Source organism: Paenibacillus sp. cl141a, from assembly GCF_900109305.1.
GTDB classification, from domain to species: Bacteria; Bacillota; Bacilli; order Paenibacillales; family Paenibacillaceae; genus Paenibacillus_AQ; species Paenibacillus_AQ lautus_A.
Genome location: NZ_FNZO01000002.1, coordinates 55,068 through 111,212 on the forward strand (window position 1 = coordinate 55,068; position 56,145 = coordinate 111,212).

Annotated in this window: 57 protein-coding genes and 2 riboswitches (2 of these 59 running past the window's edge); of the genes, 39 read left to right on the top strand and 18 right to left on the bottom strand. The window is 53.1% G+C overall.

All coding sequences use genetic code 11. The features are described 5' to 3' along the window. Positions 1–754: the 5' portion of an NAD(P)/FAD-dependent oxidoreductase gene (locus BMX45_RS05325; RefSeq protein ID WP_090908839.1), read on the bottom strand. It extends 248 nt beyond the left edge of the window; 754 of the gene's 1,002 nt are visible here — the first part of the coding sequence; the start codon lies at positions 752–754; its stop codon lies off the left edge, out of view. A 479-nt stretch (positions 755–1,233) separates the two neighbouring features. Between BMX45_RS05325 and BMX45_RS05330 the strand changes: the two genes are divergently transcribed. Beyond that, a complete protein-coding gene (locus BMX45_RS05330; RefSeq protein WP_009592911.1) occupies positions 1,234–2,427 on the top strand; it encodes an NAD(P)/FAD-dependent oxidoreductase in 1,194 nt (397 codons plus the stop codon). A gap of 1 nt (position 2,428) precedes the next feature. Further along, a complete protein-coding gene (locus tag BMX45_RS05335) occupies positions 2,429–2,689 on the top strand; it encodes a hypothetical protein (protein WP_090908840.1) in 261 nt (86 codons plus the stop codon). A 69-nt stretch (positions 2,690–2,758) separates the two neighbouring features. On the opposite strand, the gene hemQ is transcribed toward BMX45_RS05335, so the two are convergent. Next, positions 2,759–3,508, bottom strand: coding sequence for a hydrogen peroxide-dependent heme synthase (hemQ, locus tag BMX45_RS05340; protein WP_090908841.1), 750 nt, complete (start codon positions 3,506–3,508; stop codon positions 2,759–2,761). A gap of 249 nt (positions 3,509–3,757) precedes the next feature. On the opposite strand from hemQ, the gene BMX45_RS05345 reads away from it, so the two are divergent. From BMX45_RS05345 to dnaI, 3 genes are all read left to right on the top strand, one after another. Then, positions 3,758–4,057 carry a YuiB family protein gene (locus tag BMX45_RS05345; protein WP_015737411.1) on the top strand — a complete coding sequence of 100 codons (300 nt, stop codon included), beginning with the start codon at positions 3,758–3,760 and terminating at the stop codon, positions 4,055–4,057. Positions 4,058–4,257: 200 nt separating this feature from the next. Continuing rightward, entirely contained in the window at positions 4,258–5,763 is a 1,506-nt protein-coding gene (locus tag BMX45_RS05350; protein WP_090908842.1) for a replication initiation and membrane attachment family protein, read from the top strand. 34 nt (positions 5,764–5,797) lie between these two features. After that, entirely contained in the window at positions 5,798–6,751 is a 954-nt protein-coding gene (gene dnaI / locus BMX45_RS05355; protein ID WP_009592849.1) for a primosomal protein DnaI, read from the top strand. 125 nt (positions 6,752–6,876) lie between these two features. Here the strand turns inward: dnaI and BMX45_RS05360 are convergent, their stop codons facing one another. Beyond that, positions 6,877–7,032 (bottom strand): hypothetical protein, encoded by a 156-nt coding sequence (locus BMX45_RS05360; RefSeq protein ID WP_006212594.1) that lies wholly within the window; start codon positions 7,030–7,032, stop codon positions 6,877–6,879. A gap of 253 nt (positions 7,033–7,285) precedes the next feature. Here BMX45_RS05360 and trxA point away from each other — a divergent pair, with 253 nt between their 5' ends. Next, positions 7,286–7,603, top strand: coding sequence for a thioredoxin (gene trxA / locus BMX45_RS05365; protein WP_009592891.1), 318 nt, complete (start codon positions 7,286–7,288; stop codon positions 7,601–7,603). A gap of 137 nt (positions 7,604–7,740) precedes the next feature. Further along, positions 7,741–9,744, top strand: coding sequence for an excinuclease ABC subunit UvrC (gene uvrC, locus BMX45_RS05370; protein WP_090908843.1), 2,004 nt, complete (start codon positions 7,741–7,743; stop codon positions 9,742–9,744). Here the strand turns inward: uvrC and BMX45_RS05375 are convergent. Further along, a complete protein-coding gene (locus BMX45_RS05375; protein ID WP_090908844.1) occupies positions 9,716–11,404 on the bottom strand; it encodes a CPBP family intramembrane glutamic endopeptidase in 1,689 nt (562 codons plus the stop codon). The genes uvrC and BMX45_RS05375 overlap by 29 nt on opposite strands. Positions 11,405–11,694: 290 nt before the next feature. Beyond that, positions 11,695–11,839: riboswitch (cyclic di-AMP (ydaO/yuaA leader) on the top strand. A gap of 63 nt (positions 11,840–11,902) precedes the next feature. Between BMX45_RS05375 and BMX45_RS05380 the strand changes: the two genes are divergently transcribed. Then, the gene (locus BMX45_RS05380; protein ID WP_090908845.1) at positions 11,903–13,243 is read left to right on the top strand and encodes a TrkH family potassium uptake protein; all 1,341 of its coding nucleotides are present in this window, start codon (positions 11,903–11,905) and stop codon (positions 13,241–13,243) included. A gap of 16 nt (positions 13,244–13,259) precedes the next feature. Beyond that, the gene (locus BMX45_RS05385; RefSeq protein ID WP_009592874.1) at positions 13,260–13,934 is read left to right on the top strand and encodes a potassium channel family protein; all 675 of its coding nucleotides are present in this window, start codon (positions 13,260–13,262) and stop codon (positions 13,932–13,934) included. Positions 13,935–13,969: 35 nt separating this feature from the next. On the opposite strand, the gene BMX45_RS05390 is transcribed toward BMX45_RS05385, so the two are convergent. Next, the gene (locus tag BMX45_RS05390; RefSeq protein ID WP_009592853.1) at positions 13,970–14,887 is read right to left on the bottom strand and encodes a LysR family transcriptional regulator; all 918 of its coding nucleotides are present in this window, start codon (positions 14,885–14,887) and stop codon (positions 13,970–13,972) included. 275 nt (positions 14,888–15,162) lie between these two features. Here BMX45_RS05390 and BMX45_RS05395 point away from each other — a divergent pair, with 275 nt between their 5' ends. The 5 genes from BMX45_RS05395 (at position 15,163) to BMX45_RS05415 (ending at position 20,211) form a co-directional block, all read left to right on the top strand. Continuing rightward, positions 15,163–15,831 (top strand): succinate dehydrogenase cytochrome b558 subunit, encoded by a 669-nt coding sequence (locus BMX45_RS05395; protein ID WP_090908846.1) that lies wholly within the window; start codon positions 15,163–15,165, stop codon positions 15,829–15,831. 17 nt (positions 15,832–15,848) lie between these two features. Continuing rightward, positions 15,849–17,591 (top strand): succinate dehydrogenase flavoprotein subunit, encoded by a 1,743-nt coding sequence (gene sdhA / locus BMX45_RS05400; RefSeq protein WP_015737404.1) that lies wholly within the window; start codon positions 15,849–15,851, stop codon positions 17,589–17,591. A 19-nt stretch (positions 17,592–17,610) separates the two neighbouring features. After that, entirely contained in the window at positions 17,611–18,375 is a 765-nt protein-coding gene (gene sdhB, locus BMX45_RS05405) for a succinate dehydrogenase iron-sulfur subunit (RefSeq protein ID WP_076324823.1), read from the top strand. 132 nt (positions 18,376–18,507) lie between these two features. Next, the gene (locus BMX45_RS05410; protein WP_090908847.1) at positions 18,508–19,308 is read left to right on the top strand and encodes an AAC(3) family N-acetyltransferase; all 801 of its coding nucleotides are present in this window, start codon (positions 18,508–18,510) and stop codon (positions 19,306–19,308) included. Positions 19,309–19,524: 216 nt separating this feature from the next. Then, entirely contained in the window at positions 19,525–20,211 is a 687-nt protein-coding gene (locus tag BMX45_RS05415; protein WP_015737401.1) for a potassium channel family protein, read from the top strand. A 74-nt stretch (positions 20,212–20,285) separates the two neighbouring features. On the opposite strand, the gene BMX45_RS05420 is transcribed toward BMX45_RS05415, so the two are convergent. Continuing rightward, positions 20,286–21,665 (bottom strand): aldehyde dehydrogenase, encoded by a 1,380-nt coding sequence (locus BMX45_RS05420; RefSeq protein ID WP_090908848.1) that lies wholly within the window; start codon positions 21,663–21,665, stop codon positions 20,286–20,288. 97 nt (positions 21,666–21,762) lie between these two features. Between BMX45_RS05420 and BMX45_RS05425 the strand changes: the two genes are divergently transcribed. Continuing rightward, complete coding sequence (locus BMX45_RS05425) at positions 21,763–22,671, top strand: metallophosphoesterase (RefSeq protein ID WP_090908849.1); 909 nt, start codon at positions 21,763–21,765, stop codon at positions 22,669–22,671. A gap of 230 nt (positions 22,672–22,901) precedes the next feature. On the opposite strand, the gene BMX45_RS05430 is transcribed toward BMX45_RS05425, so the two are convergent. Together BMX45_RS05430 and BMX45_RS05435 are read right to left on the bottom strand one after the other, a co-directional pair. Further along, entirely contained in the window at positions 22,902–23,711 is an 810-nt protein-coding gene (locus BMX45_RS05430; protein WP_090908850.1) for a histidinol-phosphatase, read from the bottom strand. A 53-nt stretch (positions 23,712–23,764) separates the two neighbouring features. Continuing rightward, positions 23,765–24,667 carry a LysR family transcriptional regulator gene (locus tag BMX45_RS05435; RefSeq protein WP_009593067.1) on the bottom strand — a complete coding sequence of 301 codons (903 nt, stop codon included), beginning with the start codon at positions 24,665–24,667 and terminating at the stop codon, positions 23,765–23,767. 419 nt (positions 24,668–25,086) lie between these two features. Here BMX45_RS05435 and BMX45_RS05440 point away from each other — a divergent pair, with 419 nt between their 5' ends. Both BMX45_RS05440 and BMX45_RS05445 read left to right on the top strand, forming a co-directional pair. Further along, positions 25,087–25,545 (top strand): chemotaxis protein CheX, encoded by a 459-nt coding sequence (locus BMX45_RS05440; RefSeq protein ID WP_009593072.1) that lies wholly within the window; start codon positions 25,087–25,089, stop codon positions 25,543–25,545. Between the two features lie 93 nt (positions 25,546–25,638). Further along, complete coding sequence (locus BMX45_RS05445; RefSeq protein ID WP_302847868.1) at positions 25,639–26,412, top strand: SDR family NAD(P)-dependent oxidoreductase; 774 nt, start codon at positions 25,639–25,641, stop codon at positions 26,410–26,412. Between the two features lie 12 nt (positions 26,413–26,424). On the opposite strand, the gene BMX45_RS05450 is transcribed toward BMX45_RS05445, so the two are convergent. Further along, positions 26,425–27,258: a nucleotidyltransferase domain-containing protein gene (locus BMX45_RS05450; protein ID WP_090908852.1), complete on the bottom strand. Its 834-nt coding sequence runs from the start codon at positions 27,256–27,258 to the stop codon at positions 26,425–26,427. Between the two features lie 44 nt (positions 27,259–27,302). After that, on the bottom strand, positions 27,303–28,244 hold the full coding sequence (locus tag BMX45_RS05455) for a helix-turn-helix transcriptional regulator (RefSeq protein WP_090908853.1): 942 nt from the start codon (positions 28,242–28,244) through the stop codon (positions 27,303–27,305). Between the two features lie 147 nt (positions 28,245–28,391). On the opposite strand from BMX45_RS05455, the gene BMX45_RS05460 reads away from it, so the two are divergent. Then, on the top strand, positions 28,392–29,153 hold the full coding sequence (locus BMX45_RS05460; protein ID WP_090908854.1) for an alpha/beta fold hydrolase: 762 nt from the start codon (positions 28,392–28,394) through the stop codon (positions 29,151–29,153). On the opposite strand, the gene BMX45_RS05465 is transcribed toward BMX45_RS05460, so the two are convergent. Continuing rightward, the gene (locus tag BMX45_RS05465) at positions 29,140–30,420 is read right to left on the bottom strand and encodes an adenylosuccinate synthase (RefSeq protein WP_090908855.1); all 1,281 of its coding nucleotides are present in this window, start codon (positions 30,418–30,420) and stop codon (positions 29,140–29,142) included. The two genes, BMX45_RS05460 and BMX45_RS05465, sit on opposite strands and share 14 nt — an antisense overlap. 216 nt (positions 30,421–30,636) lie before the next feature. On the opposite strand from BMX45_RS05465, the gene BMX45_RS05470 reads away from it, so the two are divergent. From BMX45_RS05470 to BMX45_RS05485, 4 genes are all read left to right on the top strand, one after another. Continuing rightward, positions 30,637–31,521, top strand: a complete 885-nt coding sequence (locus BMX45_RS05470) for a LysR family transcriptional regulator (RefSeq protein ID WP_090908856.1) — start codon at positions 30,637–30,639, stop codon at positions 31,519–31,521. A gap of 253 nt (positions 31,522–31,774) precedes the next feature. Beyond that, the gene (locus tag BMX45_RS05475) at positions 31,775–33,121 is read left to right on the top strand and encodes a DEAD/DEAH box helicase (protein WP_090908857.1); all 1,347 of its coding nucleotides are present in this window, start codon (positions 31,775–31,777) and stop codon (positions 33,119–33,121) included. A gap of 127 nt (positions 33,122–33,248) precedes the next feature. After that, positions 33,249–34,001: an ABC transporter ATP-binding protein gene (locus BMX45_RS05480; protein WP_009592122.1), complete on the top strand. Its 753-nt coding sequence runs from the start codon at positions 33,249–33,251 to the stop codon at positions 33,999–34,001. Next, positions 33,998–35,218, top strand: coding sequence for an ABC transporter permease (locus tag BMX45_RS05485; RefSeq protein ID WP_090908858.1), 1,221 nt, complete (start codon positions 33,998–34,000; stop codon positions 35,216–35,218). Before BMX45_RS05480 ends, BMX45_RS05485 begins: the two co-directional genes overlap by 4 nt. A 140-nt stretch (positions 35,219–35,358) precedes the next feature. On the opposite strand, the gene BMX45_RS05490 is transcribed toward BMX45_RS05485, so the two are convergent. From BMX45_RS05490 to BMX45_RS05500, 3 genes are all read right to left on the bottom strand, one after another. Then, positions 35,359–35,481 carry a hypothetical protein gene (locus BMX45_RS05490; protein WP_009592125.1) on the bottom strand — a complete coding sequence of 41 codons (123 nt, stop codon included), beginning with the start codon at positions 35,479–35,481 and terminating at the stop codon, positions 35,359–35,361. 170 nt (positions 35,482–35,651) lie between these two features. Next, complete coding sequence (locus BMX45_RS05495; protein WP_090908859.1) at positions 35,652–36,950, bottom strand: aminotransferase class I/II-fold pyridoxal phosphate-dependent enzyme; 1,299 nt, start codon at positions 36,948–36,950, stop codon at positions 35,652–35,654. Positions 36,951–37,075: 125 nt separating this feature from the next. Next, entirely contained in the window at positions 37,076–37,690 is a 615-nt protein-coding gene (locus tag BMX45_RS05500; RefSeq protein ID WP_090908860.1) for a pyridoxamine 5'-phosphate oxidase family protein, read from the bottom strand. Between the two features lie 127 nt (positions 37,691–37,817). On the opposite strand from BMX45_RS05500, the gene BMX45_RS05505 reads away from it, so the two are divergent. From BMX45_RS05505 to BMX45_RS05515, 3 genes are all read left to right on the top strand, one after another. Next, a complete protein-coding gene (locus BMX45_RS05505; protein WP_090908861.1) occupies positions 37,818–39,284 on the top strand; it encodes a MocR-like pyridoxine biosynthesis transcription factor PdxR in 1,467 nt (488 codons plus the stop codon). Positions 39,285–39,343: 59 nt separating this feature from the next. After that, on the top strand, positions 39,344–40,129 hold the full coding sequence (locus tag BMX45_RS05510) for a helix-turn-helix domain-containing protein (protein ID WP_009594561.1): 786 nt from the start codon (positions 39,344–39,346) through the stop codon (positions 40,127–40,129). A gap of 658 nt (positions 40,130–40,787) precedes the next feature. Continuing rightward, positions 40,788–41,693 (top strand): oxidoreductase, encoded by a 906-nt coding sequence (locus BMX45_RS05515; RefSeq protein ID WP_090908862.1) that lies wholly within the window; start codon positions 40,788–40,790, stop codon positions 41,691–41,693. A 66-nt stretch (positions 41,694–41,759) separates the two neighbouring features. Here the strand turns inward: BMX45_RS05515 and asd are convergent, their stop codons facing one another. Continuing rightward, positions 41,760–42,563: an archaetidylserine decarboxylase gene (gene asd, locus BMX45_RS05520; RefSeq protein ID WP_090908863.1), complete on the bottom strand. Its 804-nt coding sequence runs from the start codon at positions 42,561–42,563 to the stop codon at positions 41,760–41,762. Positions 42,564–42,729: 166 nt separating this feature from the next. After that, positions 42,730–42,842, top strand: a riboswitch (TPP riboswitch). A gap of 91 nt (positions 42,843–42,933) precedes the next feature. Here asd and BMX45_RS05525 point away from each other — a divergent pair. The 7 genes from BMX45_RS05525 to BMX45_RS05555 all read left to right on the top strand — a co-directional run bounded on the left by BMX45_RS05525 (position 42,934) and on the right by BMX45_RS05555 (position 48,791). Next, positions 42,934–43,563 carry an ECF transporter S component gene (locus tag BMX45_RS05525; RefSeq protein ID WP_090908864.1) on the top strand — a complete coding sequence of 210 codons (630 nt, stop codon included), beginning with the start codon at positions 42,934–42,936 and terminating at the stop codon, positions 43,561–43,563. Further along, entirely contained in the window at positions 43,556–45,232 is a 1,677-nt protein-coding gene (locus BMX45_RS05530) for an ABC transporter ATP-binding protein (protein ID WP_254777970.1), read from the top strand. The genes BMX45_RS05525 and BMX45_RS05530 overlap by 8 nt, the downstream gene beginning before the upstream one ends. Then, the gene (locus BMX45_RS05535; protein WP_090908865.1) at positions 45,229–46,035 is read left to right on the top strand and encodes an energy-coupling factor transporter transmembrane component T family protein; all 807 of its coding nucleotides are present in this window, start codon (positions 45,229–45,231) and stop codon (positions 46,033–46,035) included. The genes BMX45_RS05530 and BMX45_RS05535 overlap by 4 nt, the downstream gene beginning before the upstream one ends. A gap of 303 nt (positions 46,036–46,338) precedes the next feature. Continuing rightward, the gene (locus BMX45_RS05540) at positions 46,339–46,908 is read left to right on the top strand and encodes a TetR/AcrR family transcriptional regulator (protein ID WP_090908866.1); all 570 of its coding nucleotides are present in this window, start codon (positions 46,339–46,341) and stop codon (positions 46,906–46,908) included. Positions 46,909–46,912: 4 nt separating this feature from the next. Then, complete coding sequence (locus BMX45_RS05545; protein WP_090908867.1) at positions 46,913–47,272, top strand: DMT family transporter; 360 nt, start codon at positions 46,913–46,915, stop codon at positions 47,270–47,272. A gap of 136 nt (positions 47,273–47,408) precedes the next feature. Continuing rightward, complete coding sequence (locus tag BMX45_RS05550) at positions 47,409–48,005, top strand: LysE family translocator (protein WP_090908868.1); 597 nt, start codon at positions 47,409–47,411, stop codon at positions 48,003–48,005. A gap of 6 nt (positions 48,006–48,011) precedes the next feature. Further along, positions 48,012–48,791 carry an AraC family transcriptional regulator gene (locus tag BMX45_RS05555; RefSeq protein ID WP_090908869.1) on the top strand — a complete coding sequence of 260 codons (780 nt, stop codon included), beginning with the start codon at positions 48,012–48,014 and terminating at the stop codon, positions 48,789–48,791. A 196-nt stretch (positions 48,792–48,987) separates the two neighbouring features. Here the strand turns inward: BMX45_RS05555 and BMX45_RS32200 are convergent, their stop codons facing one another. Further along, a complete protein-coding gene (locus BMX45_RS32200) occupies positions 48,988–49,203 on the bottom strand; it encodes a putative holin-like toxin (protein WP_139212433.1) in 216 nt (71 codons plus the stop codon). A gap of 334 nt (positions 49,204–49,537) precedes the next feature. On the opposite strand from BMX45_RS32200, the gene BMX45_RS05570 reads away from it, so the two are divergent. Further along, complete coding sequence (locus BMX45_RS05570; protein WP_090909519.1) at positions 49,538–50,275, top strand: hypothetical protein; 738 nt, start codon at positions 49,538–49,540, stop codon at positions 50,273–50,275. Positions 50,276–50,450: 175 nt separating this feature from the next. Here BMX45_RS05570 and BMX45_RS05575 read toward each other — a convergent pair whose 3' ends face one another. Together BMX45_RS05575 and BMX45_RS05580 are read right to left on the bottom strand one after the other, a co-directional pair. Next, positions 50,451–50,876 carry an ImmA/IrrE family metallo-endopeptidase gene (locus BMX45_RS05575; protein WP_090908872.1) on the bottom strand — a complete coding sequence of 142 codons (426 nt, stop codon included), beginning with the start codon at positions 50,874–50,876 and terminating at the stop codon, positions 50,451–50,453. A 71-nt stretch (positions 50,877–50,947) separates the two neighbouring features. Next, the gene (locus BMX45_RS05580; protein WP_090908873.1) at positions 50,948–51,367 is read right to left on the bottom strand and encodes a helix-turn-helix domain-containing protein; all 420 of its coding nucleotides are present in this window, start codon (positions 51,365–51,367) and stop codon (positions 50,948–50,950) included. Between the two features lie 297 nt (positions 51,368–51,664). Here BMX45_RS05580 and BMX45_RS05585 point away from each other — a divergent pair, with 297 nt between their 5' ends. The 6 genes from BMX45_RS05585 to BMX45_RS05610 form a co-directional block, all read left to right on the top strand. Next, entirely contained in the window at positions 51,665–52,141 is a 477-nt protein-coding gene (locus BMX45_RS05585) for an ArpU family phage packaging/lysis transcriptional regulator (RefSeq protein WP_090908874.1), read from the top strand. A 459-nt stretch (positions 52,142–52,600) separates the two neighbouring features. Continuing rightward, positions 52,601–53,440 carry a hypothetical protein gene (locus tag BMX45_RS05590; protein WP_090908875.1) on the top strand — a complete coding sequence of 280 codons (840 nt, stop codon included), beginning with the start codon at positions 52,601–52,603 and terminating at the stop codon, positions 53,438–53,440. Between the two features lie 10 nt (positions 53,441–53,450). Further along, positions 53,451–53,660: a YqzN/YkzM domain-containing protein gene (locus BMX45_RS05595; RefSeq protein ID WP_090908876.1), complete on the top strand. Its 210-nt coding sequence runs from the start codon at positions 53,451–53,453 to the stop codon at positions 53,658–53,660. A 2-nt stretch (positions 53,661–53,662) separates the two neighbouring features. Next, the gene (locus tag BMX45_RS05600; protein ID WP_090908877.1) at positions 53,663–55,129 is read left to right on the top strand and encodes a phage tail sheath family protein; all 1,467 of its coding nucleotides are present in this window, start codon (positions 53,663–53,665) and stop codon (positions 55,127–55,129) included. Between the two features lie 124 nt (positions 55,130–55,253). After that, complete coding sequence (locus BMX45_RS05605) at positions 55,254–55,661, top strand: phage tail tube protein (RefSeq protein ID WP_009594594.1); 408 nt, start codon at positions 55,254–55,256, stop codon at positions 55,659–55,661. 130 nt (positions 55,662–55,791) lie between these two features. Beyond that, positions 55,792–56,145 carry the 5' portion of a phage tail assembly chaperone gene (locus BMX45_RS05610; RefSeq protein ID WP_009594601.1) on the top strand. Its footprint extends 81 nt past the window's final position, so only the first 354 of its 435 coding nucleotides appear in the window; it begins with the start codon at positions 55,792–55,794; its stop codon lies beyond the right edge, outside the window.

Genomic DNA, 56,145 nt, shown 5'->3' on the forward strand with positions numbered 1-56,145 from the left:
CGAAACCGAAATTGACAATGACATCGTCAACTTCAATCTCTTGCGTCTCTTTGGTCTTAATATGCGCCAGCGTCACCTTCGTAATGGCATCTTCACCATGCAGCTCCGTAATTTCGGTTGGCGTCACGATGTTCACCTTCGAGGCCATCAGCTGCTCCACGCTATGCTCGTGGGCGCGGAACTTGTCGCGGCGGTGAACCAGCGTAACCTGCTCGGCGATCGGTTCGATCATGAGGGCCCAGTCTACCGCGGAGTCACCGCCGCCGCTAATGAGCACTTTCTTACCTTTAAAGCGGCTGAGATCGTTGACAAAATAATGAAGGTTCGCCTTCTCGTACTTCTCGGCACCTTCAATCTCCAGTCGGCGGGGTTGGAACGCCCCAACGCCGGCCGTAATGATGACGGCTTTGGCATGGTGTTCGCCCAGATTCGTTCTCACGACAAAATGACGTTCTTCAAGCTTTTTCACAGCTTGGACTTTCTCTTCAAGACGGATGTCCGTTTTAAAGAGCTCCATTTGCGCGGACAGATTGTTCACAAGCTCCTGGGCGGTAACCTTCGGGAAGCCTGCCACGTCATAGATATATTTTTCGGGATACAGCGCAGCCAATTGGCCTCCGAGCTGAGGCATGCTCTCGATAAGTTTAACCGAGGCTTGGCGCATTCCGCCGTAAAAAGCGGCAAACATGCCTGCAGGTCCGCCACCGATAATCAAAAGATCCGTCATATTGTTGTCTTGTGGCATCGTTGTCATGCGGGAAGCACCTCCATAAAATGAGTTTATATTCGAATCAGACAGACGTTCTTGTCCGGATATAGCTGATTCATGAATTCCTTACCTATTATAATCGTCCCGAACCGGCATGAAAAGACGAGAATTGAGTTAAAATACCTAACATTGGAATGGTTGCGCTTACTTAGCAAGCAAGGGGAGAAATGGCGGAATGATTTGCATATTTCATGGCAAAAAAAATCTTGATATTTGCATGGTTTATGCATATGATTAACGTGATAACTTGTGTTCATTGCAGGGTTCTCATATCGATTGGTTACGGCAGCAATCATAAGGAAACCGCAGGATTACTGCTGTTTTTGAACCGTAATGAACCATCAGGTCAAATGATGAAACGGGCTCTGATAAGGGCTCTTCTCTTTTTTTGGATGCAATTTCACAGAATGTTAACATGTGTACCATACTGTATATATAAAGAGTAAGCTGGAAGGAGCAGTAGAATGAGCAGCATACCGAAGATCGTAATCCTTGGCGCGGGTTACGGGGGCATATTGACAGCGCAGCGGCTGCAAAAAGAGCTGAATTATAATGAGGCCGATGTTACATTGGTGAATCGCCATGATTATCATTATATTACAACGCATTTGCATATGCCGGCAGCAGGAACCGACAGCATTGAGAATACCCGGGTATCCATATCCAAGTTGATAGACGAGTTCAAAATCGATTTGGTCAAATCCTCGGTTCAGGAAATCCGCCTTCACGATAAGAAGGTTATCCTTGAAGATGGAACGTTATCCTATGACTATCTTGTCATTGGACTCGGCGGCGAGCCGGAGACCTTCGGGATCCCGGGACTCGCAGAGCATGCAATGACGATCCGAAGCATCAACTCGGTACGATTGATTCGAGAGCATATTGAATATCAATTTGCTTTATATAAGAATGAACGCAGACCGCAAGAGCGCATCAACTTCGTGGTTGGCGGAGCCGGGTTCAGCGGCATCGAGTTTGTAGCCGAGCTGGCGGACCGTATTCCGAGACTGTGCAAGGAGTATGACGTCGATCCGACATTGGTGAACATTTATAACGTAGAAGCCGCTCCGTCCGCGCTGCCGGGGTTTGCACCCGAGCTGGTGGAGTACGCCATGAACGTTCTCGAGAAGAAGGGCGTTACCTTCAAGATGGGCATTGCGATCAAGGAATGCCTGCCGGGCGGGGTCGTGCTGAACAACGGCGAAGAGATCCGGGCGGCAACGGTCGTATGGACCGGCGGCATCCGCGGGAACCGCCTGGTTGAATCGGCCGGCTTCGAAACGATGAGGGGCCGCGTGAAGGTTGATGAATATTTACGCGCTCCGGGATACGAGAACATTTATATTATCGGCGATAACTCCCTCATTTTTAACGAAGAAGGCAGACCTTATCCGCCGACCGCCCAAATGGCGATGCAGCAGGGCGTGTGCTGTGCCCAGAATATCGTTGCGGCGATCCGGGACAAGTCCATGCGCAAATTCGAGTTCCATAATAAAGGCACGGTCGCTTCCCTCGGCCGGGGCGAAGGCATTGCGGTTGTCGGGGATAAGAAATATCAGGGATGGAAAGCGGCCCAGCTGAAAAAATTGGTTGATCTGCGCTACCTCTTCATTATCGGAGGCATTCCGCTCGTCCTGAAAAAAGGCAGGTTCCTATAAAATGAGACATTGCAGTGTTCAAGTACGGGGGCTGCTCACAAAAGATGAACTGGATCGCTACAACGCCCTGATGGAGGTCGGCTCCTACCTGGAGTCGCAAGAGCGGTACGATCTGGCTTATACCGTTCAGCAGGAAGTCGACATTCTCATTCTTCCTGCCATTGAGCGCCTTAAGGATAAAGGGCGGGCCCGGGACCGGGCCACCGCTGAATATCTTGAAACCTTGCGCAAGCAAGAGCAAGATGAGGAAGACGGCGAATAACAGAAGAAGGGATGCTCTCATTCGGAAGAGCATCCCTTTTTTTGATATGCCATTTATGTGCGGAAGGAATTATACCTTCATCAAGTCGGTGAAAGAAGCCTGGTCGAGCAGGTTGCCGACATAGAAAGGACCGAACTCGCCGAAACGCGCGCTCACTTCGTCAAATCTCATTTCGTACACGAGCTTTTTGAATTGAAGCGCATCGTCGCTGAACAAGGTAACGCCCCATTCCCAATCGTCGAAGCCGACGGAACCGGTAATGATCTGCTTGACCTTGCCGGCATAACCGCGGCCGATCATTCCGTGGCTCTTCATCATGGATTTGCGGTCATCCATGCTCAGCATGTACCAGTTGTCCGCCAACTCCCGCTTTTTGTTCATCGGGTAGAAGCAGATATGCTTCGATTTTGGCAGGACCGGCTTCAAGCGGGCGATGACATGCGGATTCTGCATCGGATCCTCATCGGAGGAGCCGGCCAAGTAATTGCTCAGCTCGACGATGCTGACATAGGAATAAGCCTTGGTGGTGAACTGGGCGAACGTCGTTTTGTTAAAAGCGTTCTCGATCGCGTTCAGCTCTTCCAGCGTCTCGCGCAAATGCATGAAAACAAAATCGGCTTTCTGGCCGACGATGGTATATACGGCGGTGCTGCCTTGCTTGGCGGTCTCGACGGCCTCCCATTCCGCAAGGAACGCATTCAGCTCGTCCAGCGCAAACGCGCGTACTTCTTCGTCTGCAGCTTTCCAGGCCGGCCAATTGATGGTGCGGAAATCATGCAGCGCATACCAGCCCTCAAGCGTCATTGCAGCTTCGTTCATGTGATCACTCCTAAACATTATGTCGTTATAATTGAAGCGGATGGCCGCTTGCATTAACTTCCTATATTGTACTGTAAGCGCAGTCGGAAGGGCAAACGCCGACACAATGTGTTCACGATTGTTCGTTGATCTGTGACATGATTTTTAGTAAACTAGCTATTAGCTAAAGCTTGGTGTGCTGTTTCTTGCTGCAATAAAGTAGGATAGCTGCTATGCGTAGGTGATAAAGAAGAGGTGAAAACAGCGATCATGCTTCAATTTATTCCTGTGCTCGTGCTGATGATTTTGTTTTTTGTCATGATGTTCGGTATCGGTTTTATCCTAAATATGTTGATGAAGACGACCTGGTTTCCGTGCTTTCTGTTCGTGATTGTCATTCTACCGGTCGTTGTATACAGCTTGTGGGATCGGGGCCAAATGTCGTTCTGGACTCACGTTGGATCGTTCCAGTTGGTGGATTACTTAACGGGAGTTGCGGGTCTGATCGGGGCTTACATGAGCGGATGGACCATTAAGACATTGCGTATTAAAGGGTTTAGAATGTTTTAACCGCGCTTGGCGCAAATTGAATGGAATGTTAATGGCGGCTCTTCGATACGTGGGGGCCGTCATTTATATTTATGGAAGCTCTGCCAAAAGGCAGACGCGAGAATTCCATAATTTTTGATGCGAAAGAACCGACTTCTGAGCATCGGATTTATGATAGAATAGAAGAAGTCTATTTTTGGGCGACAGGGGGAGCATAAACGATGCGCATGACTAATTTTTTACATTTTACAGAGAATCACCGTTACTGCGTATACCGTGACTTCTGCTTAAGCGGCCTGGACGACAAAATGCTTGGTTCGATATATCAACCGATGGTCGGCGCGTTTGCGGTCAGCCTGTACCGTCTTCTCGTATCGCATGTGCCGCTGGAGAAGGTGGGCTATTCGGCCATTGAACAGCAGCGAAGATTATTCTTGACATTAGGGCTTGAGCCCAGTGAAAAAGGACGCCGCTATCTCATTGAGCAAACCTCCAAGCTGGAAGCGGTAGGATTGCTGCAGACCAGCCGGATGTTCGTCCCGGAAACGGACGATCATGTTTATGAATATGAGCTGCAGGCGCCGCTTAGTCCGGCGGAGTTCTTCAATACCCAGCATCTGACGCTGCTGCTTCGCGACAAGGTGGGGAAATTCGCCGTCCTGTCGCTGAGGGAAGAGCTTTGGAGCAAGGAACCCCTGGAATGGTCAGGCATTTCCCTGAACAAGGAGAACATTTCGGTTCCCTTTTACGATATTTTCGAGTTGAACACGCATGTCATTGATTATGAACTGGAGCAGGCGCTGGAAGAGGTAGCGGTATCAAGGAAGCCGGTGCTGCCGCCGAATCCGCAGGGAGAAGGCCTGAACTACGCGGACATTATTCTGCGATTCCCGCGCGAATCCCGCAATCGCGTCTTTGTTGAGCGTCTTCGCTACGACCATGAGCAGATGGGCATCGTGAATTACGTCGTACGCAAGTACGATCTCAGCACGCAGGATTTGTGCCGCCTGCTTGACGAGGACGGCATCTTTACCGAGCACGGCGAGGTTGTCCTGGACGATTTGCAGCACAAAGCCAGCCTTCACTTTAGGCAGGGAATGAAGATGCAGGAGAAGCGGCAGATTACGGCGGGCAAGGTGGTTGCCCTGCATCAGGAGATGACGGCCGATCCGGACGAGCCTGCCCAGGAGCATGCCGTACAGATGGAATATTATGTCGAGGTTCCGGCCCAGTTCCAATCCAAATGCGATATTCACCAATATAATATGATGCTTCGCAACGAGCCTTATACACGGCTCCTGCAGACGTTCTTCCCGGGCTCGGTTCCCGCGCAGTTTCTGGACATCTTCGAAAAGATCGACCTGAGCTACAAGCTGCCAGGCGAAGTCATCAACGTGCTCATTCATTATTTGATGTCGCTCATTGCCGCAGGCGGCGAGCAGCGGATCAACCGCAACTTTGTGGAAGCCATCGCTTCCAACATGCTGCTGAAGCAAGTAAACAGCTATGAGAAAGCCGTTCAGTATATACGGGATCAAGCCAAAATGAAAGGCAAGCAGAAGTCAGCCTCGCAGCGCACGCGTACATACGCTAAAGGCGGAAAGGCGAAGCCGGAAATTCCAGTGGCTTTGGAGTCTGATCAGGCGGAGGCCGTATCGGATGAGGAGTTCGAAGAAATGATGCGGTTTGCGGCAGAAATGCAGGCTGGCAACAAGAAGGGCGGATAAGGAAAATCCTGCTTAAGAGAGGAGGGAACAGGTTATGGAGTCCCTTGGTGAACTGCTGGAAAGCATGAAAAGTACTGCGCTCCTGCGCAGAACCGAGCAGATTACAGAGGATTTGCTCAGGAATCCGCTGATTCAAGCACTGCGAAGCGAATATCCGGAGATCGATGACCGGGTCATACGATTGAATTTAAGCAAGCTGTATCAATATGCGGGAGATCAGGCCCACTGTCAGGCGTGTCCGGGTCTGGACCGGTGTCCGAATGATTTCCAGGGACATTTCAGCAAGCTGGATATCCAGCGGATGAACGGCACGGTGGAGATCTATGAACGGAAGGCGCCGTGCTCCCTGCAGATTGCAAAAACCAATGAGGATCAGATCAAAAAGCGGATTCGCAGCTTTTATGTCGACGAGCATGCCTTGAGCGAAGGTTACGACAATATGGAGATTATGGCGAAGGACCGCTTGCGGGCACCTGCGGTGCACCAGGTCTTCAAATATATCCGGGATACGAAGGAGAACGGCTTGTCCCCGCGCGGCTTGTATCTGACCGGTTCGTTCGGTACAGGGAAGACGTACCTGATGGGCTACCTGATGCATGAGCTTGCGAAAGCGGGCCACTCCGGCGTGATCGTCTATATGCCCGATTTCGTGGAAGATCTGAAAACCATGATGCAGGACGGCCAGAAGCTGAAGGACATGGTCGAGACGATGAAGCATTGCGACCTGCTGATCTTTGACGACATTGGAGCGGAGAATTTGAATCCGTGGGTACGGGATCATGTCCTCGGTTCCATTCTGAATTTCCGGATGAACCGGCTGCCGACCTTCTATACGTCGAACTATCCGCTCGACGGGCTGGAGCAGCATCTCAGCTTCACGAGCAAGGACGGCGAGGAGCTTCACAAAGGGCAGCGGTTGATGAACCGGATCGCGCCTTTCGTGGATGTCGTTCATTTGTTCGGAGAGAACCAGAGAGGGAAGTTCTAGACCTTTGCAACGACGGCATGAACAGAGTGGACAAACGTCCCTTGAATCGTAAAAAGTCTGATCCCGCTTGCGCATGGAGCGCGCAGGACCAGACTTTTTATCTGTGCACAAGGAATCATCAAATATTAACCAACCAAGAACTTGATAATGACGAATCCGAAAAAGATGATGGTCATGAAACCGAACATCCCCACGAAGCCCATCATCAAATCGCCAAAGTCATTGCGTGGTTCTTCATTGATGTGCTCCCGTGGATCGTTAACGCGTACGTTTACATCCATGGTGCTTGCCTCCTCAAAAGGTGAACATGCCGTGCGAACACGAAAAACTTGACCGTCACCCGACTTGTTACTAGTAGTATACCCAATGCGCAAATCATTTGTAAAGATTGCATAAAAATCCCGTGAAAACCTCTTTCTTTAGGTGAGTATATTTCACTTTTTCCGGCCGATTGTGGTATACTAAATTCGTCGACCCATTCGACAATTATGATTCGCACTTTACTCGATCTTATCCTGTGAGGAGGAGAATACAATGGCTATCGTCAATGTTACCGACCAAACCTTCGTCAATGAAGTAGAAGGACAAGGCACGGTTGTAGTTGATTTCTGGGCGCCATGGTGCGGCCCTTGTAAAATGCTTGCTCCGATTCTGGACGAATTGTCTTCAGAACTCGGCGATGATGTAAAAATTGCAAAGGTGAACGTGGATGAGAATCCGGAATCCGCAGCACGCTTCGGCGTCATGAGTATTCCGACCATGATCTTCTTTAAAGACGGCCAGCCTGTCGATAAAGTCGTAGGTCTGAACTCCAAAGAAGCCTTGAAGGGCATCATTGCAAAACATCAATAAGCAGGATTTGCCATAGACTGCAATCCGCTTTCATACAGCGCCTTCGGTGTAACCCGGAGGCGCTTTGTGTGGTTCCTTATCATGGTATATATTTATAACGTTACTATCATACAATCTCCTTGGAGAGGAGGAATAGCATGGACGATTTTGCCAAACGGCTTCAGGAGCAGGAGAAGGCGCAGGAGAATATTCGCCACAAGCTGGCATTGCTGCCGGATCAGCCGGGCTGCTATCTTATGAAGAACCATGAAGGCACGATCATTTACGTGGGCAAGGCTAAAGTGCTGAAGAACCGGGTGCGCTCGTATTTTACCGGGAGCCATAACGGGAAGACCCAGATGCTCGTTTCGGAAATCCGCGATTTCGAATACATCGTGACGGGCAGCAACATGGAAGCGTTAATTCTGGAGTGCAATCTGATCAAAACCCATCAGCCGAGATTCAATGTGCTGCTGAAGGACGATAAAACCTATCCCTACCTTAAAATAACGAATGAAGAGCATCCCCGCCTGGAAGTGACCAGAAGGGTGCTTAAAGATAAAGCCAAATACTTCGGTCCTTATCCGAATGCGTATGCGGCGCAGCAGACCAAAAAGCTGCTGGACCGGATGTATCCACTGCGCAAATGCGGCGTTATGCCGAAAGAGGTCTGCTTGTATTACCATATGGGACAATGCTTGGCTCCATGCGTGAAGGAAGTGCCGAAATCCGCCTATGAACAGATTACGGGAGAGATCACTTCCTTCCTGAGCGGCGGGCACGAAGAGATCAAGAAGGAACTGCAGCGGAAAATGCAGGAGGCCGCGGAGGATTTGTATTTCGAGCGTGCCAAGGAGCTGCGGGACCAAATCATCCATATCGATACCCTGATGGAGAAGCAGAAGATCACGACAACGGATACCCGGGATCGCGACGTATTCGGTTATGCCGTGGACAAAGGCTGGATGTGCGTGCAGATTCTGTACATGCGCCAAGGCAAAATGGTGCAGCGCAACAAGTCCGTTTTTCCGTTCTACGGGGATGCGCACAGTGACTTCATGTCGTTCATAGCCCAGTATTACAGCGATAATCCCGCTTTGCCGCAGGAAATTCTGCTTCCGGGGCCGCTGTTGGCAGAGGAGGCCGGCTCCGAGACGGCAACCGGAAGCGCCGGGGATCAAGGTGCCCGGGACGCAGGCGAAGCGGAGGAAACGGAGAAGAAGCTGACCGCGGATACATCCGACGAACAGCAGGAAGTCCTTGTCCAAGCCCAAGCGGAGCAGGCGGAGGCCGCGGGCCTCGTGGATGCTGCCGGGGGCGCTGCCGCCTTGCAGGAATGGCTGGGCGTGAAGGTTCACGTGCCGCAGCGGGGCTTGAAGAAACAGATGGTCGGCATGGCGTCGGATAATGCGAAGGTGTCCCTGGACGAGAAATTCCGCTTGATTGAGCGCGATGAAGAACGGACATCGGTTGCAGCGGCCAATCTGGGCGAGGTGATCGGCCTTCAGTCGCTGGACCGGATCGAGGCGTTTGATAACTCGAACATTCAAGGCGCAAACCCGGTATCGGCCATGGTGGTATTCACCAACGGAAAACCGGATAAGAAGGAATATCGCAAATATAAGATCCGTACCGTGCAGGGGCCGGACGATTACGATACGATGCGTGAAGTGATCCGGCGGCGGTATGAGCGTGTATTGAAGGAGAACCTGCCGCTTCCGGACCTCATTGTCGTCGATGGGGGGAAGGGACAGATCTCAGCAGCCGTCGACGTGCTGGAGAATGAACTGGGGCTGTTCGTCCCGGTCTGCGGGCTTGTGAAGGATGCCAAGCATAAAACGGCGCAGCTGATGGTCGGAGACCCGCCGGAGCCGGTGTCGCTGCCTCGGGACAGCCAGGAGTTCTATTTGCTCCAGCGCATTCAGGATGAGGTTCACCGTTTCGCGATTTCCTTCCACCGCGAGCAGCGCGGGAAGTCAATGGTGACGTCCAAGCTGGATTCGATCCCGGGCATCGGGGAGAAGCGCCGCAAAATGCTGCTGAAGCATTTTGGCTCGGTCAAAAAAATAAAAGAGGCTTCAGTCGAAGACTTCAAGCCCCTTTCAATCGGTGAAAAATTAGCAACGGATATTCTTAATGCACTTCGTGAGGAGGAGTCGTGACATACGGCTTCTCTTTTTTTGTCGGGTTGAAACGGTAAATCGCAAAGGCGACAATCGCCGGAAGCACCATGTAAAAAACGCCAGTCAGCAGGTTGGCTGCATCCTTGAGCATGATCAGGCTGATGCCCATCAGGATGCTGTTGAAGATGACATGGGAGAACATGGCCGCTAAATACCCGTATTTCAAGAAGATGTAGCTGAACAGCAAACCGATGATGACCAGCTCAATCGGCCGGGAGATCACGGGGTATATCGGATAGAGCGTATGTCCCAGCGCCCAGATGAGTGAGGTGATCAAGCTTGCGACAAAGGTATTGCGAACGATCTTTTTCACCATCTTGATGCCGAACAGCCGGTACACGGCCTCCTCGGATATGCCGGCCAGCCAGGCCATCAATGGAAACAGCCAAGGATACAGCATATTGTAAGGCGATTGCGTCGCATCCGTGGTGGACCATGTATTCAGGGTCAGACTAAGACCGATAAAGATGACGGATTGGACGCCAAGCAGGATGAAGGCCCACATATACCCTAGCTTCATGCTATCCAGCACGTAATGCCCGTATCCGGGTTCTTTGGCGCGCGGCCATGGATTGAGCCCGTCTTCTTTATGCCATAGCCCGCTGCCGCCGACAAGGGAGAAATAGAGCAGGGCGGAGAAAACGAGCGAATAGACGGCATAGAAAATCATCATCCCGAGCACGCCGGTTTGCGACATGCCTTCGGATTTGAAAACGGGAATCAGATTGTACGTATTCAGCATCTGAATGACGAACAGCAGCGCCGATAAGAACAGGCCGCGCTTAAACGAGGTGTAGGCTCTGGTCTTCACGCTGTACACAATTGCAAGAATGCCCAGGATAAGGGTGAACAGTCCGTACCCTGCGAGCGTCAGCAGCGTGGCATCCTGCGTCTGCTTGTTGACATAAGCGGAGTGGGCGGCCGGGACCGAGAAGGAGGGCTCGTAAGAGCGCAATTTCCCCTGCTCGAAGGTGAAGCGGTGCTCCAGCCTGGAGTCCCCGATCCTGGATTCAGGGTCCACATATTGGAGACGGGGCTCCCCTTCCTTCGTAACCAGCTCCAGATTCGACAGGTCATAACCCGCCCGCTGAAGCCATGGCTCGGCCAGCGCCTGCTTCTCGGCCAATGTCATGCCGTCCTCAACGACGAGCAGCATCTGCTTCTGAATCTCGCCCTTGTTCAGCTCGATCCGGTCATAGCTGGAGCGGGCATAATCATACGAGAATCCGACGACCCCCGAATTCTGCATGTGCACGTCCACATTGAGGGCATCGCCTCCAGGCTCGCTGAAGCGAACGCGGTATACGTCATAGGGATATTTGGCTTCATAGGTTTTGTTATATTCCGAAAGCCTCTTCTCCTTCGCCAGATATCCGTAAAGTTCCGATTTGGATTGATATGTAACCAAGGCTTCGTCCGTGTCCGCAGCCGCAAACTGCAGATGCTCCTGAGCAAACCTTGAAGCTGCCTGCCGAGCCTGCTCCTTGGAAATAATATCCGGCGAGGCCATCTCGGTATCGTCCGGATTCGCCCACGGAAATACCTGAAATAATAGGAACAGAATCAGGCCGACTGCGGCAGGCGCGATGAGCTGCTTCAGATTGGGCTTCAGCTTCAAGGGCTCTCTTGCACGATTCATGAAACTCCTCCTCTAAGAAAGTTGATACTCCCACTGGTATTCGATATGTCTGATTAAGAACGCATAGAGTCAATATAACATAGTATGAAAGCCATAAGCAGCTTATCCCAATTATCGGAATATTGAAATAAATCGATGAAAATGAATGAAAGGTTTCGAAAACGTTAGAGAACCCTACGCTTGTATTCTTGAATATGCCCAATTCGCGCTCTTTTAAAGATATTTCGGGCGAAAAACGGCATTGGGTTACGTACCGGATTGAGTTATAATCACATCATGCTTGAAGGAACCGAATATTCCAGCCGAATTTCGTAATGAAAATGGGGGAACCATGTAATTGGGGTGAATTTCATTATTCCCGGAATAATGAATAGGGCGACCTGTGGAAATGCCCGAATCCGTCAGCTAACCTCGTAGGCTGTTGCACAGGAACCAGACCGAAAGGCACTGCGTTTTCCAGTGTCTTTTTTCGTTGATTTTTTTAAAGAAGGTGTCCGATTGAACGCTAAATTGCACTGGCTTACATTGTCTCCGCCTCAAATTCTCGTGCTTGGTTTTGCGGCCATCATCTTCATCGGGACCGGGCTGTTAATGCTGCCAATCTCGACGACGACGGGCGAACCGCTTGCATTTATTGATGCCTTGTTCACTTCGACCTCGGCAACGTGCGTAACGGGCCTGGTCGTGGTGGATACAGGAACGACATTCAGTTCCTTCGGAGAAGTCGTGATCATGCTGCTGATTCAGATGGGCGGGCTCGGATTCATGACGATGGCTACTTTATTCGCCTTGGTTCTGAAGAGGCGCATATCGCTCAAAGACCGTCTAATCTTGCAGGAAGCGATGAATCAGTCCTCGATGGAAGGCATCGTAAGGCTGATACGCAGAGTATTGCTGTACTCGCTTGTCATCGAGGCCTGCGGCGCAGTCCTTTTATCGGTTCGTTGGGCGTTTGATATGCCGCTGGGCCGGGCGATATATTACGGTGTTTTTCATGCGGTGACGATGTTTAACAATGCCGGCTTCGATTTGTTTGGCGATTTTCGGAGTTTGACCGGGTATGTATACGATCCGGTAGTCAACTTCGTCGTGATGTTCTTGATTGTTTCCGGGGGCATTGGATTTATTGTGCTGTCCGATCTGATCGATTACCGAAAACAGCGGAGGCTCTCCCTGCACTCCAAGGTGGTGCTCACGATGACGGCTGCCTTGCTTGCGGTCGGATTTATCGTCATTCTCATATTTGAATTTACCAATCCGAGAACGCTGGGTTCCCTAAACTGGGGCGGGAAATTCTTCGGCGCGTTATTCCAATCCGTAACGCCGCGTACGGCGGGAGCGAATACTATAGATATTACGGGGCTCAGACAGGCAACGCAATTTTTTATCGTTATTCTGATGTTTATCGGAGCATCTCCAGGGTCAACCGGCGGCGGCATCAAAACCACGACCTTTACCATTATGGTAGGCGCGGTCATTGCGATGATGCGCGGGCGGGAAGACATCGTCATGTTCCGTTATCGCCTGGCCCAGGAGCGGGTGCTGAAGGCACTGACCATTGCCTTGCTGGCCCTGCTGCTCGTTCTTACCGTCTCGATGATTCTGTCGACGACAGAGGAAGGGGACTTCCTGGAGATTCTATTCGAAACGACATCCGCCTTCGGTACGGTGGGTCTCTCCATGGGCTTAACGCCCGATTTGACCGTGTTCGGCAAGATCCTGATCAGCCTTACGATGTTTGCGGGTCGATTGGGACCTTTGACGCTTGCTTATGCACTGGGGCCGAAAAAGGGTAAAGAATTATATCGTCATCCGGAAGGCAAAATGATAATTGGATAAGGGGTACAGGAGAGCCATGAAACCAAAGCAATTTGCAATCATCGGTTTGGGGCGATTTGGCGCCAGTCTGGCGCTGGAGTTGATGGAACAGGGATATGAAGTGCTCGGCATCGACCGGAACGAAGAGGTCGTCGAGGACATGAGCGAGCTGCTGACCCATACGGTGGTGGCGGACGCGACGGATGAGGAAGTGCTTAAATCACTTGGCATCCGCAACTTCGACTGCGGGATCGTTGCGATCGGGAACGACATTCAGATGAGCATCCTCTCCGCCATCCTGTTGAAAGAGCTGGGTGTCGCGATGGTCGTTGCGAAGGCGATTTCGGTGCTGCACGGCCGGGCGCTGGAGAAGCTTGGCGTGGACCGGGTCATCTTTCCCGAGCGGGATATGGGGATCCGGGTAGCGCACCAGCTCGTGACGCCAAACCTGCTTGATTATATCGAATTATCCAAGGACTATCTGATTGTGGAGATGACAGTCACGGACTGCATGGACGGAAAAACGCTGAGCGAGCTTAATACGAGGGTCCGGTACGGCGTCAGCGTGGTGGCGCTGAATAAACAGTCCGGCATTATCGTAGCTCCGACGGCCATGGACGTCGTGAACTCCGGCGACATTATGGTCGTCATCGGCTCCAATGACAACGTGGACCGCTTTGAGTCCGAAGTCGTGAATATGCTCGAAAAATAAATATAGTAGAAAAAACTGACGATCGCGAAAAATCGTCAGTTTTTTTTCGATTTATTTTCCTCCAGCTTGCGGAACAGGATCTCCGTTTCTTCGATCCAGCGGCTGGCCGCCTTGCTCAGCTCCGAGGCTTGACCGTAGATCAGCGAAGTCGTTCGCCGGGTTTCGATGAGTGCCGGAATATGAATGTCGACCAGCCCGTTATCGGACAACAGCTGCGGCCTTAGATAAGATTTGGGCAGCAGCGCGGCCGCCTTGCAGGTCGGGATCAGCCTGACGATCGCTTCGAAAGAGTCGATCTCCATCCGGATATCGGGCATGATGCCCCAGCGGTGAAACAGATCGTCCGTCAGCTTGCGGTACCAGGTTCCGGTCGAAAATATGATCATCGGCAAGCCTTGAAGCTGTTCGATGCCCACATCCTCGATTTCCGCCAGCGGATGTGAAGACGGGATGACAAGCTCCAGGTGGTCATCGAACAGCGGGATGCAATTCAAGCCCGGCTGATTGATGGATGAAGCAACAATGCCGACATCGACCCGTTTATCCCTTACATAAGACACGATTTCATGGGTCTTGCCGGTGATGAGCTTGATTTCGGCTGACGGATGACGCTCCATGAAGGCATTGACCAGTGGGGGCAGGGTGGTCTGCAGCGTGGTCAGACTGGCGCCCAGGTTAATCGAGATTTGGTCCCCTTCCCGGTAATGGGCCAAGGTCTGCAGAAATTTGATCTGCTGCTGGCGCTGCTCCAGGGCGAAGGTATACACAATCTGCCCGATGGAGGTAAGCTCGAGCCTTTTGCCGCGGCGGTTGAACAGCTGCAGTCCGAGCTGGTCCTCCAGCTTGGCTATTTTTCGGGACAGGGCCGGCTGTGACAGGTTGAGCAGCTTGGAGGCTTGATTGATGCTGGATTGCTCCACGACGACGGCGAACACGTCCAGTTCTTCGAACATGGAAATCCTCCTATTAAAATAGACATGCGTGTAAAACGTTGCTTATGCGTATAGATTATAACGATTAATAATTATATTGCAATTCCATTATAAGAAAAAAAGGAGTAACATGAAACATGACACAAGTTGTTCACACGATTGCTGAAATAGGCAACTTTTTGTCGTTGCAAGGCTTTTTGAACAACCTCTTTTAGGGCAGGGGAAGTGTAATTGTTCTGAAAATAGGAAAGATTGAAAATGAAAACGCTGTACATTGGAAAGGGGAACGTCAACTGATGAAAGGGTATTATTCCAGAAAGCTGCATTCTTTGCTCGGTGTCATACCGCTTGGGGCATTTTTGCTCAGCCATATGATTTCCAACTTTAAGGCTTTCGAGGGTGGAAAGGAAGGCTTCGCGAGCGCGGTGCATTTTTTGAACAGCATGCCGCTGATTTTTTTCCTCGAGCTGTTCCTGATCTGGCTGCCATTGCTATATCACGGCGTCTACGGGTTATACATCGCTTACCAGGCGAAGAACAACGTGGGCAACTACAACTATGAACGGAACATCCGCTTCACCATCCAACGGATCACCGGCGTTATTACGTTCGTTTTTGTCATCTGGCATATGTACGATACGCGCTTCCAAATCATGATCGGCAAGATCACGCATGACGATTTGGGCGCCACGATGCACGGCATCATGAACAATCCGGTTCTGTTTATTCTGTACGTCATCGGCGTTGTTTCCGCTACCTTCCACTTCGCTAACGGCTTGTGGGCGTTCCTCGTCAGCTGGGGCATCACCGTCGGTCCGCGCGCGCAGAAGGTATCCACTTACATCTGCATGGGCTTGTTCGTATTGATGAGCGTGCTGTTTGTTCTGGCCATGACAGCATTCCGCGGTTCCGAATTCCAGGCGGCGACGGCAGCGATCGATGTAGTTAAGACAGTCTTAAGTTAAAGGGGAGTGAACGAAAAATGGCATCTAATATTATCGTAGTGGGCGGCGGCCTCGCTGGGCTGATGGCAACCATCAAAGCGGCGGAAGCAGGCGCTCACGTTCATCTATTCTCGCTTGTACCCGTTAAACGCTCTCACTCCGTGTGCGCGCAAGGCGGCATTAATGGAGCCGTAAATACGAAAGGTGAAGGTGACTCTCCTTGGGAGCATTTTGACGATACCGTTTACGGCGGCGACTTCCTTGCGAATCAGCCTCCGGTCAAAGCGATGTGCGAAGCGGCGCCGGGCATCATCCACTTGATGGACCGCATGGGCGTTATGTTTAACCGCACGCCGGAAGGCCTGCTTGATTTCCGCCGCTTCGGCGGAACGAAGCGCCACCGTACCGCGTTTGCCGGCGCGACCACCGGCCAGCAGCTGCTGTACGCGCTTGACGAGCAGGTTCGCCGCTGGGAAACCGCAGGGCTTGTGACCAAATACGAGAACTGGGAGTTCCTGAATGCGGTCATCGACGACGAAGGCGTATGCCGCGGTATTGCCGCTCAGGATCTGCGCTCGATGGAGATCAAGTCGTTCAAGGCTGAAGCCGTCATTCTCGCCAGCGGCGGTCCCGGCATTATTTTCGGAAAAACAACCAACTCGGTTATTAATACGGGGACAGCGGCCAGTGCCGTGTATCAGCAAGGCGTTCATTATGCGAACGGCGAATTTATCCAGATTCACCCGACGGCCATTCCGGGCGACGACAAGCTCCGCTTGATGTCCGAGTCGGCACGCGGCGAAGGCGGACGGATTTGGACTTATAAAGACGGCAAGCCTTGGTATTTCCTCGAAGAGAAATACCCTGCTTACGGAAACCTGGTGCCGCGCGATATCGCTACGCGCGAAATCTTCTCCGTCTGCGTTGATATGGGACTCGGCATCAACGGCGAGAACATGGTCTACCTGGACCTCTCCCATAAGGATCCGAAAGAGCTGGACGTCAAGCTCGGCGGCATCATCGAAATCTATGAAAAATTCATGGGCGACGATCCGCGCAAAATCCCGATGAAAATCTTCCCGGCAGTCCATTACTCCATGGGCGGCATGTGGGTCGATTACAACCAAATGACCAACATTCCAGGGCTGTTCGCAGCCGGAGAATGCGAGTATCAATATCACGGCGCGAACCGTTTGGGAGCCAACTCCCTGGTATCCGCCATTTACGGCGGCATGGTGGCCGGACCGAAAGCGATCGAATATGTCAAAGGCCTGAAGAAATCCGCAGAGGATGTATCCTCCACGGTCTTTGACCGCGCAGCGAAAGAGCAAACCACCAAGTACGAAGGCCTGCTCAAGATGGAAGGAACCGAGAATGCTTACGTGATCCATAAAGAGCTCGGTGAATGGATGACCAACAACATGACGGTGGTTCGTTACAATGACAAGCTTGAAGCAACCATCGGCAAAATCAAGGAATTGAAGCAGCGTTACCGCAATATCAATATGACGGATACCTCCCGCTGGAACAACCAGGGCGTAGCATTCACGCGTCAGCTGTGGAACATGCTGGAGCTGTCCGAGGCCATGACGCTGGGTGCGCTTCTCCGGAACGAAAGCCGGGGCGCTCACTACAAGCCGGAATTCCCGGATCGTAACGATGAAGACTTCCTCAAGACAACCAAAGCAACCTGGACGCCGGATGGACCACAGATTTCATATGAAGAAGTGGATGTTTCCTTAATCCCGCCGCGGATTCGCGACTATTCGAAAGACAAGTAAGAAGGAAGGGGGATTTACGATGTCTCAAACGGCAGCTGCCTCAAAGAGCGTTAAATTTATCATTACACGTCAGGACAATCCGGAGACGAAATCCTATACCGAGGAATTCGAAATTCCGTACCGTCCCGGCATGAACGTTATTAGTGCGCTGATGGAAATTCAGCGCAATCCCAAAAATGCGCAGGGCCAAACCACCGCACCCGTATGCTGGGACTCCAACTGCCTGGAAGAAGTGTGCGGAGCTTGCTCCATGGTCATCAACGGGAAGCCGCGCCAAGCATGCGCAGCATTGATCGATAAGCTGGAGCAGCCGATTCGGATTCAGCCGATGAAGACGTTCCCGGTCGTGCGAGACTTGGTGATCGACCGCAGCCGCATGTTCACGGCCCTCAAGCGCGTGAAAGCGTGGATTCCGATCGACGGCACCTATGACCTGGGTCCCGGCCCCAAAATGGCGGAGAAGAAGCGTCAGTGGGCTTACGAGCTGTCCAAGTGCATGACCTGCGGCGTATGCCTGGAGGCTTGCCCGAACGTCAACGAAAAAACAGACTTTATCGGACCGGCCGCGATCTCCCAGGTTCGCTTGTTCAATGCTCACCCGACAGGCGAGATGAACAAGGAGGAGCGTTTGGAAGCGCTGATGCAGGACGGAGGCATCGAGGGCTGCGGCAACTCGCAGAACTGCGTGCGTTCTTGTCCGAAGGGCATTCCGCTGACAACGTCCATTGCGGAAATGAACAAGGATACGACCAAACACCTGTTTAAGCGCTGGCTTGGCGTTTAATCGGTTAACTTCAACACCAAGGCGTCTGACCGGGGCATGGGCTTCGGTACAGGCGCTTTTTGTTGTGTGCTATAATTTATGTGTTTATTAATTAGGATAGGAAATCTTCGAATTGAATCTGGAGTGAGTTACTTGATCATAGAAAGACCGATTACGATAAAGGATATTAGCAATGATTTGGCCGCTCTGGGCGTTCGGAAGGGCATGACCTTGCTCGTCCATTCTTCGCTCAAGAGTGTGGGCGGGTGGATCGTCGGCGGTCCGGAGGCCGTCATACTGGCACTTGAAGACGTGCTGGGGGAAGAAGGGACGCTGGTGATGCCGACCCAATCCGCGAACTTAACCGATCCAAAGACATGGGGAAATCCGCCGGCCGATCCGAAATGGTGGAATCTGATTCGCGAGGGCATGCCGCCCTATGGTCCGGATTTGACGGTCACTTCGGGCATGGGGATCATTCCGGAAGTGTTCCGTAAACAAGAAGGGGTTATCCGAAGCGCTCATCCGCATGTTTCGTTTGCGGCACGCGGCAGGGAGGCCAGGGCCCTAATGCAATCCCATCCGCTGGACCATAGCTTAGGCGAAGCATCTCCGCTGGCACGCTTGTATGAGGCGGGTGCGTACGTGCTTATGCTGGGCAGTGGTTATGGCAACAATACGTCGTTCCACCTCAGCGAATACCGCGCGAATTGGAAGGGCAAGGAGACGGTCACCGCTCACGCGCCAGTCCGCAGGGTACAGGGAGTGACAGCGTGGGAGGCGTTTCAGGATATCAACTATCATTCGGACGACTTCGAGGCATTAGGGGCTTCTTTCGAAGCGCAGTGCCCCGATGCGTATATCCATGGACGCGTAGGAAAAGCCGACTGCATATTGGCTGAACAGCGGGCCATGGTGGATTATGCCGTGTCGTGGATGGAGAAGAACCGATAGATCTTCGCAAAGCATCGCACAAGCTTTCGGAGTGGTCGCATGCAAGTGTTGGAGCCGACGCAACATAAGATATCCGGACATCAACCAGGGCTAAAGTCAGCTCTTGCCAGCTGCCAATCCAATGACCTCCAGGTGCAGAGGTGCCGTTTCGAGGGTAATAGAAACTAACGGCTCGGCCTGCAGGTTGCGGTTGCGGGCCTCAAGGAGGGACTTGAGATGTCTTGGTGGATGTGGCTGCTCAATTTGGCGGGCTTGCTGTCGTTGATCTATCTGTTTTACAGCATGGACAAGAAGTGGTCCAGCAGGCCCTTGCTGCTGGCGCCGCTGCTCATTTATGTCCTGATATCGGTCGAGGATCTGCTCGGCTGGATCGATCTCATGCATGTCGTACCCGGCGAAGGTGGCATGCGGGCCTTGATCCTGCTGTTTTCATTATGTTCCGTTATTTTTTATGTGCTGTATATCTTCGATAAAATTGCGGACTCTGTCCATCAGCATGTCGATATGAAAACGACCCTCGTTCGGATCAGCATGGCGGCGGGGATGTGCATTCTATTTTTCACGGTGGTGTATATGTCGATCTATAAGCTGTTCGGAGGCGTTTCCTTCGAAGGCGAGAACCTCGGTCAGGATTTGCTGAGCCAGTTCATTACTTTCCTGTATTTCAGCATGGCGACGTTTGTCACGGTCGGGTATGGCGATGTAGCCCCTGTCGATAATACGTCCCGGCTTGTCGTGGTGCTGGAGATTGCCTTTAGTTTCGTTACCGTTGCTTATGCGCTGTCCATGCTGGGGACGCTGCGCCGGATCTTTAAGCCCGGCGACGACGGACTGGAGACGGAGGGCGGTGAAGTGAAGACAAAGGGCAATATGCCGCATCGCAGAAAACATTCATCCAAGTGAAACAGGCGCACCGACAACGGTGCGCCTTTATTAGTTATAGCTAACGGGGCAGGAAAGCGAAAGCTGGATGAAAGCTAAGGCTTCATCAGCTTTTTTAAAATGCCCAGCCCGTTCTTGGAAGGATAACGGAATTTAAAATCAAACCGGTTGGTTTGCTTAAGCACGCTTTTTCTATGGGAGAATGTGTGGAAGCTGTATTCCCCGTGATACGAGCCGATCCCGCTCTCGCCGACGCCTCCGAACGGAAGGAAGGGGGTTGCCAGGTGCATCAGCGTGTCGTTGACGCATCCCCCGCCAAAAGAAACCGAGGAGAGCACGTAATCCTGTACGTCTTCATTCTCGGTAAACAAATAAAGCGCGAGCGGCTTGGGACGGGCTTGAATCGCTTGGACCGCCTCGTGCAGATCCTCATAGGTCAGGATCGGACACAGCGGGCCGAAGATTTCTTCCTCCATGATCGGCATATCCCAGATGATATCGTCCAGCACGGTGGGCTCGATGAGCAATTTATCCCGCGACGTGCCCCCGCCGTGGCGGAGGGTTCCGTTGTCCAGAAAGTTGGAAAGCCGGTCAAAATGCTTCTCCGAAACGATGCGCCCATAATCGGGATTGGTTAGCGGGGTCTCGCCGTAGAAGGAAGTGATGGCGTCTTTCAGATGCGCGATGAACTTCTCTTTCACCTTGCTGTGCACGAGCACATAATCGGGAGCGACGCACGTTTGGCCTGCATTCGTAAACTTGCCGAATGCGATACGCGAAGCCGCCAGGGCAAGGGGCGCATCCTCGTGGACGATGCAAGGGCTCTTGCCCCCGAGCTCCAGCGTTACCGGTGTCAGCTGCTTGGCGGCGGCTTCCATGACGATTTTGCCGACGTGGGTGCTGCCGGTAAAAAAGACATAATCCAAAGGCTGCTCCAGCAGGCTCGTGCTAACCTCGGGGCCTCCCTCTACAGAAACCACGTATTCCGGCTCAAACGTCTCTTTCATGATGGCCGTAATGAGTGCGGATACGTTAGGTGTCAGTTCCGATGGCTTCACAATGGCCGTGTTTCCGGCGGCCAAGGCTCCGATCAGCGGAGAGATGGCCAGCTGCCAAGGATAATTCCAGGGAGCGATAATCAGAACCGTCCCATAGGGCTCAGGATAAACCATTCCCTTGCTGCCCACATGCGTCAGCGCGGTTTTGACGCGCTGCGGCTTGGCCCAGCGCTTCAAATTCTTTATGATAAAGGAGAGCTCCTTGTAGACGATTCCGATCTCGGTCGTGAAGGCTTCCTGTTCACTCTTGTTCAGGTCCCTGCGCAGCGCCTCCATGATATCGTTCTCTCTGGCAATCAGGATTAGGCGCAGCTTGGTCAGCTGCTGGAGACGGAAATCCACTTCCTTGGTGATGTCTTTATGAAAAAAATGCCGCTGTGCCGAAACTATGGCTGCGATCGAATCGTTAACAGTCATATATAAACCCCTTTCTCTTGTTATTTCATGTATATGAATAAACATAAGAGCGTTAATACTTGAATTCTTTCATTATTATATAGGAGGATGTCCCCCTATGAGAAATCTATCTTCGGAGATGCCCCAGGGTACAGCCGGCGGGGAGGCGAAGCGAGATCTTAAACAGAAGAGGATGTCACGCCGCCGATTTCTGAAGATCGGCGTTTCCGTCTTGGCCGGAGCTGGCCTTACGGGCGGAGCTTATGCGTCGTTATGGGAGCCACGTCAATTGGATATTACGAGACACACGCTAACGTTTCCTTCGCTGCCCAAGGCTTTTGATGGCATGAAGATCGTCCAGTTTAGCGATTTGCACTTGGGCTTTCATGCAGGGGCGGACAACGCGGCCCGCGTGGTGCAAGCCATTCATCATGAAAAACCGGATATGATTTGTTTTACGGGAGATATGGTGGATGGCAATGCGGAAGATATGAGGGCTGCCATTCAACCGCTCGCTCAGCTGAAAGCCCCGCTAGGCTTATTCTCGATATTAGGCAACCATGATTACGGGGACGTAGAGAAGCTGATTGCTCTGGAGGAGGAGGCCGGGTTTCAGGTGCTGCGCAACGACGCCGTGAAGCTGAGGCGGGAGGGTGCCGTCTTCGCCGTTGCGGGTTTGGACGATGGCATCTGGGGAACGCCGGATCCGGAAGCTGCCATTCGGGATCTGCCCGAAGGCATGTTCAAGCTGCTGCTGATGCACGAGCCAGATTATGCAGATACTGCGGCAGCCTATCCCTTTCATCTTCAGCTATCCGGACACAGCCACGGAGGACAGATCCGCCTGCCTTGGGTGGGCGAGGTGGTCACGCCGCCTGGAGCCAAACGTTACGTGCAGGGCCTGTACACCGTGGGTTCCCAAGGCATGCAGCTCTATGTAAACAGGGGAATCGGCACGACGCATCTGCCTTTTCGTTTCTTATGCAAGCCGGAGCTTACTGTGCTTACGCTGCGGTCCATGGTTTAAGCGAAAGCGGAATATGTAATCTGAAAATTTCAAGATGAAAGGATCACTTGGAATTTGTTACACAATTGAAATATACCTGTTATCAAACTCTAACAGCCGCGGGTTAAACTTATCACATGACCCCCTTTTGAGAATATATATTATGTTTCGGACCCGGTAACGGGTCCACTTTTTTTGCCTATTTTTTTGCCAATATACCGGTATAAATGAAAAACAGAAGGGGCACCCCGTTAAAGAGGTACGGGCACCTTCTGTTTTTGTTCGAAATAGACCCATTCCGTGTATCCGATTTCCTTAAGCACCTTGGCCACTTCGTCAAATTCATCTCCGACCCGGGATGGTTTGTGGGCATCGGAGCCGAAGGTGACCTCGACGCCGTGATGGTGCGCTACTTCCAATATGGCGTTCGACGGATACCAGCCGCCGCACAGCTTGGTTTTGCCGGACGTGTTGATTTCGATGGCAAGGCCCGATTCCGCAATGACTTTCAGCGTTTCCTCAATCGCTTCATCGGCTTTGATCTCGGAGAACAGCGGATAATTGCCCTTCATCGCATCCATATGGGCAATGATCTGGAACATTCCGCTTCGGGCGGATTGGCGGATCAGATTGAAGTATTCCTCTTTATCCGCAACCTGCTGCTGAGGCGTCAGCTTCTTCCAGCGGTTCTTGTTGAAGATGCTGACATCCCTGACGTGATGGATGGAGCCGATGATGTAGTCAAAAGGATAGGCCGATAACGCCTGCTGGTAAACCTGGGCATGGTTCGGGAAATAATCGGATTCGATGCCCAGCAGGACCTTGATTTTCCCCTCATATTCCCGTTTTAAGTCCAGAACCTCTTGCACGTAGGCCGCAAAGTCCGCTTTCGCCATGGAGATGGCCGGGAAGGGCTGTTCTTCCGGGCTTCCGAAGTATGGCGTATGGTCGGAGATCCCGATGACCTTTAAATCTGCTGCGATCGCAGCCTCGATGTAATCCCGGATATTGCCGTCGGCGTGGCCGCAGCGAAAGTGATGGGTATGCAGATCGAATTTCATATTGACCTCCTTCATGTCGCTTGATTGGTTATGGTTCTATGGGACGGTCGGCATTATTCACTGCTGATGAATTGGGTCTCGGGCATGCCCTTCAGATCGCTAAGGAATTGGCGCATGGCCGAGCTGACATAACGCCCGCTCTTATAGATTACGCCGACAGGGTGGCTGACTTCAAGCTCGCTTAGGGGAACGATCTGCAGGGTGCCGTTGCGCAGCTCCGTCGCGACGGACTGCTTCGATATGATCGCTGCGCCCAGATTGATCTCGACCATTCGCTTAATTTCTTCGCTGCTGGACAGCTCCATGACCACCTGAGGATCAACGCCGTGCTTCTTCATGACTTCATCGGCGAAGCGGCGGCCGACGGTGTCGCGCGTTAGCAGAATAAGGGGGGTTCCGGCCAGCACATCCATGTTGGCCGTGGAAAGCTTGGCCAGCGGATGCTGGGGGGATACGACCAGCTCAAAGGTATCGTAATACAGAACGGATGTGCTTAAGTTGGGATTGCGCTCGATCAGATAGCCGATCCCGATGTCGATGAGCCCGTTCTCCACGCTGTGGTAGATTTGGGAAGAGGCCATGGATTGAATGGTTGTTTTTATGTGAGGGAATTGATCCTGGAAGTAGGAAAGTACCCGTGGCAGGATCTGAATCGCTATGGAAGTGGTTGTGCCCAGCTGGATATGACCCTGGGGGGTTTGATCAAGGTCGGACAGCCGCTGCTTCAGCTCATCCACAATGCCGAGGATCTGCTCGGCATGATCCACGAAGACCTGGCCCCGGTCCGTTAACGTCACGGGTTGGCTCCGGTCTACCAGCACCGTCTTAAATTCTTCTTCCAGGCTCTTGATCTGGGCGGATACCGCCGGTTGTGTCAGATTAAGAAGCTCTCCCGCTTTGCGAAAGCTCATCGTTTTGGAGATGGTAATAAGCGTTTCCAATTGGCTGATGTTCATAGCCTTCCTCCTTCTTGATATATTCTTCCGCTCATCTATCGCGTGCAACCTGTATGTTATAAATTATAGGTTATTCTCCCCGGTGGAGCAACGAAGGGAGCAAACCGGATCGTTTTCGGCCGAAAAAGATGAAAAACATTTTTATTTTCATTTTAATTATTATTAAAAGATGGGGAAACCATCCGATAATAGTAAAGTAGACATAGAAAAAAGGTGAGACCTAAGGCCCGTTTAAGCGAAAGGAATATCTTCGTACTAAAGCGTCTCAAGCGATAGCTGACATCGTAAGACAGTGGTCGGAATGAGGGCTGTCGCTATTTTGTGATGATTTATTACAAGGTATCCATTATAATGTTTAAATATAGAGGTGGGACTTTGGGACCCTGACCAACAACCCAGTGAAAGGGGCGTAATGAGGAATGAAAGCGGAAGTCATCAATCCTTTTTTAGAGTCCGCACGACACGTTATCGAACAAGTCATACAGGTTTCACCCTCCACGGGGAATCTTGGGGTCAAAGAGATCGGATACATGGAGAATCATATCTGGATCCAAATCGGCATGACAGGCCAAATGAACGGTGACATCGTATTTGGAATTCAGGAGCAGGTAGCGCTGCAGATGGTATCGGTGATGATGGGCGGCTATGTCATTACCGAAATGGATGAGATGGGGCAAAGCGCGATTTCAGAGCTCGGCAACATGATCAGCGGCAATGCCAGCACCATTTTATCGAACCAGGGCGTCAGCGTGGATATCACACCTCCCAAGGTAATGAAGTCGGATAGCACCTCCAGTCTTATTCAGAAGAAGGCGCTTTGTATTCCGCTTCGAATGGAAGGAATCGGAGAGCTGGATATTCAAGTCATGATTTCATAAAATAGGAGTAATAACCCAAGTCCGTGCGTGAAGCTGCTCTATGGATAATTTAGAATGGAGGGCTGCGCCGGTGAGGAAAGGGATAATGAAATCATGCTGAATCATAAAGTTGTAGTTGTTACGGGAGCATCCAGCGGAATCGGTGCCTTGATCGCGGAGAAGCTCTCCGCTCAGGGAGCTTACGTTGTTCTGTGCGCCCGTTCGGCCGATCGTCTGCAGGAGGTGGGTGCGCGTTTATCCGGTCCCCACGAGCTGGCAACCATGGATGTTCAGAACTCTGAGCAGGTGTCGTCTGTCATGGAGGCCGTATTTCAAAGGCACGGCAGAATCGATGTGCTGATTAACAACGCCGGATACGGCAAGTTTGAAAGTATTATGGACATGCCTCAGGAAGAGTTTCAGGATATGATGGACGTCAACTATATGGGCATTGTACGCTGTACGCAAGCCGTGCTGCCGGGCATGCTGAAGCAAGGCGACGGTCAAATCGTCAACATTGCATCCATGGCGGGGAAGATCGGAACGGCCAAATCCACGGCTTATTCGGCTACCAAGCATGCCGTGCTAGGGTTCAGCAATTCACTCCGGCAGGAGCTGCGGAACACGGGCATAACCGTATCGACCGTAAACCCCGGGCCGATCGATACTCCGTTCTTTTCCTTGGCCGATCCGACCGGCGGGTATGTCAAGAATGTAAGCTGGTTCATGATGAAGGCGGATTATGTTGCGGATCAGGTAGTAAAACTGGTTCATAGACGCAAGGAAGAACTGAATCTTCCGAGGCTGGCCTCCTTTGGCATAAGGCTGTATCAGCTGTTTCCGCGGTTTGCAGACCGTGTGTCTTACAAATGGATGAATAAGAAATGAGGGCCGTGTGCGCTACAAAGCTTCCGTTTCGGCTATAAGGTCCTGAAGCAGCGCAGTGGCTTGTTTTGTTTTTTCTGTATCCGATGAGAGCAGCGTGATCACTTGGTCCAGGCGTTCCTTGTAATTCGCCGGTTTGAGGGAGAAGGTCTCGATCATGGACACCGCACGCTTCTCATTGATACAGTACATTTCATTTTTGGCAAAGAGCACTTGGTTCAAGCACGAAATGGAGCGGAAGCAGTGACCTGTAACATAAGTGATGTCATCGCTGGAAGCCGTTTTATTCGCCAACATCAAAGAGAAGGATGCCTCGAAAGTGAAATTGCCGATCATCGCATCCTGCAGAGGCTTCGGATAGGGAGCCGTTTTGGCTTTCAGAGTCTGTATGCGGTTATCCGAGTCCCATAATATGCGGCAGATCGCAATTTCCCCCATGTACATGACATTCAGATAGGCATGCGGATGACCGGTTTGGTAATGCGCGGACACCTTTCCTGCCGAACAGTCGTTGATGATGCCGGACACGCGGTGCACATCCCGGAATAAGAAATCCACATGATACCCCTCGATCACTAACCATCCGCCCCCGTTAACCCAGGCTCCCCATTCGCCCAATGAAGTGATAATCCCATCCCGATGCTCGTCATCTAATTCCTTCGCGATTTTGGCGATGTCCTCCACCTTGAAACCTTGGGCTTCATCATAATAAATGCCGATGTCGATATCGGAATCCGGTCTGGCGGTTCCTTTGGCCCTGGAGCCCCCGAGAACGACTCCTGTAACGCCGGGTACCCCGCGAAGCTCTTCCGTTATCCGCTTAATTAAGCGATCCACTTGTGAAGTCATGCATATTCTCTCCTTCATTTCTCCCAACTGGGATTGAGTTGTCCTTAAGTATATCTTAGCCTCATGGATTCAATTTTCTCTTGGGTCCATAAAACCGCTTCGGCTGGCGAGGTGATGACCGCCTCCTCTCCGAGACGCCACACATAGTCCGCATAAAAGTTGACGTTGGTTGCCGGTATTTCAAGCCGAACAACGCCGCTGCCGTCCGTGTTCCGATGGATATGGGAACCGAGCCGTGTATCCGTCTCAAGCAGCCAGACCCCTTTGGAAGTTAATTCTACCTCAAAAAACTTCATTTCAACATCCCCGATCCCGGGCATGTCCTGCAGCGTTTGGCTCGCGATATCTTCACGGATCGATAAGGATTCATTGGGGCTGGCCGCCGTCATCCGGTCCACCCTGAATTGCCTGATGTCCTCTTGCGTAAAACAGTAGGCGGGACAATACCAGTACCCCGAGCTTGCATATAGCCCGATCGGCTGAATATGCCGCTGGCTGCTTCCGGCGGAAGAACGATAGGAAATCGTGACCGCTTGCCGGACCATGACGGCTTGCATAAGCGTTTGTAAAATATCGGCCGACATCGGCCGGAACGGGCTGTGAATCATGACGCGATCCTTAAGACGTTCGATCTGCTCCTTAATATCTGCCGGCAAGTAGTGATAGAACTTATGGAGCGCCGTGGCGGCTCCGTCACCGAAGGGCAGCGTACTGAAGTAGCTCAGGGATTGGCAGGCAAAAAAGATGGCAATCGCTTCGCTTTCCGTGAAACTGATCGGCGGCAGCATCCGTTCCTGCAGCAATCTGTAGCCGCCGCCCCGTCCTTGCACAGAGTAAATGGGGACGCCGAGCCCGCTCAGCTCATCCAGATCTCTTGATATCGTTCGGACGGAGAGTCCGAATTCGTCGGCCAGCTCTCTTACGGTAAACGATTTTTTTGCATTGATCATCATCATTAATTGAATCAGGCGCTGCGATTTCTGCATAATGAACCCCCAGTCTCTTGATTATTTATTTTATCTTATTCTCTAAATAAGACAACATTTGTCTTATTTAACGGATATGATGTTTTCAAGCAGCAAGGGTTCCATTGAATCCTTGGATGAAAGGTACATTATGGAAGGGGAATATGCATGACTAAACAACAAAAAATGATGCAGGAAGAACTGGGGTTTGTTTTTTTATATGGGGCCGGAATGAACGGAGGCGTGTGGGATATCGTTGCGGAAGGACTGGGCTACCCGTGTTTGAAGGTTGATTACCCGTCGCGGGAAGAGGCTGCAGGGATGCCCGGGCATCATTTGACGCTAGAGGATTATGTAACTCATATAACGGAGCAGGTGAGGAGATGGGATACGGACAAGTTCGTCCTTGTGGCGCATTCCCTGGGCGGGGTGTTGGCCATGGAGCTGGCTGCCAGGTTAGCCGAACGGGTAGCCGGATTCGTTGCCATCGGTGCCGCCATACCTAAGCGCGGCGGTTCGTTTGTTTCGGCGCTTCCGTTTCCCCAGAGGATCATCATGCCGGTTTTATTAAAAATGGCCGGAACGAAGCCGCCTGAATCGGTGATCCGCAAGGGGTTGTGCAGCGATTTGCCGGAGGAGCAGGCCTCCCGCATCGCTGCAGAGTTCATCCCGGAATCCCGTAGGGTCTATACGGATCGCGTTCAAGCATCCGCACCCCAAGTGCCTAAGCTTTACGTGAAGCTCACCCAAGACAAGGAGTTCGGAGAATCCTTGCAAGAGCGCATGGCAGCCAATCTGTCGGCGGACAGGGTGGAGAGCCTGAGCACCGGTCATCTGCCGATGCTGAGCGATCCCCTTGGTGTTCGGCGGATTCTGGAAGGCTTCGTTGGCCAAGTGAAAACAAGCCGTGAATCAGCTATCTCATCATAATCTGATCCCGTCTCGGGCCGACGGAGATCGTCTTGACGGGTACGCCAATGGACGATTCAATAAACTGTACGTATTGCTGCGCGGCTTCCGGGAGCTCGTCGAAGGAACGGATGTGCGACAGGTCGCATTTCCAGCCCTTCAGCGTTCGCAGGACAGGCTTTGCGGACTGCAGATCGGACGTTACCGGAAAACGGTCAATGATGCTTCCATCCTCTAATTCATAGCCGACGCATACCGGAATGTCATCCAGATACCCCAGTACGTCAAGGTTGGTGAGAACGGCTTCGGTAGCTCCCTGAATCATGCAGCCGTAACGGGTGGCTACCGTATCAAACCATCCCATTCGTCTTGGCCGGCCGGTCGTAACTCCGTATTCGCCTGCATCGCCGCCAAGGCGGCGGAGTACATCCGCTTCATCCCCATGCAGTTCGGTCACGAAGGGGCCTGCGCCGACGCAGCTTGAGTATGCTTTAACAACGGCAATGACTTGGCTGATAGCGTACGGCGGAAGTCCTGCGCCGACCGGTGCATAGCCTGCGAGCGTGGAGGAGGAGGTGGAAAACGGGTAGATTCCGTGATCCGGGTCGCGAAGTGCTCCTAACTGCCCCTCCACGAGGATCGGGTCGCCTTTCATATAAGCTTGCTGCAGCAGCGTGGTCGTATCCTGGATATACGGGGACAGGAACTGGAAAGGCTCTAACAGCTGCTTAACCATCTCGTCAACGCTTAGTGGATCTCTTCCGTAAAGATGCTGCAGCTGCACATTCTTGATGTCAAGCATCTGCTCGAGCCGTTCACGAAGTCGTTCGGGGTGTAACAGATCAGCGACCTGAATGCCCAGCTTTGCATATTTATCCGCGTAGAAGGGCGCGATTCCGCGTTTCGTGGAACCGAATCCCCGGGCGCCGAGCCGTTCTTCCTCGAGTTCATCCAGCAGCCGATGAATGGGAAGCACGACCTGGGCGCGCTCGGATATAAACAGCTTGGGCGCGGGAACGTTTCTGGCCTCCAGTTCCTGCAGCTCCCTGATCAGTACCTCCATATCCAAAGCCGTTCCCGGACCGATGATATTCGTTACGTTTGGATAGAATACACCCGATGGCAGCATATGCAGCGAAAATTTCCCGTAATCGTTGATAATGGTGTGCCCCGCGTTACTCCCTCCCTGAAATCGAACGACATACGACGATCGCGCCGCAAGAACATCCGTCATTTTACCTTTGCCTTCATCTCCCCAATTGGCGCCTACAATGGCTGTGACTGTCAAAACGTGTTCCCTCCTACGATCATTTTCTTGTACATGGCTCATTATATGAGCCGCTTGATTATAAATAAAATTGATATTAGTAATAGTGGACATTAGTTTGGCTTATGTTATACGATTCTTTAGAGAAGAATACGGGGAACGGAGGAATTCGAAGTTGAACTCTCGAATGTCCATCCAAGATTCCTGCTATCATTTGATAAAATCGAGGTCATCATGATGGAAATCAATATGGAGTGGTATCGCGTCTTTTATTGGACTGCGCGGCTCGGCAGTTTATCGAGGGCAGCGGATCATCTGCATATCACCCAGCCAGCCGTCAGCCATACCGTTAAGCATTTGGAGGAAACGATCGGAGGTCCGCTGTTCTTTCGGACCACCAAGGGAGTGAAGCTCACGTCGGAGGGCGATGTGCTGTTTCGCTATATCGAGCAAGCCTTCGGTTTGATCGAAATCGGCGAGAAGGCGATCGCCGACATGCATAATTTGCACAGCGGCGAAATCAATATCGGGGCAAGCGATACGCTGTGCAAGTATTACCTGCTGCCGCATTTGGAGTATTTCCACGCCGCCTATCCGGATATTCGCATCCGCATCACCAACCGCACCACCCCGGAAACGCTATCGCTTCTTAAGGAAGGGAAGATTGATTTCGGCATCGTTCATTTACCGGCTTCCGATAAACAAATCGACTTTCGCGCAAGCTCGCCGATCCATGATTGTTTAGTGGCCGGCAGGTCGTATGCGGAGCGGGCCGGATTACCGCACCCATTGTCCCTTCACGATATCGGCAACTACCCGCTGCTTATGCTGGAGACTGGCGGAAGCACGAGGAGGTACGTGGATCAATTCGCCGAACGCCAAGGCGTGAAGCTAAAACCGGAATTCGAGCTTGGCAGCATCGAGCTGCTGGTACAGTTTGCCCGAAGCGGCTTCGGGCTGGCTTTTGTCATTCGCGACTATGCCAACGACGAATTGCAAACAGGCCAGCTGATCGAGGTGCCGCTCGATCCGCCGATCCCCGAGCGCAGCATTGGAATTGCAACGCTTCGAGGCATTCCGCTATCTGCGGCGGCCAAGTCGTTTCTCGCTCTACTGCCCTAGGCATGCCCATCAAGCATAGATGAAATAGCCTGCATGAAACGCAGAGCATGGCCGTTTCTCATGTTTGATTTGGTGGCAACTCCTGTTTTGGCATATAATGAGAAAGAGTGAACAAGACTCGTTCGAAAAAACGCCTGCTATACCTTCAATAAAGCAAACAAACTGCACGAAACGGAAGTTTCTCCAGCGATATCAGGCAGACGCGCTTTGGAATCATAGACTTCTGATATCTAAAAAAAGGATGGACTAACATATGACTGGAACTACATTTCATACATTGGGAATAGCGGAGGATTTGTCCTCCCGATTGGCGGAGTTCGGCATTGTCACGCCTTCTCCCGTTCAGGCTGAGGCGATTCCTCCCATACTCGAAGGCAAGGACGTGCTGGCGACTTCCCAGACGGGCACGGGAAAGACGCTTGCTTATTTGCTGCCCGTTCTTCAGGGCATCGATCCGGAGATCAAGGGAGCCCAAAAACTGATTCTCGCTCCAACGCAGGAGCTCGCCGTCCAGATTGTGAGAGAGAGCGAGCGCTACGGGGAAGCCCGCGGAATCGGCGTGCTCGGCCTGATCGGCGGTGCCGCGGCCAAGCGTCAGATTGAGAAGCTGCGGCTGCATCCGCAGCTGATCGTGGGAACGCCGGGACGCGTGCGGGAACTGATCGAAATCCGGAAGCTGAAAATGCACCAAGTGACCACGATCGTGGTGGACGAGGTGGACCAGGTGTTTAATCTGGGCGGCGCCGGCGATGTGGATCGCATTCTGCGCAGTGCCTTGCGCGACCGTCAATTGGTATTCTTATCCGCAACGGTGAGTCCGGAGACGGCCGAACTCGTGAAGAAGGAGATGGATCAGCCCGTTGAAATCGGGATCGATCCGGAGCGTCGGACGCCGTCCGCGCTGGAGCATTATTATTTTGTCTCGGAAGAGCGCGACAAGCTGGACATGCTGCGCCGCGTGGTTCGGCATTACAATCCCGACCGTGCGATCGTGTTCGTCAATGCCACCGAGGATTTGGCAGAGGTGGAGGCGAAGCTGAATTACCTTGGATTAAACGCAGCTGCTCTTTACGGGGACGCCGACAAGATGACCCGAAGCCGGGTTTTGAACGCGTTTAGAGAAGGGCGCACCAAGCTTCTGGTGGCTAGCGATGTCGCCGCCCGGGGGCTCGATATCGAAGGGCTCGGCATGGTGATTAATTACGATCCGCCGATTGATGCCGAGCATTACACGCACCGCGCAGGCCGTACGGGACGCATGGGGCGGAGCGGCATGGCGATTACGCTTGTCACGGACCGTCAAACGTTCATCATGCGCAAGTTCAATCGCGAGCTGGGCATATCGATCGAAGAACGCGCCCTGTATGGCGGCAAGGTAAGAACCCCGCGTTCCGCTGTAACCGAACGGGGTCAAGGTCCCCGCGGGTCAGCTGCGGGGGCTGCCCGAAAAGACAAGCCTGCCCGAAAGCCCGCTTCCATCAGCGTCAATGGCAAGGCCGGAAACGGCAAGGCATCGGGCGAGCGTCAAAGTGAACGGGAGCGTGACCGCAAGAACAAGGGCGCTCCGAAATGGTTGAAGAATAAGCCTCCACGGGGCTAATGCTGCGGCCTCCGCGAGCGTAGGGGCTTGCAGCAATGATGTTGTTTTTTGGGTCCGAATTATGCGGATTCGGTAAGGTCATCATCCGTGTGGATTGGACTCTTTTCAGAATAAGAGGTGATCGATAATGAGCGAACAGCCGGTATTGTCTGTTCAAGGATTGAGCGGCGGATATAGCATAAACCGACCGGTTCTGCATGACGTAACCTTTCAGGTGGAACCGGGGGAAATGGTAGGTTTGATCGGCCTGAACGGCGCGGGCAAGAGTACGACGATGAAGCATATCCTCGGTCTGATGAATCCGCAAAAGGGGACCATCCAGGTCCAGGGGAAGAGCCGCTCGGAGCATTCGGAAGCGTATCACAGCGCCTTGGCTTTCGTCCCCGAATCCCCGCTGCTGTATGAGGAAATGACGGTGCGCGAGCATTTGGAATTTACGGCTCGTTCCTACGGCGTGTCCCGCGAGGATTATGAGACGCGCTCGGCGCAGCTGTCGAAGATGTTCCGAATGGAAGAGAAGATGGACAGCCTGTCCACGCATTTGTCCAAGGGCATGCGCCAAAAAGTGATGATCATGTGCGCGTTCGTCGCGAGACCGTCGCTGTACATCATCGACGAGCCCTTCCTTGGGCTTGATCCGCTCGGGATCCGTTCGCTGCTTGACTTTATGCTGGAATTGAAAGCATCCGGTGCTTCCGTATTGCTAAGCTCCCATATTCTCTCGACGATCGAGAATTATTGCGACCGGTTCATCGTGCTGCACCGCGGCAGCATCATTGCTCAGGGGACGCTGAAGGAAATCCAGGATCAAGCGGGAAGACCGGGCATGTCCCTGGAAGAGCTGTTCAATGTGCTGATTCAGGACGGTAAGGGCGAATGAATCTGCGTGAGCTGTATGTCAAACGACGCGGGCAGTTCTGGGGTGAAATCCTTCCCTATCTGGGTTATGTCATACAGAGCGGCGTCGCCGTCGTATTCCTGTTCCTGCTGATTGCATTTGCGGCATGGTATACCGCACTTCTGCAGCAAGTTCCGCCAGATCTGCCGATACGCTGGATCATGCTGATTTTCCTTGTCCCCCTGATGATCAACAGCAGCATCCGCACGTATCTGCGCACGGCGGATACGGTATTCCTCATTCCGCAGGAATCCCGAATGAAGGAATATTTCCGCAAAGCATGGTTTAGCGGAGTCTTTTATAAAATCATCGGCTTGGGATTGGTGCTGCTCATTCTATGGCCTTTATACATACGCAGCGATGCTTCGCCAAAGACGCTGCTGGCTACGTTTGCCGTCCTGACCGTGTTCAAGCTGCTGTCCAGCTATGGCAGCTGGAAGGAGCAGCTTATGGTGTCACGGAACGCGGCAGCAGCCTATCGGGTATTCCGCTGGATCGTTCCGGCACTGAGCCTGGCTGCCTGGCTATGGCATCCAACGGGCCGTGCCCTCCTGTTCATGGCGCTGCTCGGCCTCACGTATGTTGCCGCGTTATCCGTTCCCGTCAAACACATGGTCGCCTGGGAGCGATTAATTGCCGTCGAGCAGCGGCAGGCAAGCCGGGTTATGATGGTGCTGAGCTGGTTCGTGAATGTGCCTCAGCGGGAGCAGCGCGTCCATGCGCGGAAATGGCTGTCCGGATGGGGGAAAGGATTGGCCTGGAAGAAGGAGAGTGCTTATCGCTTTCTTCTTATCAAGAGCCTGACACGCAGCGATATTCTGGGCATTCTGATCCGTGTCGGACTCCTTGGAGCCTTTATCGTATGGGCCACCCGGGACAGCCTGGTATCGGCGCTTGTATATCTGATCAGCCTGATGATTGTCGGGCTCCAATTGTCTGCGCTGCGCAAGCTGCATCCGGAATCGTTCTGGCTGCACGTCTATCCGCTTCCGGAAGGAACTCGCCGCGACAATGAAGGCAAGCTGATCTTCCAGGTACAGCTGTTCTGGGCCGTCCTGCTGTGGCTTCCGCTCGTTCCGGGCATCCTTAGCGCGCCAGGGCGGATACTCGGTACGATGGCTGCGGGCATCGCGGTTGTGTTCCTGTTCCGAAGCGCCGCTGCCCGAAAGAGCCGGCGCGAAGACGATGACGACGAATAGAATAAAACGGGAAGAGGCCGGGACGTTAGCGTCCCGGCCTTCTATCGGTGGTTATCGTATGGGTTAGGGTTGGCTGTAGAAATCGCAGTGTGTCGTGAGGCTACCTGCGATTTCTAGTATAGGCTGTCAACTGGTTGTCATTACACCCAGAAAGAACGAGTGATGATAACGAGCAGGATAAAGAGAACCAGGATTGCTCCAACTCCGTATCCACCGCCGTATCCGCCATATCCACCGTGTCTTACTTCTTCAACTGCACCCATGTTCATTCCCCTTTCAGTTCGTTGATTTATAGTACACGGTATTGTATGTAGCTATTGGTCTATGTGTATGGGCGAGCGTTTAGATATGGCAGAAGAAAAAAAAAAGACCGGGGAGAAATCCCCGGTCTTTATTTTACCTAAACGGTGATATATTCGGATGCAATGGATCATCAGGCCTTCTGCAGATCCTGAATCCCTTTGTAGACCAGGTCGAACAGATCCTCCAAATACTCTTCGTCAATACAAGAGAAGGCGATCCGGAGATCATGCTCGCCGAGGGCGATAGTTCCTACGCCATACTCATGAATGAGATGGGAGCGGAGCTCCTCGGCGTTTACCGTATTCAGTTTAAGGCACATGAAGTAGCCGGAGTTGAACGGATAGTACTCCCAAACATCGCCGTATTTGCCGCTGTCCAGGATGGACTTCACTTTGTTGGCTCGGCCCTTCATGATGACGAATTTCTCTTCCTTCTGCTCTTGGAATTCCGGCGATTTCAGCGCCTCCAGAACAAAGGTCTGCGAAGGGTGGGAGGCACTGGATATCGTTGCGCGGATAATGCCTAGCGTTTTCTGCTCCAGAGCGTCCAGCACGTCTTTATCTTCAGCCGCATACGTAATGAAGCCGACCCGGAATCCCCATACGAATTCTTCCTTCGTAGCACCGTCGACTTTCACGGGAAGCACGCGAGGATGAAGGCCTGCCAGGCGTCCGAAGAGCGATTCCTTCAGCGAATCTTCAAAGAACAAGCCGAAATACGCATCATCCGTTACGACAACAACGTTTATGCCGGCCTCGGCAGCTTCCTGGATCGCGGACACGATGGCCGCCCCTTCCTCCGCGCCAGGCGTGTAGCCCGTCGGGTTGTTCGGGAAGTTCAGCAGAACGACGGCTTTGCCTTTATCCTTCTGGCTCAGCAGAGCCTGACGAAGTCCGTCGGCGTTAAATTTCATATCGTCCGTGAAGAGAGGATAGGTTACATGAATGCCATGGCGGCGAATGCCGAAGGTCAGTTCGTAATTTTCCCAGTTTTTGTCGGGATAAATGACGGCATCCCCTTCATCCACAAACAAATCGGCTACAATGCTAAGTCCATGCGTCAGCGCATTCGTGACGATCGGATTGCTGAAGTTCTTGCCTTCAAGCGAAGGATTCTCCTGAATCATCTTGTTCCGCCATACGGAGCGAAGCTCCGGCTTGCCGGCCGGAGGGGCATACGGGTACAGATCCTTCGGCTGGTAAGCCGAGAGTTTGTCTTGGATGACGCCCAGATGCATCGGGATTCCGCCCTCGGTTGCAATGCCGATTGTAGCGTTATATTTTTTCGCATGGTTCGTCGCTTCCGCGGATTGGCTCAGGATGCCTTCCTTCGGGAAATAGATTTCCCTGCCGAGTGTGGAGAGCATGTCGTACACATGCGGATTGCCAGCTTGCATTTTTCCATTCAATTGACCAACCAATGGGTTCATGAACTGATTCCTTCCTTCCGAATACTTTTGGTTAAGGTAAGAGCAGGTGACAAGTTGCCTTTACGATTTCATTGCCTAACATTATACCACCTACCCTAGGAACCGTCACGGATAAATGTAACGCTTTAACGCGGTCCAGGATGATACTTGCAAATCAGTCCTGCCGTCTCCTCGTCCCGATTCTTGCCGCGGCATGCCAGGCCTTCGACGACGGCTTGGAGCCGATCGGGCTTCAGGTTCTGGCCGAACTTGAACTTGGCGCTCATTCGCTGCGGAGTCAGCCGGATGACGGCTACCCCTTTCAGCCTGGAGGTGTAAGCCCGGTCGTTCGCGTCGATAGCGCGGTATCCGCCTTCAGGCTGCAGCTTTTGCATCAGCTCCTCCATCGCAAGCGCTTTTTCCTCCAGATCGTCCACGATCACGGCCTCGCCGATAGCGGTAACGCTTTTGAAATAGGCCGTGGCCGGGCATGCCATCTCGGGGTCGGAGAAATAGGAAGGGATGAGGGCATACTCATCCGCTATGGTGAAGCATACGGCGGGCGTCCGGCGGAGATGGTCCATTTTCTCCCCCATCCGGCTGCCGTGAAAATAGAACGCTCCGTTGACATAGGCAAAATTCAAAGGCGTTACACGCGGGATTCCCTCTTCATCGGCTGTTCCAAGGAAACCAAAGCTCATCCCGCGAAGGAAGTCCTCGATCTCTTGGGGATCCTCCATCGCAAATTCGTCTCTTCTCATGGTTACATGCTCCCCCTATCATTTTGAATAACAGCATACGATGTTCATTGACAAGAAAAAAGCGCCAATTTAGAGTAATTTGTATAGTCCAATTTAATCGTAATCCCAAAATAGAGGAGACATCGTCATGGAGCTTGGATTGCCGTTCGAGACCTATGTGGAACAATATCGATATAAATATTTGGCTCTGTACCACGCGATTCGCGCCGCGATACATAGCGGCAAGCTGCCGGAAGGCACGAGGCTTCCCGCCACCCGTGAGCTGGCCAGGCTCTACGGGGTGTCCAGGGGATCGGCCGCGCAGTGTTATGACATGCTGATGGCCGAGGGTTACGTCGTATCCCGGCAGGGCAGCGGAACTTACGTGGCCGAGGGAATAGCCGCCGCGGCAGACCAGCCGCCATTGGCCGATCGGGCGCCGGCGCTCTCCGCTTGGGGGCAGCGCCTGATGAGCCAAAGCGGGGATTATGTCTCGGCACAGCTGCTGCTGAAGGAGCCTCCCCCGGGTACGATCTCTTTCGCGAATGCGAGGATGCCTATGGAGGATTTCCCTTATTCGGAGTGGCGGAGCGCGTTATCCTATGCAGGGGGAAGCGGGGGAGCCGAGCTGCAGAACGGAGCGCCGCCGGAAGGGGATATCGAACTGCGCCGGGCGATAGCCGGACATCTTCGGTTCACGCGGGGCATACAGGCGGAACCCGAGCATATCGTGGTTTTCAGCGGTTCCATGCAGGGGCTTGTCCTGATGTTTCAGCTGCTGGTTGATCCCGGCGATCACGTGGTGATGGAGGATCCGGGTTATCAGGGAATCCACCGGGGCATAAGCTTGAGCGGCGGGATTCCGCTGCCGTCCCCTGTCGACGATGCCGGATTGATTCCGTGCGAATGGGACGCCGGCCTGCTTGTCGTAAGCCCCAGCCGTCAATACCCGACGGGCGCGGTGCTGCCGCTGGAGCGAAGAAGGGCGCTGCTGAATTGGTCGCGAAGCCGCCAGGCCTTTATTATCGAGGATGATTACGACAGCGAATTCCGCTGGGGCGGCAAGCCGATCGAGCCTCTGAAAATGCTGGACGATGAGGGACGCGTCATCTTTGTCGGTTCATTCTCCAAAACGATGTTCACCGGCCTCCGCATCGGTTATGCCGTGCTTCCCCCGAGCCTGGTTGAGGCGGTCGTTCAGGCCAAGGCTTTGTATGAGCCGATCTCGCCAGCCGTATTGGAGCAGCGTGCCTTGGCCCGCTTTATTGTAAGGGGAGGTTACGGGCGGCATCTCAGAAGAATGACCCGGCTGTACGGCGCGCGGTATGAGGCGCTTCGCCATGGGATGGAAACCCATGCCTCGGGCTTGTTTCGCCTTCACCCCGGCGATGCCGGCCTGCACGTTTACGCGAACTGGCTGCGCTCCGAGGAAGAGTATGCCCTGTTCCAGGAGGCTGCCCGCAAGCGCGGCGTCATGTTTCGGGATGCGGCGGCCTATCATCGTACGCCCGGGCCGCCTGCCGCCTGCTTCGGCTTCTCGCATCTCGGCATATCCAGCATCGAAGAAGGGGTTGCCCGGATGGCGCAGGCATGGCAGGACATGCAAAAAACATAAAAAACGGGTATGATGGGAAAGAGGTCAATTTTTGAATGAGATGAGGGGGTTATGACGAGATGCTGAATGCATCGCCGTCTTCGTTTATAATCATGCCTGCGCTTGCCAAAATCGTTTGCGAGCCGGGCTGGAAATGGCAAAAACGCGAAAGGCCCATGCAGAACTACGATTTGTTCTATGTATGGAGCGGCGAAGGCACGGTCGAGCTTAATGACGAGCCCTTTACCGTGGGAAAAGGAAGCTGCTTCCTGTTCCGACCCGGAGATCATACGAGCGCGACGCACAATCCGCAGAAGCCGCTCGTATTGACATATATCCATTTTGACGTGACCGACCCGGTCGAAGAGATTCCGGCATCTTATCGCAAGCTGACGGAAACGATGGATTTCGAATATTTGCTTGCACGCTATGTGCGTTTGTATCTGGACAAGCCCTATGGTTCACTGGAAGAGGGCCAGCTCATTCTGAAGCAGCTGATGATTCATCTGCTGCGCTCGGATCTGGATGCGCCGGTGGTCAAAAAAGCGAGCAATCAGCTGTCCGAGGCGATCCATGAAATCGCGAATTACGTCCGCCAGCACCCGGGGGTTCCCCATCGGGTCGAGGATTTGGCGGCCAGAGCGGGGTTGTCTCCCCGCTACTTCTCGATCAAGTTCAAGGAGCTGATCGGCACGCCGGTGCAATCCTATATCATTCAGATGCGGATCGAGCGGGCGCAGCATCTACTGCTGCATCAAGGGATGAACGTAACGGAAGTGGCCGACGCGCTGGGTTATCGGGATATTTTCTTCTTCAGCCGACAATTCAAGCAGTATACGGGCAAGAGCCCATCCGAAATTCGGTGATTCCCCGCCCCTCCATAACTTACCTGCTTGGTGGAAGGGGCCTATGGGTTTCATAGCTAGCGATTTAGGGTAAAAACGACGTACAGTTTCATTTTAAGATATCAGAAAGTATAAATTCGAAGCAAGAGCCTTCCTGATATCGCAAGAAAAACTTCCGCTAAATGCGGTCTGTCTTCTATGCAAGTACGTCGATAGACGTTTTTCTTATGAAGGGGGGAGAGGGGAATGAGCCCAAGAAGACGGGTGCGTGGACGTTTCTTCAGTCGTGGCGGGTGCGGTATTTTCAGAAATCGCTTGCGCCGCATGAAGACGACGAATCCGAATCATCAGGACGTTTGGTTTTAAAGGAACCTTAGCCTACATACGGGTGTCGTTGAATCCCGTTATCATATACGCATTTCGATGGAAACACGCAAAAGGGAGCTGACAAGCTCCCTTTTTTTGATATGTTTTGGAGTCCCCGCAAAGTATCCGCTTTGTGGGGCTATTTAGTGGGTGCCTATACGGACAGGGAGTTTGTCTGATTACGTTGTAAAGGGATGCAGCTGCGATAGACTCTGTTGACATTGCAAAAATTTGTTATATTGGAAATATACATAAAACGCTTAAGAGCAGAGCTCGAAAAAGTAAGGGATTAGGCATTTTGGATAAAGGAAGGATGTTGGCATGTGAGAGGAATAACGGCATTGGCGGAGCCGGCGGTGATCCGGTGGTAACGGCGGGGGCAAGGAAGGTTGCGCTGGTCACGGGCGCGTCGAGCGGGTTCGGATTGCTGATCAGTCTGGAGCTGGCAAAAGCAGGTTATGACGTGGCCGCAGGTCTTCGCAGACCTGAAGCGGCAGCAGAGCTGTTGACTCAGGCTGAACAAGCAGATGTTACCGATCGTATTCACATCTTCCAACTGGATATATGTGCCGAGGAGCAGGTCAAGGCTGCTGCTTCGGCGCTGGAGCAGAAGTTCGGCCGCTTGGACGTGCTGGTGAACAACGCCGGCGAGGCGGTGGGCGGCATGGTGGAGGAAGTGCCGCTGGAGGGCTGGCGAAAGCAGATGGAGACGAATTTCTTCGGGACCGTATCGGTGACGCAGCATATGCTCCCGCTGCTGCGCAAGACCGGACGGTCCAAAATCATTCTCATGAGCAGCATTAGCGGCAGGGTCGGCTTTCCGGGTTATGGTCCCTATGCCGCGTCCAAATTTGCATTGGAGGGGTTCGGCGAGAGCCTGTCCATGGAGTTGATGCCCTTTGGCATCGATGTCGTGCTGGTCCAGCCCGGTGCCTACGGCACGCCGATCTGGAATAAGAGTTTTGGGGGGCTGGCGGTCAAGGAAGGATCACCCTACAGCGATCTGCTGAAGGGCGTGCTGGATTATTCCGAGCGGACGGCCAGGGAAAGCGGGGATCCGCAGGAGGTAGCCCTTCTTGTGGCAAGCATATCGTCCATGACCAAACCGAGGTTCCGCTATACGCTGCCCCGAGGCACGCGGCTGACCGCTCGGATCAAGGGACTGCTGCCGGATCGGCTGTTTCAGCGGATCATTTACCGGCTGCTGAGCAGGCGGTAATCCTCCTTCATCCGTCGCATGTTTCGTGGACTTAGCTTATAGCGTATGCTTGGAAGGAGAAAGGAATTACCCTTTTCGGGCTGTGGAAGGGTGCAGCAAACCGAGCAGTTCTCCCATCTTCACCTTGGAGCCCGGTTCCAAGTCGCCGCGCGGAGTAAACGTGCCGTTCTCTGTCAAGAGAACGACGGTAGAGCCGAATTCAAAGTACGCAAGTTCGTCGCCGATGTCGTATTTCTTCACGCTCTCGTCGGCATAACGGATGCTGCTTACGTTCATGGCTCCGACCTTCACGACCGCAACTTCGCCGAATTCATGGGCAATATAGGTAATGAGGCGCTCGTTGCGGCTGAGCACGTTCCGGATATGGGTCATCGCAAAATCGTTCACGGGGTATACCCGGCCCTTCAAATGCTCGCTTTCCGCTTGAATGCCGGTTACCGGGGAATGTATGCGATGATAGTCGGTCGGGCTTAAATACAATACGAATGCATAACCGTTGATATAATTCTCCATTCTCGGTGACTTGGCGAGCAGCTCGCTCAGGGTATAATCCTGTCCCTTGACGCTGAGGATGGTGCCGGCGTTGACGGTACACATCGCCGAAATCGTGGCATCGACGGGGCTTATCATGGCATCGGCGGTGTCGTCTATGGCACGGAGGCCTATTTTTAACCGGCGGGAAAAGAATTCGTTCAGCGAACGGTATTCGTGGATCTCCTTCTCCGCTTCATGCGCCGGGATTTGGTAGATTCGTATAAATGCAGGTATTAGATGACGGCTCAGCCGGCTGTGGGAACAATGCCCCATGATGCGGGACAGCCACTTGCGGGAGGACAGCTCGGTCATCAGACGCAGCAATTGTTTAGCCATGTCATTCTCCTTTGTGCATAGGTGTCGGCAATAAAACGTTGGGTGGAAAAGCCAATCACTCTGATATTGACATAGAATGAGCCGGAAATCAATAAATAGCCATTTTTGAAAAAAGGTTCTTGCTAATTGGGGAACGAATGTGTATTTTAAGATTAACATGAAACCGAATAGGGAATACGGGGGCTTGAGTGAATCAGGCTGAGATTGCAGCTGCTATCCGCTGTTGACCGTTAATCTGAACTGGGTAATGCCAGCGTAGAGAATATCCGACCCTGCCTACATAGGGCCTATTTTTCCGTCTGCGCGTTTTTCCAGACGGTTTTTTGTTGTGTTTATACAAAAATAGCGGTGGAGAGGGGAATGTGTTGTTATGGGAACGTCAGTGCAGGAAAAATTGGGGGTACAGCCTAGAAAAGGGCTGCGTTTGAGCGATATTTTGGTGACGGTGCTGGTATCGCTGGTGCTCGGCGTCATTTATCACTTCTGGGGATCGGTTTACAATCTGCTGAAACCGCTGTTCTTCGAAGCGGATGAACTGTTATACGGCATGTGGTTCGCAGCGGCCACGCTCGCTTACCTGCTGATCCGCAAGCCGGGAGTGGCCATCATCGCGGAGGTGGCGGCGGCTCACGTGGAAGTGCTGTTCGGGAGCGGCTGGGGACTGACGCTGCTGCTGTACGGGCTCATTCAGGGGCTGGGCGCGGAATTGGTATTCGCGGCGTTCCGTTACCGGAGCACCTCGGCGTGGACGGTGGCGATTGCCGGTGCCGGCGCGGCGGTCGGCTCGATGGTGATGGACTTCTATTACAGCTATACCGATGATCTGCAGACCTGGATGTTCCTCGCCAAGTATGGCATGCGGGTTCTCAGCGGCGCCGTCATCGCCGGCTTGCTCATGCTGCTGCTGGCCAAAGCGTTGGATCGTACAGGCGTTACATCGCTGCTGCGCCCTGCGTCCAAGAAGGATTATGAAGCACTGGATGATCCGCGCCATGTCTAAAACCGCCGCCCGCTGGGTTTCGTCTTCAACCGCCGAGGCGGGTACGGAGCAGGCCGTGCATGTGGAGGGACTGCGCCTGAAGTATCCGGGCGAGGAGCGTTTGATGTTTAAGGACTTGTCCTTCTCGGCTGCCCGCGGGGAAAAGGTGCTGCTGCTCGGTCCGAGCGGCTGCGGCAAATCCACGCTGCTTCAGGTGCTTAGCGGAATGATTCCCCGCGCCACGGAGGTGCCGATGAAATGCGAAGCCCAGCTGGTGCCTCGCTCTTGGGGATATGTATTCCAAGATCCGGATACCCAGTTCTGCATGCCATACGTGGATGAAGAGCTGGCCTTCGTGCTGGAGAACCTCAGCGTTCCCCGCGACGAGATGAAGGAGCGGATGCAAGCCGTCCTGCATGAGGTTGGGCTTGACCTTCAGGAGCTGCATATGCCGATCAGTCATCTGTCGCAGGGGATGAAGCAGAGGCTTGCGCTGGCTTCAGCCCTTCTGCTGGAGCCGGAGGTGCTGTTCCTTGATGAGCCGTCCGCGCTGCTCGACCCGGAAGGCAGGGAGCAAATCTGGTCTGCGGTGAAGGCCGTATCGGAAGGGCGTACGCTGATTATCGTGGAGCACCGGATTGAAGAAATGGCCCAATACGTGGACCGCGTGGTGCTGTTCACCCCGGATGGCGCCATTCTGGGCGATGGTCCGCCGGCAGCGATATTCGCCGAGTATGCGCGCGAGCTTCAGGCGTATGGCATCTGGTATCCCGACGTATGGGAGGATTATGCGGAGTCTCGGGCAGGACGGGAGCTGTTTGCTCCGGTAGACGCGCCAGGCGATGAGCTGGGAAGTTTCATGCATGAGGCAGACTCATCGTACCCCCAACTCGGGGAGCCTGTCATTCGGTTAGATGATTTCCGGGGACTGCGATGGGAGAAACCGGTCGTCTCTCTTCCTTCGGCTGAGGTATACCCCGGAGATTTCATTGCGGTGATCGGGCCGAACGGCGCAGGCAAAAGCTCGCTGCTGCTCAGTTTGATGGGGCTCCTGCGCGCCGAAGGGACCTATGTGCTTTGCGGGGAGGAGGTTATCCAGGGCAAGCGCAGGAAAGTGCGGAAGAAGAGAGAGCGGCAGCTGCACCAAATCGGATTCGTGTTTCAGAATCCGGAGCTTCAGTTTCTGACGGAACGGATTGGCGATGAGGTGATGTACTCGCTGCTGGTGGACCATATGCCGCCGGATGAAGCGAAGGCACGGGCCGACCGCTGCCTGGAACGCTTTGGGCTGGACGGCATGGATAACAGGCACCCGTACCAGCTCTCGACAGGCCAGAAGCGCCGGCTGAGCGTTGCCACGGCCATGGCAAGGCAGCCGGCCGTCCTGCTCCTGGATGAACCGACCTTCGGACAGGATGCGCGGAACACGTTCGCGATTCTGGAGATGTGCGAACGGCTGCGCCGCGCCGGAACCGCCATTCTCATGGTGACCCATGAAATGGAGATCGCGCAGCGGGCGGCCACGCACATCTGGGAGATTCGAGAGGGGCGGTTGACGTCAAGTTTGCCTTCCCCGCGCTGGTGTAGCGGGACGGAATCCGGACGGGAGACGGACGGAGCGAATCGCGCCGATGCGTCGCGAGATACGCTGGCTGCGTCCGGTTATCTCCATACGGGGGTGAACGCATGAATATATGGAATCCTGTGCGGATCACTTGGCTGCACCGGGCGAATCCGGTGGTGAAGCTGGGACTGATCTGTGCGCTGTTTTTTATGACGGTGCTGACCCATGATCTTGATTTTGTCATGTATCAGGCCTTTGTCTTTATGATTTGCCTCGTGCTGCTCAGCGGGGTGAAGCCGTGGAAGATGCTGCTGTTTTTCATTCCGTTCCTGCTTGCCTTCATATCGTCCGCCTCTTCCATGATGCTGTTCGGTAAGGGGGAGACGATCTGGTGGGAATGGGGATTGTTCCGGGTATCGGAAGAAAGCTTCTATCGGGGGCTGCATCTGGGCTTTAAGGGGATTGCCTTTGCATCGGAGGGGCTGCTGCTTGTCACGACAACGTCCTCGGTGGATTTGTTCTACAGCCTGATGCAGAAGCTGAGGCTGGCACCGAAGTATGCGTACAGCTTCATGGCCTCGATCCGGCTGCTGCCCATGGTCTGGGAGGAATATGTGATCCGCCGCCAGGCTTTGAAGGTACGGGGAGTCCGCCCGATTCGGGGAGTTCGCGGCATGGTGAACCGTGCAGGCATGTATGTGGTGCCGCTGCTGGCGCAAAGCATTCGCCGGGCACATCGGGTGGCTGCGGCGATGGAGGCGAAGCAATTTGACGGGGACCGGGCGAAGGCCCGAACGTATTATTACCCGTCACGATATTCCCGCTACGATCTTCTGGTCGTCGGTTTACTGGCAGCCGCCGCCTGCTGCGCCTATATTGCGGCCGGATATTTTCCTTGGTTCGGCATTGGCGACGTGCGGTTTGATTAAACCGTTGTTCTCCGGACAAGAACCTGCTTACGGCTTGTAAGCAGGCTCTTTTTTGTTGATAACTCCAGAGGGTCTGGCTTGCTTGCCTCGCAAGATAAAACGTCCGTTCTATGTGATCCAGCTTCCGATAAAGCATGGTCTTTGAAGGTTTTCCATATGTATCCTCCTGCGATTCTAGTGCATGTAAGGTGTACTCTATCCTGTTAATTTAAAAATCATGTCTGGATTTTATGCTGATTGAGGCGTTATAATACTAATGGTACCAATAGAGTATTTACAGTACCAGAAGGAGGGTTTGGCCACTTGCGCGAGCGAATATTGAACGAAACGATCCGCTTGATTCAGCGGCAGGGGTTTACGTTTACGGTCAGTGATCTGGCCCGCGGCCTTGCGATCAGCAAACGGACGATATATGAGCATTTTTCATCCAAGGAAGAAATCGTTGAGCATATCATTGACGGGATGATTCGTCACATCCAGCAGCGCGAACGCGAAATTGCGGCGGACGAGACGCTTACCGTTCTGGAGAAAATCCATCAGATCCTGATCTGTCTGCCTCAGGAGATGGAGAAGATGGATTTGGGGATGCTGCCGGATCTGAAGCGGTCGCATTATCCGCAGTGGGAGAAGCTGGACACCTTTTTCCGGGAAGAATGGGGCATTGTCACGGAGCTGATGGAGCAGGGCATGGCCGAGGGCAGCATCAAGCGGATTCATATGCCGCTGTTCATCGACCTGTACCTCGGGTCGCTCCATCAGATTTACGATTTGAGGGCGACGGTGAAGCATCAACTGCCGCTGGGGGAGCTGCTGCAGTCCGTCATGGATATTTTATTGTTCGGCATTGCCGCTGAGAAACGGAAGGAGTCTTGAAATTATGCATTGGATCTATCTAAGTTTGGCTATTCTGTTCGAGGTGGCGGGCACGCTGAACATGAAGCTGTCGGAAGGATTCAGCAAACCGCTGCCAAGCGTGCTGCTGGTCGTGTTCTATATTTGCAGCTTGAGCTTCCTGACATTGAGCCTGAAGCAGATTGAAATATCCGTGGCTTACGCGATCTGGTCGGGACTCGGCATCATGATCATTACGCTGATCGGTTACATGTTCTTTGCGGAGCAGATCAACGGGCTCAAGGTATTCTCGATTCTGCTGATCATCGCAGGGGTCGTGCTGCTCAATTTATCCGGCAGCGCGCATGCGCATGAGCAACCGAAGACGCACCAGTCCGGTCATTAAGGACGGTCTCATGAATGATTTTCGCTTAAGGGCCGTACTCGTTACGGCTCTTGTTCTGCTGCAATAATGTACTATGCCCCGCTTCGCGTCCGGCTCTATAATGACAAAGGAAATTCCTTTGTTAGGAGCTATCATCATGAACCTGTCTTCGTTTTTTATTTACTGTTTTATCGTGGCTTTCTCGCCGGGACCGTCCAATATCGTCATTCTGTCTTCGGTCCAGAACTCCGGCATGAAGAAGACCTTGCGCTACATCGCCGGTGCCTCCATCGCTTTTTTCTTATTAATCGCCGCTTCGGTCGTATTAGGCCAGCTGCTGTCCTCCGGCATGCCGATCATTCTGCCGATCATGCGGGTAGCCGGCTGCCTGTTCATGCTGTATCTTGCGTATCAAGTGTATAATATGGACGTATCCAAGTCCGGCGTTAACCAAACGGCTTCTTTTACGTCCGGATTTCTGATGCAGTTTCTCAATCCGAAGGTGGTAATGTTCACGCTGACGGTCATTCCCAGCTACGTGATGCCGTATTATACGGCAGGCCCTGTCGTTTCGGCGTTTGTGGTCGCTGTATCGTTAATCGGGCTGTCCGCGTATATGACCTGGGCCGTGTGCGGTAGCCTTTTTCAAGGAATTATGCAAAAATATCGGAGGACGACCAACACGATCCTGGCTTTGTTTCTGCTGTATTCGGCCATCGTCGTATCCGGCATACCGGAGCTCATAAAGGGGTGAAGGAAGATGGAGCAGTTTATTTACAAAAAAGCGGTGGGCATCACCGCATTGTCCGCGAGCCTGACGGATTTCAAATACAAGAAGCATTACCACGAGGAGTACGCCCTCGGTGTCACGCTGCGCGGCATACAGAAGTACGTCCTTGACGGCAGCCAGCAGGCTTCTTACCAAAGCGGGGTCATGCTGTTCCATCCGGAGCAGAATCATGATGGCTGGTCCCAGGAACGAACGGGCATCGACTACGTGATGATCTATATTCATCCGGAGCTCTTTCTGGAATTGACTCAGAAAAAGGATATCGCGCGGTTCCAATCTCCGATCGTATATCATGCGGGACTGCGGCAGAGCATTCTGGATGTGACGAGGTCGATCTTCACGGGTCAGCCGGAGGCCAGGAGCAGCGAGCTGCTGCTGGGCCTGGCGGGGCATTTTAACGAGGATATTCTGAACCCGGACAGCCGGAAGGACAGCGTATTTACGCGGAAGGCGAAAGACATGATGCACGATCATCTGGAGCATGTCCTCCGTCTGGACGAATTGAGCGGGGAGTTCGGGATGTCGAAGTATCAGTTCATCCGAACCTTCAAAGCGAATACGGGGCTGTCGCCCTATCAGTATTATTTGAACTGCAAAGTGGAGCGCGCCAAGCACCTGATCGAGGACAGCCGGGATGTATATCAAGCCGTGACCCAATGCGGCTTCACGGATCTTGCCCATTTGAACCGGCATTTCAAGAACGTGTACGGCACGACGGCGTTTGATTATATGTCCCATCTGGATAAGTAGAGGCGGCAGGAGCCGATCATTCGCGCGATTATTCAATCCAGGCTTGGCATTTGTGAATAAACTCCGTTATGATGTGTATAGAATGTAAAAGGGACCGTGCGCGAACACGATCCCGGCGTACAACGTACCGCTATAAGAGCGGCCTTACTATAGGAAATCCGATCAGAAATAGACCGTGATCCTGACCAAGGGCGGTCTATTTCTTTTTAAGATTATAGAATTTATAAGTTTTCAGCGAAGCTGAACTCATTGGATAATCGCAAGAAAAACGTCCTCTAAACGCGGTCTGTCTTCTGTGAATGTACGTCGATAGACGGTTTTTCTTATGGAACGAAAGTATTAACACCACCAGCGTCGCGAACGAGATCATTAGCGTCAATGTTTGGTATACTTCCATGGCATCACCTCCCATCCCGGGGAGATTAGCCGACCGCCCTTATTAGCCGATATATTGTACTTCCCAAATTATAGCATACAAGCCCTGCGTTCAGGGGCTTTTTATGGTCGGATCGAGAGAGGTTGTGAAGCTTCTGTTAGCTGTGATCATGCTTCCACCGCGACATCATTGCGGTTTTACGCGTGCCCAACCGTCCTTCGGTCATATCGAAGAGAAAGGTAAACCGTTCGTTGAAACTGTGAGCAGGGAGTTGCAACCGGATTTTGAGATATGGGCCAACGGATGTTAATCTGTATGAGGAATCATTGGAAACTACTCAGGCTTTAGCCGGATGGAAGGAATCATTCGAATGGAATATATCTATGAATCAGCCCAGCGCAGCTACGAGGATTTCGCGAGCGGCCGGGTACTGTATAATGCGCAGGGAACGACGTCGTTTCCCGTCAGGCTGGCCAGCGAGATTGCCCAGCGGTGCTTTCATATATTAGAGGAAAAAGGCGTACTGGGGCCATATACCTTATACGATCCCTGCTGCGGCGGGGCGTATCTGTTGACGGTGGTGGGCCTGCTGCACGGGCGGCGCATTCGCCGCGTGATCGGCTCGGACATTAACTCGGAGGTGCTCGGCATCGCCGGGAAGAACCTGTCGCTGCTCCGTAATGAGGGGCTGGAACAACGCACCGAACAGCTGAAAGAGCTGCTCGCGCTCTATCATAAGCCATCCCACCAGGATGCGCTGGAAAGCGCTGACCGACTAGGGGAGCTGATAAGAATGTCCCGTGTGGAAGAAACGGTTTGTTTTCAAGCCGATATTACCCAGCCCCAACCGGAGGAAAGCCTGGCCTCCTGCAAGGGGACCCAGATCGTCATGACCGATCTTCCTTACGGGGACATGGTTAGCTGGAGCGGCGGAAGCCAGGCGCCGGTGGAGGATTTTTTTAACGGCATTCATGCGATCCTGGATCCGGCCCGTTCGGTGGTTGCCGTCATATCCGACAAAGGCCAGAAATTAAAGCATGACCGGTTTAAAAGAATTCAGCATCTGAAGATTGGCAAGCGGCAGGTTGCCATCTTTGAACCGTTCTGAGCGCAGTTAAACGAACCGGATAATAGATGAAGTCTCTCTGCCTTCCTCACGGATAATTTCTTATCCAATGGAAGCATTGGCTTCCCCAGCAGCCCGCTTTTGGCGACAAGCCAAAGGGGGGTTCTTTTTTGCCCATCGGTGGTTGAATGAACGCTATTAAGGAACATATGTTCGTTTAAAATCTAAAAAAATATAGCATTTCTTGCGGAATGCCGGCTCTCAGATAGAATTCGTGCAGGGACTCTCCCGGTCCGGGCGCGAGACCCGCGGTCAACAGGGCAATGGCAAAGCGGTTCGCTTGCCGCTCCAGTTTGCCTGGGCTGAAATAAGAATGCTCCTCCAGAAAAAAACGGCTGATTCCCTTATGAAGACGGTCATGCCCCAGCTCATGCGCGCATACGAAGCGCTGCCACGGCGGCGGCAGCTGATTGTGGATGACGATGAATCTCCGTCTTAGTTTACGGAAATACAGTCCTTTGGTCGTCTGGCCTAAATCCGCGAACCGAATATGTATGCCCAAGGAAGCCGCTATTTCAAAGGGGCAGTTGGTGTGATGTTTTTTGATCAGCTGACGGATTAAAGGTTGTAATTGATCATCCATGGCAGTTCACCTGCAATATTGGTTTTGGTTGAATCGTAAGAATCGTTATGTATCTCCTTATGCATGTGGATTTATTTCTTGCGTTTGTTCATCTGCTTGGCTTCCCAGAACAGTCCGGTCAAGACGTCCTTGATGCGCTGCTTGTCCTCTCCGCTCAGAGGGACCCCGTCAAACATGAGCTCGCCGTCATCCTCGAGCATTTTCTTGAAATCCCGTTTATCCCTGGAAGTTGACCAAGCTGGAGCCGGTATCTCTTCGTGCTTGGCGGCATCCTGCTGCAGATAACCTGCTTTGTTCATCAGCTCTTCATAGGGAACCTCGAGCGGCTCCGCCATTTTGCGCAGCGTTTGCGGCTTGGGTATGCCCCGCAGCCCATTCTCGATCCGCGAGATCTGCGATCCGCTGATGTCGGCGGCCTGGGCCAGCTGATTGATGCTCCAGCCTTTGTTCTCCCTCATTTCTTTCAAGTACGATCCAAATATGCGTTCCACGTTCCGGCCACTCCTCACCATAGTCCATCTGAAACATCTACTTATAGTATAAACGCATTCCCATCCTTTGCCAACAGGTAAAATAAAAGAGAGGATTATTGCCAAAAGGCAAGGAAATGAGAGGGATGTCCCATATTCCTCTATATAGTTCGTCCATCTGAAGGTTTACGCCGGTCTCCAAATAGTGGTATATTAATGAAAAACACGAACAATATGCGAACAAGAGATGAAGAACCGGCTTCTGCCAAATGGCAAATTGTAAGCTTGACCATGACAATAAAAGGGGAGTGTTTCCGAATGAATCCATTGTTACCGGAATTGGATCGCAGAAAGACCCAAAGCGCCGTTGAAGCGATATTCGAAAAATATCGCATCTATAAAACCATTACATTCGAAGTCAGGGAGATGAGCTTGACCGCATCCTACACGGAGCGGTTCCACGGACCGACCAACGTCACCTCGGACCCGACGGCAGCGGTTGCCATATATAATGTAGATATGCCGGCTGCCAGGAAGCAGTATTGCGAAACGATCGAATCGATCGTGGAACGGCTTGGCGAGCGGGAGCAGACCCTGATTCGGGAACGGTACATGAAACAGGACGACGTATTCGATTACAAAGTGTACAACCATATCCTCGAGCCGCCGGTCAGCAAGGACACGTACACGAAGATCCGCACCCGGGCTTTTTATAAATTGGCCTTGGCCTTGGCGGACAGAGGACTGCTGAAGCTGCAGGAATTGGAGAAAGCCGCCAAGAGCAAAATGAGCTGACAAGCGCGAGCATGGATCATCACATCGAACAAAACCGGAGGACCCCAGAATGGAGGTCCTCCGGTTTTTTATTTCTAATATAGAAGGCAGCATTTCACGGAAAAAACAAGTTAAGACTGGGAAATCAACTATAAATACGAACATAAGTTCGTTCTATTTTCCGCCGACATTCCGCTTAAAGTTCAGCATGAACCGTCCCATAAGGCGTCAGCGCATCCGATTTAGGGGTGTAAGATTGTATTATCGGAAATGAAGTTAAACAGAGCGCACCGAACACACACAGTCGATGTGAGCCGGCCTTGAGAAGGACCGGTTTTTTGCTGCGGTTGATGCCTGGAGCGTCTCATTTCCGATTCTTTATACGAAAAGAAAGGAGGAGGTCATATTGCACAAGCATGTGATCGTCGCGAGCAGCTGGCTGTCCTATGGCCGACCGGAGAGCGTCCGGCAAACCGCGGAATGAGAGGGGCGGTCAAACAGGCCGTTGCATTCCTCATTCCGGAGCTTGACGGCCATGTATATGACGTGCATCCGCCGGACGGGGTAAGCGAACCGCTGTATGCCGTGATCACGCTCGGCGAGGACGTCTGGAAATCTTCATGGGCCGGGTACCGGCAGGTGGTGCGATTGAAGCTGCATGGGGATCGTTCCGATCTGCCGCAATTGGATCGATGGGCGGATTTACTCATTCAGGGACTTCATCGCAAGCGGGTTTCCGGAGCCGACGGCAATGCATTCAAGCTTCATTATTTGGGTGTTCCGGAGGCCGACAAGCTTGATCCTGTTTCAGGCAACATGATCCGGGTCTTGCGATTCGGGATCTATATGCCGCAGGCATCCGGGACAGGCTCCGCCGGACAGCCGGATGAATGGCTGAATACGCTGACAGCCTGGACAGGAGATATGCTGGGTGGTCCTTGGCGCATCTACCATACGGCATGGCCTGCGGGGCGGGAGGATCACGCCGTATTATGGCGGATGACCGGCTGCGAGACCCGAATGGCGGGAGCTTCGATGTTCGAGGTCCGCAAAACCTTTATCGGGCATATCGCCTCCCTGGATTCCGCGGACGAGCAGCTCACGGCTGCAAGGCTGGTGGAGGAGCTTGGCACCCAGGTCCAGCTGGTTCTGGACTTACAGGAACGCCGTTATTTATCCGTTGCGGAAATTTCCTCCGATATGCAGGCCGATCCCATTCTGGACGGTCAGCTTAAGCTGACCCTGGCCCAGCGGAAGAACCGTTCGCCGGAGGAAGCCGCCTTGATCAGGCGCGTTAACATTCATCCTATCTTAAAGTGAGGTGGCCAGTATGGCTGTGAAAAAAACACTCAAATCCGAAGCTCCCGGGAGCAGCGCTCCCCGATATGCCTTGGCGGAACTTGAAGCACACGCCCATGAACTGTTCCAGGTTCGGGCGGAAGTGCTCGCGGGTGCCATGTATGGGGCAGATAGAGAGCAGTTCACGGTAACCGAGGTCAAAGAAAGAATCCAACAATTCATGAAAGCGAAGGTGGTCTAATCATGGCAGGTGGAACATGGGAAAGCACGAATAAACCGGTACTGCCGGGTTTGTATATGAATTTCAAGGCGGCAGCCGCGTCGGCTGTTCAGGGCGGCAGTCGCGGTACGGTCGTCGTGCCGGTCAAAGCCAATTGGGGACCGGTGCGGGAGTTCGTGGAGATCGGAAGCGAGTTCGCGATTTCCGAGCTGTATTCCGCGGATAGCCAGGATGGCGCTACCGCTTACGAGACGCTTTATCTGGCCTTGCTCGGCGGTCCGAAAAAGCTGCTGGCCTATCGTTTGGCGGACAACACGGCGGCAGCGGCTAGCGTGACGCTTCAAAATGCGGAAGCTGCACCTTCCGACGTGCTGAAGCTTGAGGCCAAATACCCGGGCAGCCGCGGCAACGGCTTCTCCGTAACGGTGCAGCCGTCGCTGATCGACCCGGCCGCACGCGAGCTTCGCCTCTATGAAGGCGCCAAGCTGCTTGGCACCTATTCCAGCCCGGACGGATCCGCCGCGTCGATGGCGGCGCAGATCAACGAAGATGCCGAGAACCTCTGGGTGACGGCAATCGCACTGGACACGTCCGGCGTTCTCGCTGACGTGAACGGAGCCGCGCTGTCCGGAGGCAAGAGCGGCAACGGGGGTCTGACGAATGCGGATTATGTCGAGATGTTGGATGCAGTCGAAGGCCAGGAATTTAACGTACTCGCCCTGGATTACGCTGCGGATATGGCTCTGCTGCAGAGCTTTGCGGCCTGGGTAAAGCGTCTCCGTCAAGAAGGACGCGGCGTGATGGCCGTATTCGGCGGAAGCGAGGCGGACGATATCTCCAAGGATGCAGCCAAGCTGGCCGCAGACCGGTCGCTTGCATTGAACCATGAAGGGATCATCAATGTGGGTACGGGCGTACGTCTCTCCGGCGTGAACTACAGTTCCGCGCAGACGGCTGCTTACGTAGCCGGACTTATTGCCGGTCAGCGCTTGAACCAATCCGCTACATACGCGGTAACGCCATTCGAGGACGTGACACGCCGCTGGACGCGCTCCGAGCAGGAGCAGGCCGTACGCAATGGCGTATTCGTCCTGTTCTACGACGGTCGTCAGGTCAAGGCGCTGCGCGGCATCAACACGCTGGTGAATCCGGCGGAAGGCCAAAACAATGCCTGGAAAAAAATCCGTTCCATCCGCGTGATGGATGCGATCCATGCGGATTTGCAGCTGGCCGCGGAACAGACCTACATCGGCAAGGTGAACAACACCGAGGAAGGCCGACTCGCGCTGATCGGCGCCGTGAAGGAATATCTCGCTTCGTTGTCGCTCAGCAATGTCATCGAGCCGGACGGTTATGACGTCATTCTCGATCCGGCCTACTATGGCGATTCCGCCGTGAACACGCCGGAGCCGGACCAGGTCTTCCTGCAGTGGAACGTGAAGCTGACCGACGTGATGGAGCAGCTGTTCGGCACGTTTTACGTGCAATAACGAGAACGTGCAATAACGAGAACGTTCATCAGGTTATTTAAGATGAGAACCGGTCTGTCTTCTATGGATGCATGTCCATAAACGTTTTTCTTATAAACTTATCGAAATCGAGGAGGAACTTAACATGTTGGATGCTTCAAGAGTCATTATGGGGACATACGGCCAGGCATATATCGACGGGGTTTGGCAGACGCACATTAACAAGCTGGAAGCCAGCGTGGAATTGGAGAAGCGCGAGCTGAAGCTGGTCGGCAACGACTGGACGGTGCACAAAAACGGCAGCAAAAAAGGAACCGGCACAATGAGCGGGTACAAGGTTACTTCCGATATGATCTCCCGCGGCTTCACCAAATTCGATATCATCTCCAAGCTGGACGATCCCGAATCCTACGGCCATGAGCGCGTTCGCCTGATCCGCTGCATGCCGGACAAAATCCAGCTGGCCAACTGGACGGCCGGCGAGGAAGTGCAGGAGGAAACCTCGTTTACCTTTGAGGGGTACGAGCTGTTGGATCCGATTCAGGGGGATTAATAGGTTTCTTATTATCAAGGTCAAGTGCGGCGGAAAGCATGGGTTTGCCCGGTAAGGAATGCCTGATTCGGGCGAGCGTCGCCCGCTGAGTTGGGGGCTACTATTTTATAAGTAAAGGAGAGATATACGCATGAGCTTACATGAGAACATGAGCGAAGAGCAAATTTTGGACAGTCTGTTCGAGGCGGCAGAGAAGCTTCCTGAGGAAACGGTGCGCATTAAGCGGCTGGATATGCAGATGGTGCTGCAGGGCTTGACTTCAAGCAAGGTGGACAGCATCCGCGAGCGCTGCACGGTTCGCCGGACGGTGAAGGGCGCGGTGGATGAAAAGGTGGATACCGAAACCTTTAATGCGCTGCTCATCTCCGAAGCGACGAGCAGTCTGTCGGTGAAGGGCTTGACGCTGAGCGGCTGGGGCGATCCCCGGATTACGAGCCGCTTGAAGCTGTCGGGCGGAGAACAGGCGGTCCGCCGCATGCTGCTC

What these genes read in the sequence shown, in the direction of transcription:
- BMX45_RS05330 (WP_009592911.1), top strand. Translation starts at nt 1,234, where the DNA reads ATGAGCAGCATACCGAAGATCGTAATCCTTGGCGCGGGTTACGGGGGC.
- BMX45_RS05335 (WP_090908840.1), top strand. Translation starts at nt 2,429, where the DNA reads ATGAGACATTGCAGTGTTCAAGTACGGGGGCTGCTCACAAAAGATGAA.
- hemQ (WP_090908841.1), bottom strand. Translation starts at nt 3,508, where the DNA reads ATGAACGAAGCTGCAATGACGCTTGAGGGCTGGTATGCGCTGCATGAT.
- BMX45_RS05345 (WP_015737411.1), top strand. Translation starts at nt 3,758, where the DNA reads ATGCTTCAATTTATTCCTGTGCTCGTGCTGATGATTTTGTTTTTTGTC.
- BMX45_RS05350 (WP_090908842.1), top strand. Translation starts at nt 4,258, where the DNA reads ATGCGCATGACTAATTTTTTACATTTTACAGAGAATCACCGTTACTGC.
- dnaI (WP_009592849.1), top strand. Translation starts at nt 5,798, where the DNA reads ATGGAGTCCCTTGGTGAACTGCTGGAAAGCATGAAAAGTACTGCGCTC.
- BMX45_RS05360 (WP_006212594.1), bottom strand. Translation starts at nt 7,032, where the DNA reads ATGGATGTAAACGTACGCGTTAACGATCCACGGGAGCACATCAATGAA.
- trxA (WP_009592891.1), top strand. Translation starts at nt 7,286, where the DNA reads ATGGCTATCGTCAATGTTACCGACCAAACCTTCGTCAATGAAGTAGAA.
- uvrC (WP_090908843.1), top strand. Translation starts at nt 7,741, where the DNA reads ATGGACGATTTTGCCAAACGGCTTCAGGAGCAGGAGAAGGCGCAGGAG.
- BMX45_RS05375 (WP_090908844.1), bottom strand. Translation starts at nt 11,404, where the DNA reads ATGAATCGTGCAAGAGAGCCCTTGAAGCTGAAGCCCAATCTGAAGCAG.
- BMX45_RS05385 (WP_009592874.1), top strand. Translation starts at nt 13,260, where the DNA reads ATGAAACCAAAGCAATTTGCAATCATCGGTTTGGGGCGATTTGGCGCC.
- BMX45_RS05390 (WP_009592853.1), bottom strand. Translation starts at nt 14,887, where the DNA reads ATGTTCGAAGAACTGGACGTGTTCGCCGTCGTCGTGGAGCAATCCAGC.
- BMX45_RS05395 (WP_090908846.1), top strand. Translation starts at nt 15,163, where the DNA reads ATGAAAGGGTATTATTCCAGAAAGCTGCATTCTTTGCTCGGTGTCATA.
- sdhA (WP_015737404.1), top strand. Translation starts at nt 15,849, where the DNA reads ATGGCATCTAATATTATCGTAGTGGGCGGCGGCCTCGCTGGGCTGATG.
- sdhB (WP_076324823.1), top strand. Translation starts at nt 17,611, where the DNA reads ATGTCTCAAACGGCAGCTGCCTCAAAGAGCGTTAAATTTATCATTACA.
- BMX45_RS05415 (WP_015737401.1), top strand. Translation starts at nt 19,525, where the DNA reads ATGTCTTGGTGGATGTGGCTGCTCAATTTGGCGGGCTTGCTGTCGTTG.
- BMX45_RS05420 (WP_090908848.1), bottom strand. Translation starts at nt 21,665, where the DNA reads ATGACTGTTAACGATTCGATCGCAGCCATAGTTTCGGCACAGCGGCAT.
- BMX45_RS05425 (WP_090908849.1), top strand. Translation starts at nt 21,763, where the DNA reads ATGAGAAATCTATCTTCGGAGATGCCCCAGGGTACAGCCGGCGGGGAG.
- BMX45_RS05430 (WP_090908850.1), bottom strand. Translation starts at nt 23,711, where the DNA reads ATGAAATTCGATCTGCATACCCATCACTTTCGCTGCGGCCACGCCGAC.
- BMX45_RS05435 (WP_009593067.1), bottom strand. Translation starts at nt 24,667, where the DNA reads ATGAACATCAGCCAATTGGAAACGCTTATTACCATCTCCAAAACGATG.
- BMX45_RS05440 (WP_009593072.1), top strand. Translation starts at nt 25,087, where the DNA reads ATGAAAGCGGAAGTCATCAATCCTTTTTTAGAGTCCGCACGACACGTT.
- BMX45_RS05445 (WP_302847868.1), top strand. Translation starts at nt 25,639, where the DNA reads ATGCTGAATCATAAAGTTGTAGTTGTTACGGGAGCATCCAGCGGAATC.
- BMX45_RS05450 (WP_090908852.1), bottom strand. Translation starts at nt 27,258, where the DNA reads ATGACTTCACAAGTGGATCGCTTAATTAAGCGGATAACGGAAGAGCTT.
- BMX45_RS05455 (WP_090908853.1), bottom strand. Translation starts at nt 28,244, where the DNA reads ATGCAGAAATCGCAGCGCCTGATTCAATTAATGATGATGATCAATGCA.
- BMX45_RS05460 (WP_090908854.1), top strand. Translation starts at nt 28,392, where the DNA reads ATGACTAAACAACAAAAAATGATGCAGGAAGAACTGGGGTTTGTTTTT.
- BMX45_RS05470 (WP_090908856.1), top strand. Translation starts at nt 30,637, where the DNA reads ATGGAAATCAATATGGAGTGGTATCGCGTCTTTTATTGGACTGCGCGG.
- BMX45_RS05475 (WP_090908857.1), top strand. Translation starts at nt 31,775, where the DNA reads ATGACTGGAACTACATTTCATACATTGGGAATAGCGGAGGATTTGTCC.
- BMX45_RS05480 (WP_009592122.1), top strand. Translation starts at nt 33,249, where the DNA reads ATGAGCGAACAGCCGGTATTGTCTGTTCAAGGATTGAGCGGCGGATAT.
- BMX45_RS05485 (WP_090908858.1), top strand. Translation starts at nt 33,998, where the DNA reads ATGAATCTGCGTGAGCTGTATGTCAAACGACGCGGGCAGTTCTGGGGT.
- BMX45_RS05490 (WP_009592125.1), bottom strand. Translation starts at nt 35,481, where the DNA reads ATGGGTGCAGTTGAAGAAGTAAGACACGGTGGATATGGCGGATACGGC.
- BMX45_RS05495 (WP_090908859.1), bottom strand. Translation starts at nt 36,950, where the DNA reads ATGAACCCATTGGTTGGTCAATTGAATGGAAAAATGCAAGCTGGCAAT.
- BMX45_RS05500 (WP_090908860.1), bottom strand. Translation starts at nt 37,690, where the DNA reads ATGAGAAGAGACGAATTTGCGATGGAGGATCCCCAAGAGATCGAGGAC.
- BMX45_RS05505 (WP_090908861.1), top strand. Translation starts at nt 37,818, where the DNA reads ATGGAGCTTGGATTGCCGTTCGAGACCTATGTGGAACAATATCGATAT.
- BMX45_RS05510 (WP_009594561.1), top strand. Translation starts at nt 39,344, where the DNA reads ATGCTGAATGCATCGCCGTCTTCGTTTATAATCATGCCTGCGCTTGCC.
- BMX45_RS05515 (WP_090908862.1), top strand. Translation starts at nt 40,788, where the DNA reads ATGTTGGCATGTGAGAGGAATAACGGCATTGGCGGAGCCGGCGGTGAT.
- asd (WP_090908863.1), bottom strand. Translation starts at nt 42,563, where the DNA reads ATGGCTAAACAATTGCTGCGTCTGATGACCGAGCTGTCCTCCCGCAAG.
- BMX45_RS05525 (WP_090908864.1), top strand. Translation starts at nt 42,934, where the DNA reads ATGGGAACGTCAGTGCAGGAAAAATTGGGGGTACAGCCTAGAAAAGGG.
- BMX45_RS05530 (WP_254777970.1), top strand. Translation starts at nt 43,556, where the DNA reads ATGTCTAAAACCGCCGCCCGCTGGGTTTCGTCTTCAACCGCCGAGGCG.
- BMX45_RS05535 (WP_090908865.1), top strand. Translation starts at nt 45,229, where the DNA reads ATGAATATATGGAATCCTGTGCGGATCACTTGGCTGCACCGGGCGAAT.
- BMX45_RS05545 (WP_090908867.1), top strand. Translation starts at nt 46,913, where the DNA reads ATGCATTGGATCTATCTAAGTTTGGCTATTCTGTTCGAGGTGGCGGGC.
- BMX45_RS05550 (WP_090908868.1), top strand. Translation starts at nt 47,409, where the DNA reads ATGAACCTGTCTTCGTTTTTTATTTACTGTTTTATCGTGGCTTTCTCG.
- BMX45_RS05555 (WP_090908869.1), top strand. Translation starts at nt 48,012, where the DNA reads ATGGAGCAGTTTATTTACAAAAAAGCGGTGGGCATCACCGCATTGTCC.
- BMX45_RS32200 (WP_139212433.1), bottom strand. Translation starts at nt 49,203, where the DNA reads ATGGGAGGTGATGCCATGGAAGTATACCAAACATTGACGCTAATGATC.
- BMX45_RS05570 (WP_090909519.1), top strand. Translation starts at nt 49,538, where the DNA reads ATGGAATATATCTATGAATCAGCCCAGCGCAGCTACGAGGATTTCGCG.
- BMX45_RS05575 (WP_090908872.1), bottom strand. Translation starts at nt 50,876, where the DNA reads ATGGATGATCAATTACAACCTTTAATCCGTCAGCTGATCAAAAAACAT.
- BMX45_RS05585 (WP_090908874.1), top strand. Translation starts at nt 51,665, where the DNA reads ATGAATCCATTGTTACCGGAATTGGATCGCAGAAAGACCCAAAGCGCC.
- BMX45_RS05590 (WP_090908875.1), top strand. Translation starts at nt 52,601, where the DNA reads ATGAGAGGGGCGGTCAAACAGGCCGTTGCATTCCTCATTCCGGAGCTT.
- BMX45_RS05595 (WP_090908876.1), top strand. Translation starts at nt 53,451, where the DNA reads ATGGCTGTGAAAAAAACACTCAAATCCGAAGCTCCCGGGAGCAGCGCT.
- BMX45_RS05600 (WP_090908877.1), top strand. Translation starts at nt 53,663, where the DNA reads ATGGCAGGTGGAACATGGGAAAGCACGAATAAACCGGTACTGCCGGGT.
- BMX45_RS05605 (WP_009594594.1), top strand. Translation starts at nt 55,254, where the DNA reads ATGTTGGATGCTTCAAGAGTCATTATGGGGACATACGGCCAGGCATAT.